Here is a 57,671-nt window from a genome sequence, read left to right as displayed (position 1 = left end):
TCTTGTGGGTCTTTCTTTAAATTATATAATTCTTCTACTGGCTTTTTGTTTTCAAAGAAGAATTTTTGTTCATCGGTTAATTTTCCTTCTTTTTTAAGTTGACGCATAATATGAACGGCCGGTCTATAAAACTCCAGGTATGCTTGGTGGGCGTCAAAAGGTGTTTTTGGCTTATCGTTTCTAATATATTTCCATTCACCAGAGGTGATCGCCCTTGACTTTTCTTCTATTTCATCCCATAGATCACGTGCTCCATAAACATATTCTCTATTGAAATTGGCATCAAATATAGGTCTGCCGGTCATATATGAAGGCACTTCAACTTGGGCAAAATCTAAAATACTAGCGGTAATATCTGTTGCACTCACAACATCTTTTCTTATTTCACCACCTTTAAATTGCTCTGGATAATAAACAATTAAAGGTATTCGTAACCCCGGATCATGTAAATAACCTTTTCCTTTAATATTACATCGCCCATTATCGCCTATGAAAATTACAACAGTGTTATCTGCCATATTTTTATCTTCTAGTTCTTTAAAGATCATACCTACTTCATTATCCATATATTCTATCTGATCAAGGTATTTAGCCCAATCTAAACGAATTGCGGGGTGATCGGCCATATAAGAAGGCATTACAACACTATCTGGATTTACGGGGTGTTCAGATTTTTCACGTACTTCATTCCACCAATCTCCTCTGTGTGTTGCTACTAATTGAATTTGAGCAAAAAAGGGCTCGTCTGCCTTTTCGAAATTATCATACTTATCAAATAAGCCAAAGTTTGTTTCACCGTCCCATTCCCCTAATGGATCATGCTTAAAATTAACATCTATTTTGCGTCCTTTTTTCATAACAGAATGATTGCCTAAGATAGTTGTATAGCCTGCTTCTCTTAATTTTTGAGTCATTGGCGTAAACTGTTTGTCTAATGGAGTATCTCTGTTGCTACGATGGTTGTGCGTATTTGTTTTTATTTGATGGGTGCCGATCATCATTGCAGAACGGCTAGGCGAACAGATAGGGTTGGTCACAAAAGCATTGTCAAAACGAACACCTAGGTTTGCCATCTTATCCAAATAAGGTGTTTTTACATTTGGCATACCATAACAAGCAAGATCTGTGCTTATATCCTCTGCCATAAGCCAAATGATATTGGGCTGTTTTTGTTGAGCCTTGCTATCTTTCTCGATTTTCTTTTCACCACATGATACCATCAATGTAATTAGAAATAATTTTGAATAAATGGTCGGTAATGTAAAGATTGATCGTTTATGAGTTCTCATGTTCAATATTTAGTAAGTTGGTACCGCCTCTTTTTCCCAAGCGGCAATATCTGCAATTAGTTTTTTTTCAATATCCAGCCCTTTACCTATTAAATTGTTTTGCTCGGTTATATCTTCAGATACATTGAAAAGTTGAAATTTTCCGCTATGATATTTAATCAATTTCCAATCTCCAGAAATTACGGCAGCATATTGATCTTCATAACTTCTGAAAAAATATAGATTTCGTTTTTCAATTTTTTTACCTTTTAAAATTGGTAGTAAACTAACACCTTGAATTTGGTTGTCACTATATGTATTTCCTGAAGCAATTTCAATTAAAGTTGGGTATAGGTCAATTGATTGTACAGGGGTGTCATTTTCTGTGTTTGCCGTGGTAACACCTGGGTATTTTATGATAAATGGTACTCTTGCGCCACCTTCACCTAAAGTATTTCCGCCTTTTTTTCCACCACTAAGAGGTGCATTGGTGTAAGCACCGCCTTGATCAGATAGTACTATTATAATTGTATTATCTTCAATGCCTTTTTCTTTTAAAGCATTTTTAACCCTGCCTATAGATTCATCCATAGCTTCGACCATTGCTGCGTGATGCGCGTATTTCCCTTCTAGACCAGACTCTTGATATTTCTTCAATAAGTCTTTTCTACCTACAGATGGTCCATGTACGGAATAGTACCAAAATGAAAGCATAAAAGGATCTGCCTTGTCATAGGTTTTGATGAAATCTACCGCCCCATCGGTTAACACATCGGTTAAATAGTCTCCTTCCTTATAGTTCTCCATAAAACCATTAGGGTCGCCATTATTAAAAAATGGAAAGTAGTAGCTTTTAGGATGTCCATGATCTGTTGTTCCGAATTCTTCATCAAAACCTTGATCAGTTGGGTAACGACCTTTATGGCCCAAATGCCATTTGCCTACAAAATAATTGTAGTATCCTAAATCTTTTAGTCTTTCTGCATAGGTAATTTCTTCAAGTGGTAAATAATTTCTTGATGGCATTTGAACAGGATCGGTTGGCCATAAATTATATTCGGCGTCCGGTTTATTGGGATCTATCGCAATATGCCTTGGCATGCCCAATCTAATGGCTTCTTTACCGGTTAACAAAGAAAGTCTACTAGGGCTACATGTTGGTGTTGGTATGTATGCTCTGTTGAAATTTAAACCTTCTTTTTTTAGTTGATCAATGTTTGGGGTACTAAAAATATTGTTTCTAAATCCAACATCTGACCACCCATAATCGTCTACGAATAATAATACAATGTTGGGTTTCTTATAATCTTTAGCTACTTCTTCCTGCTTTTTTTCTTGCTCTTTACAAGATGAAATCAAAGTGGAAATAAAAACAAAAAGGAGTAAAATATATTTGGTTTTCATAAAGGTGTATGCTTTTTATAAATTATCAATTTTGCTTAAACTGATCATATTCAGGGTTAATCTTTGCATTTTTAAAACGTGGTCTGTCTTTCCATAAATTAAAGGTTGCTTCTAATTGCGCCACATCTTCAGGATACTGCCCTTTATCGTCGGTTTCTTTTATCCAATTTTCTAATACGGTTCTATGGTCAACAAGTATTTTATGAAACTCTGGATCTTTGGCAAGGTTATTAATTTGGTGTGGATCTGCTTTAAGATCGTATAGTTCCTCAACTGGTCGTTCTCCAAACCAATGTTTTTCTTGATATGATGTTAGTTTACCTTCTTTATGAGCTTTCTTTAAATCCAATACAATGGGTTTGTTATCTCTGTAACCAGCTTGCATCATAGGCCTATTTGGGAAAAAGTTTTTGATATAGCGAAAATCTTCGGAAACAACTGTTCTGATTCTATCAATGGTATAATCGCAACGATCTCTTGCTCCTATAACATACTCATTTTTGTTATAAGTTTCTTCAAATAAATTTTTACCATCTAAATATGCAGGCATTTGAGCTTGGCCCATCGCTAATGTAGTTGCAGAGACATCTAATAATGACACCAGATCATTTCTTACAACACCTGGTTGTAAAAGAGGGTGGTTGCCCTTTATGATCAAGGGGACCAACATACCACCTTCATAGCAGAATTGTTTATGGCGAAGGGATGTTGGACTACCGTGATCAGAAAAGAAAAAGATGATAGTATTTTCTAATTCTCCATCTGCCTCAAGTTGTTTTAGTATATTTTCAACAGTAACATCAGAACCTCTATTTGCGTTATAATGTGTGGTCCAAGCTTCTCGTTGAGAAGGTATATCAGGAAAGTATGGAGGTAGTGGTACATCATTAGGTGCTAATTTTTCTCCTTCTCTAACATATTTGAAATCTTTTTTTCCGCCCATGATTTGAACTTGTCCAAACCAAGGTTGGTCTTTGTTTGGTCTAGCATTCCATACATAATTCTTTACCGTCATATAGTCAATAGCATGGTTCCCTTGCCAACCGTTCATTCCCGGCTTATAGTTTTTCTTTGTACCAACATCGTACAAAGCTGTTCTGTCATAGTGGAAATTATAATCATCTTTTCCACTGTTAAAGGTGAAATACCCTGCATTTTTCATTAATTCAGGAATGGTTTTCATGTCTTTGGGTAGTAGAATACGTAAATTTTGAGGCACTATACTATCTTCTGTATATCTACTGGATCTATGATTGTGAGTGCCCGTGGTTGTTTGCATAACACCTGTAATTATAGCAGATCTTGCTGCGGAACAAACTGGTGCGGTGGTATAGGCACGCTTAAAAAGTACCCCATTACTAGCTAATTTATCTATAACAGGGGTATGTCCTTTATTGATAGAGTCTCCATAACAGCCCAAAAATGGGGATAGGTCTTCTGCAACTATCCATAAAATATTCGGCTTTTTAACTGATTCTGTCTTAGCTAATTTTTCATCTTTACATGAAAAAAAAAGTAAAATAATAAATAGCGACAAATAGTATTTCATAGTATTATTTTTTTAACCCTTTGTTCTTTTTAAATATCAATGTCTTTTTAGATTCTTCATCTGTTTGTAATATTCTTTTACTTGTACCTTCATACCTGTTATCAGAAATCTCCACATTCTTACAATTGATTAAATCAAACATAAAAGCATCAGGGTATTGCGGTTTTTCTGTAAACGTTTGTTTAATTGTATTGTTCTTAATTATTAAACCGTCAACTCTATCGGCCCATATAATTCTATTGTCGAATGTTTCAATGGTGTTATTTATAAATTGAATGTTTCTGTCATAGGTAATCGAATCATCAAAATCTTTACGTAATCTAGGCGATACTTTTAAAACTGCATGTTCCGCACCACCATATGCACAGTGTATAAACCTGTTGTTTTGAATTATAACATCTTCAACATTACCAGATTCATACCAGTAGAATGTTTCACCACGCAACATAATGGAAGACATCATTGATGATAGATCGTTATTTTCTATGATAATTTTCTTGGGTGTTTTTATAATTATATTTCTTGCTCTATGATCTCTGATCGTATTGCCGCGCATTGTGAAGGTAGGATTCCAGGTTTTGTTCTCTAAGATATCTCCTGATTTTAGGTCTGATGTTAATTTGTCTTCAAAAGTAATTTCAGAATAAATATCATTTATAACCTTAACAGAGCTCACTGTATTTACTTCAGTTCTATTGGGGTCTGGGCTTTTAATAAACCAAATTTCATCACCATTACCGGCAAATTCAAAACCTAATTGCTGATCATGTCTTAGGGCCACTCTAACGGTTTTATCGTTTATGATTTCATCTATTTCTACATAAGTGCCATGTACATTGGTTCCGTCATCGTACATGCCTTCAAAACGACAATTTTCAATTAAAATATCACCTTTGCAGTTAGCAAAATGTGTTGCATCTGCAATTATCGAAATTACGCGGTCTACACCGTCTTTAATATAAATTCCGCTGTTTTGAATTTGAATGTCTTCTGATCGTTCAAACAAAAATCCCATGCCTAAAGCATGATGTATAATAACTTTATCAAAAGTTACATTTGATGAGTTTCTAACTAAAAATGCAGGAGCATATCGGTTGTTTTTTTTATCACCTTTAGATTGTAGAACGGTCCCTATTCTAGGGAAATGTTTTATGTTTTTATCGTGAAAACGTAAATTTCCATTTGGCAATTTTTCAACAAAGTTTGGGTTCAATGACATGTCAAAAGCGCCGTAATCTACTGCTTTCGTCGTCTTATTGTGAGACAAGGTGCTGCCTAAAGATGTAAAATTAAAATCATTAATACCTGGGAATTGAATTTGTCCTTTCGTTAATTTCCAAGAATATCCGTCTGTATAAGGTTTTAAATCATAATAGTGCTCTTTTTCGTTAACATTTATGACATCGCCTTGAAAAGAAAATGGAACCTTCCAGTCTAAAGTCAGGTTGCTGACTTTGATGTTTTTACAACCTTCAAAAATGAATGGGGCTGCTTGTCCATTAAAGATAAATTCAGAATTATTGCCCTCTACTTCAACAGAATTAAAGGCATCAAAGTTGAAAATTATATTTTTGAAACCATTACCATGATTTGTAATTCTCAAATATTTGCCAATAGCGTAATCGGTTAAAAAAGTATAAACCCCTTTTTCGAAAACTAATTTGATATCCTTTTCTTTAGCTTTTTCAATAGCATTGCGTACGGTTATTGTCATATCATCCTTTGTATGCTTAAAGTGGATGATTTCGGTTGCGTAGCTAGTATTCGAAATTAATAGAACGAATACTGTAAGAAATATTAATTTTTTAATGTCTTTCATATTTAGTTTATAAGTTTACTCCGTTACCTTGCAGAGATGCATCATGGTTCCACATAATCATCCATGGGTCATTGGTTTGTATTTGAAAAGCCTTCATTTTGTCTTTCATATGCTTTAAAATCGTTTTATAGTTTTCATCGTTTGCCAGATTTTTTGATTCTGTAGGGTCTTTTTCTAGATCATAAAGTTCAAACTCTGGTCTAAATAAATATTCGTTCACGGTTTTTGACCCGTAGTATTCAATATCATTTCTATATATAGCTTGCCATGTTGATGAAGCCCATAAATCTGACGCAAAAGGATACTCCAATGGGTATGCAATATTCCAAATAAGTTTATAGTTTTTGTTTCTTACTACACGCATTGGGTAATACATTGTAATTTCATGGAAAGTATGAGAGGCATATATTTCATCCCAGCCCTTAAACTCATCTTTACCAATTATATCATAAAAAGAGCGACCATGAAATTTATCGGGGTCATAAGTTATATGGGCCATTTCAAGAATAGTTGGGGTAAGGTCAACCCAAGAAATCATTGCATCGCTAATTGAACCTTTGTTATTTTTTGTAGGGTCTTTTATTATACATGGTAGATTTATACCTGGTTCGTATACTGTAGTTTTTGCACCTGGGAAAGCCATGCCATTATCAGATATGTAGAACACAATAGTGTTATCAGCTTTTCCTGTTTCTTGAAGCATTTGCATCAGTTTACCAAAACCTTGGTCAATCCGAGAAATACTTTGGTAATACTGGGCTATTTCCTCCCTTGTTTGTTTTGTATCTGGTAAAAAATTAGGTACAACAACATCTTTAGGATCGTACGTTATTGTTTCAACATTATTATAACCTTCTTTTTTGTTGCCAAAACTGTTTGGTGCATCCCATGGGTCGGGTTCAAATGGATCACCTCTGTGAGGGTCATCGGTACAGAAATATAAAAAAAACGGTTTGTCAGATTTTAAAATATTGGCACATTGTTGCGCCATTTCTACTGTGTTCCTTGGATCTGCTTCTAAAACCTGGTTAAAATGATAAACCTTTTCCGGTGCTACATGATATTTGCCAATTCTGGCTGTTTCATATCCGGCCTTACTTAATAGAACAGGAAGTGATTTAATAGAATCATACGAGCTAAAATGATGATAGTCATGTACATGCCCATAAGAACCCGTAGCATGACCAAACAACCCAGTAAGAATTACAGAACGGCTAGCTGCACAGCTGGCACTTGTGCAATAGGCATTTTTAAATACGGTGCCTTCGGTAGCTAATTTATCTAGATTTGGGGTTTTAATCTTTGTGTTACCATATGCACCAATAGCATCTGTACCATGGTCATCTGAAACAAAGAGAATAATATTTGGTCTTTCTTTAACCTGAATAGTAGTCTTAGCAATTTCTTTTTGTTTAGAGTCACAACTGTAAAAACCGACAATGATTACGATAAAAATAATTTTAGCGATGTACGTTTTCATAGTTAATATCTTTTCAAATTAATCAGTATCACTTTCATCTTTTAATTACAAAACATGGCTTTAAAAATCAGCTTATGGCATAAGTTGAAATAGTAAATAATGTATAGATTTCGGAGTATTTCAATTCACCGTAAATTAAAGGGTTTATAAAAAAATAAGTGTATTTGAGAATATATATTATGTAGTCTTACGTAAAGATGTTGGTTTTATATAAGCGCAATCTACGTGTAGCTGTTGATATACTGTTTTTTTAGATATATCAATAGTAAGCTAGAATTAAGGGAATGAAAAAATGTTAGTTATTTATTATAATTTGATTTGTGAAAACTAGTAGAAAGCTAAGAAAAGAAAAAGGTCACCTCTAGTCCTTTTTTTGATTTGGTCCTAAAGATTTTAAAACAATATTCGATAGCTAAAGTCAGATAGTAGCTTTTTGTGATTAATCAATTTTTGGATTACGCGATGCCATAATTATTTTTACTCACTAAATAATACAAAGCCTCTGAATTTACAGAGGCTTTGTATTAGTAGCGGGGACTGTACTCGAACCAACAACATTCTGTTTATAAGCTCCTTATTTTGAAAAATTCGATCGGTTTTTATTAGCTTAATTAAAAGTGCTATTTAAATAGGTCCATGATTTTAGAGCATGTAGTTATTTTATAACTTAAGAACTATGAAAGAAGGTCAAAAAAAATAGGAAAATTGTACTTATATATTAATTAGCGGTAATACCCACTCAGCACATTCCCCTCCATTCCGCGAAAAGCTTCATTTCGAAAAAAGAGCTTCACTACCAAAGGTCTTGAACAAGATGCTAAAATTTTAGATTTCCACTTCACTTCTCCAGCCGAAAATGGCAGGAACGCTACATTCCCAATATAAAATTTTAACATCACGTTCGCTTAAAAGGAAAATTGAATTTCAATTTGTTCCGCATCCAATGATTATATATTTCTTAAGGCATTTAGTACTACTTCCGAACCTCCACTATTATCTTTTTTTGACAGCAAAATAACAACATTCCATCTTGGACAACGGCATAAAGCCGCTACGCTTTTTATACGTCTAACCAAGTTGGAATATTGAAAAGTCTAGGCAACAAAAAAAGGTAACAGTGAAGGCACTATGGGAAGTAAATCTAAAATGAATCTTATGAAATCTTACATAATAATTAAAAAGGACGTGGAACAAAAGTTAAAAAAACAACAAAAGGAAAACGCTCTGGATATAATAAGTAAATCATTTCAAAAAAAATAAAAAATACTTACAGTCTGAATGGTTCAGATAGTTTATTAATTAATCTTTAAATATTTTATTATGAGTATGTTAAAAAACAAAGTACAGTTAATTGGGAATGTAGGAAATGCTCCTGAAATCAAGTCTTTAGAAAGTGGCAAGAAAGTCGCTAATTTTTCAATTGCTACCAATGAGTTTTATAAGAACTCGAATGGTGAGAAAGTACAGAATACGGAATGGCACAACATTGTAGCTTGGGGTAAAATTGCCGAAATAGTTGAAAAATTTGTAGGCAAGGGGAAGGAAGTAGCCATTGAGGGAAAACTGACTTCTAGAAGCTATGAAACTGAAGCAGGGGAAAAACGATATGTTACCGAAGTGGTAGCTAACGAAATCTTATTATTAGGTATCAAAGGCGAGTAAAAATAAAGGGGGCGTTCCCGTCGAAAGATACGCCCTCTTTTTCATTATTAAATTCTTAAAGAAAATTACAATGAATGATAAAGTTAGAGAAATTACAGAAGGATTACAACATTTTAACGGTACTGAAATCTTTTATCAAATACCATTAACACGGACCCGTTTTACGGATGGTTTAAAATACTTGGCTAACGTCGCAGGGTGTTTTTGGCTGATAACGGATGTTTCAGTTATTGCCAAGAGTTTGATGGATAAAAGTTATTTTATAACTATTGATTTTAAACGCTTAGCTGAAAAGGAAAAAACTGAGCTTGAGTGTGAAGCAATAATAACTTATAGTGATGGAAACGACAACATTTTTGAATCACATAGATATAGTTTTACAGATTTTCCTTTGGATAAATTACGATTGTATTTTGTAGATAATACATTAATGCTACCAAGCGAATATTAGCGGTATGGTATATCTAAATTATAACAACTTGGATGGTGAAACTCAAGAGCGATTGTTGAAACGATCTCGAGAAGAAATTGAAAATAAACATGGTAAAGAACTTCGCATGTATGCGGTAAATTATCATAAGGATTATAGTGTTGTCTTGGAAGAAGAAGCAATCCGTAATCTGTATAATTACAAATTCATTTTTACAATTTAAATCAAAACTAATTTGAAATTGAACGGGCAGCTTTAAAAAGTTGCCTTTTTGTTTTAGGAAAAATTCATCGGTTTTCAAATTATACTTCTAAATAAATAATACTGTCTCTAAACCGCTCTTAAATTTTTCAGTTTTAAAGCTAGTGGGTAAAAGAGCCTTTACCTTAAAGGAAAGGTATTCTGAATTTCCCCTGCGGGAAAAAAGGAATAGCAAGAGGGTAACCCGCTGGCGCGAGGTGTCGGTTTTCAGTTTTTTCAAAACATTAGTATTTATGGGGTCTAACAAGGTTTGGTTTTTTTTTTGAATTGAATATTAGAGTTTCTTTTTTACTAAAATCTCACTTCAGCCCCATTAATGAGCGAAATTTTTTACTAAAAAGATGGATAAAGGATATGAAAAAGAAGGCTTTGTAACCTTCAAGATTAAGATTTCGGTAGCGATTAGATTTAGACGGTTTTGCAAGAAAATGTCTGAATCGCAATCGATGGCTTTACTTCTGATGATAGCTTTTTTCGAGGAAAATGGTATTTCTCCACATGAAGCTATCGGACCTAAAATGCAAACTTTGGAATCGCTAATTAAGAAGCGAATCAATGGAGTGATTGCGATTATGAAAGACATCGAAAAGAACCAAACCAAACCAACGGTTGCTATGATGCAATCGCTTTTTGAACAAGCTGAGCCATCGAAGAAGAATTTGATTTTGGAAAAGGAAATTCCAGAAGAAAAACTAAAAGTCAGGTTTGTTGAGCGATTAGAAAATGATGAGGAATAATAAAACACTAGAGGAATGTATATAACTGTAACAGCACAAAAACTAGGGGGTAATTATTCACAAAATTCAGCGGGTTTCGTGGAGTACTTAGAAAAAGAAAACCAAGGATTGGAACAAGTGGATATGGAAGATTTCTTCAATCAATATGGAGATGAAATAAGTGCATCTGCAGTGGTTAAGGAAATTGACGGAAATACATCTAAACTGAAAAAGAAAGAGCCAAAGTTTTATTCCATTACTGTTAGTCCAAGTAAGTATGAGCTTAGAAAATTAGAAAATAGTCGAGAAGATTTGAAGCGATATACGAGAGCGATAATGAAAGATTATGCGAGCTGTTTTAATCGTGAGATTAATGGTAAACAGGTAACTGTTGATGATATTAAATACTATGCTAAAATTGAACATCAACGAACTTTTAAGGGAACGGATAAACAAGTCCGGGAGAATCAACTAATCGCCACCAAAATTTTAAATCTAAAAAATGAAATTAGGCAAATCAAGCAAGGGCAACAGGAGGGAAGCATCAAAAGACTAGAAAGTAAAATCAACCGATTAGAGAAAGAAGCGCCACATCAACAAAACGGAAAACGCATTGTTCAGGGAATGAATAAGGAGGGCAATCAGAGCCATATTCATATTATCGTAAGTAGAAAGGATATGTCTGATTCCGTCAGTCTTTCTCCAGGAAGTAAATACAAAGCTTCTGATGTTTTGATAAATGGAAAATTGGTAAAGCGTGGTTTTGATAGGGATTCGTTTTTTACAAAAGCGGAAAAGACATTTGATGCCACTTTTGACTATAAGCGTAATTATGCGGAATCCTATAAATCAAAGAAGGATTTTATCAAGAACCCTAAAGTCTATTTCACAACTTTATTGGGGTTACCTACAAGTGAGAAAGAAGTTGCTTTTAAAATTTTGGGAAAGGCAGGAGTGCCATTAAATAGTTTTCCATCCAATAAAGTACAACTGGCTTTAAAAACCATCAAGTATCTAAAGCGAGGTGTTGATGTGGCTCTTAAATCAGGTTCAATAGGTATTTAATATGGAAACACACGGTCTATTTTTTACACTTGTTTTAATATCAGGAATGGCTTTGGTTTTTTGGAGTATGTTTAAAATTACTCGATTTGCTTTTCTTATCAATTTGGCAATTACATCAGGATGTTTGGGTATTCTATTTGCTTTAGATTCGAATTTTTTAAGCAGGGCAGAAGCGGGGCTCTACATTAGTTGTCCTTTATTGTTGCTAAATGTGGTGCTATATGTATTTCTTCAGAAAGAAACATTAAACATTCACAACAAATATCAGGTTCATTTTAAAGTAAAACGGGGCAATTTTAAAATTGAGAACATAAAACGAGGAGCGTCTGTAATTGGTTCTGCAGGAAGTGGAAAGACGGAAAGTGTGGTCTATAATTTCTTAACACATTTTAGTAAGCATTCCTTTTGTGGGTTAATACACGATTATAAGAATTTTGAAATAACCGAAATGGCATACCCTTTATTTGAAGGTAATGGAGTTGATTTTAAAATTATTTCTTTTGACGAAATTTACGACAGGGTAAATCCAATTGCACCTCAGTATTTGCAAAATGAAGAGAGCGTAAATGAAGTGGCACGTGTACTGATGGAAAACTTATTGGAACAAAAAGAATCGGGAAGTTTTGGAGCGAGTAAATTCTTTAATGATGCCGCGGAAGGGTTAATAGGCGGTATGATTTGGAAACTACGAACATATTATCCAAAATACTGCACATTACCCCATCTTATAGCTATTTATCAATTCCTTGACACAGACAGCCTTATTGCTTTTTTGAGTTCTAATACTACCTCTAAAGCTATGGCAGATGCTTTTATAAGCGGAAAGGATTCTGATAGACAAACAGCTGGTGTTAAAAGTACATTGGCCAATGCGTTAAAGAAAATAAGTACGCAAAGTATTTTTATGGTGCTCTCAGAAGATGAAGTACCATTGAACATTAGCACTCAAAAAAAACCAACTGTTGTATCTGTTGTAAACAACCCCAAATATGAAACTGCTTATTCACCGATTATTGCAACTATAATCCATACAATTACTAAACAAATGAGTATACGTTCAGGTAAATCGTCATTTTTAATGATGGAGGAAGCACCAACTATCCGACTCTTGAATATGCACCGTATTCCGGCAACGCTGCGCAGTTATGATATTGCTACTGTTTATGTGATGCAGGACAAAATACAGAACGATATGATGTATGGAGACAAAGCCAGTAAAGCTATATTAAGCAACTTATCTTATCAATTCTTCGGAAAAGTAAATGATCCAGACACTGCAAAATACTACGAACGCTTCTTTGAGATAGTTAAGAATGAAACCACAAGTGTAAACAGAGGTTATAATTTAAATTTTGATACACGAATTACTACTGGAGAGCGTGAAGTCGCTAAAATTAGGGCAGATGTTTTCTTTCGTTTAAAACAAGGTGAGTTTGTAACTTTCGCTGATGGCGAGGATAAAAAGGTTCATTTTAAATTGCCTAAAATTGAAAAGCGATTGCCAAATAAAAGGAATTCCTATACTACAGAAGACTTACAGAAAAACTTTGAACGCATATATTTAGATGTAAAAAATTTATTTAAAGTCGATTAGATGTAAACTTCAAAACGGCAATTTCTCCTTAGGTTCCCTAACAGTAACTTTCCAAAACCCATCCACTTTAACAAGCTTAAACACCCCTGGAATTTTATCATAAGAAGTAGAATACTTCACCCAAGCCACATCACCTTCAATACTTTTTTCGATGATTTTAAAATTCATTTCTGAACTCTTGGGCTTGGCAAACATTTTCATAAGGTTTGAGAAATTGGCAAAGCCTTCTGGAGTAGTATACTTTTTTAAGGTTTCTTCGTCACTTTGGTAGAAACTTTCAGCAACGGTTTTGGCAATAGAAGTGGGAGATGAATCCTGAGTTTCCGCGCAACCAATAAATAATAACATCAAGGCAATTAGTACAATATTCTTCATAACAGTTTTAATTTGGGTTATTAATATATTTATGTGAAGCTTTCAGCTCAAAATTACGCTCACCGTTATTTTCTTTAAGTTCAATGACAACTCTACGGTCATTGCTTAATGAAAATTTAGGCAGTACATAAACCATTCGCACAGTTCCGTTTTCTGCTATTTTAGTTGGTCGATTATATACGAACAGCGGTTTTTGGTATATGCGCTGCAGTGATTTCTTTTTTCCTTTTTGTTTTGTTTGAATTGATATCTCCAAAAAATTCAAATCATAATCTAAAGTAGATGTGTTTTTAATTTGGAGAACGAAATACAGTTCTTCCTTATCAAAGACAATATTTTTAATACTTAACTCAATACCCTCATATCGTTTTTGAAGGTTTTTAAAACTCTGTTTTCTCTGAACCAAATAGTTACAGGCGCGTAAATAGTAATCTGATTTACTAACACTGTTAACCTCTTTGCCAACAATAGGCATATTAGAACTTGATTTTTCATTCCCAATACTACTAGCACTTGGAACAAAATAATTGAGCTTTGAAAGCTGTTCTTTATACCTTACAATATACGAAAAAATAGCTCCGTTTCTATTGATTACCAGTAGATTACTTTCTTTTCCAGGAGTAGCTTGTAATAGTCCAAAGCACTGTTCTTTGTCACGATTATAGGTGAATATGAAATTATCGGAGCCAGTAATACCTTGCCGTATAGGTTCCGGGAAAAACAAGGCTACATTCTTCTGATCGTTGGCATAAATGGTGTCTAGTATTATTTTTTCTTGTGCATACGTGAGAACGAAAACACAGCTTATGATTGAGGTAAGAATATATCTTTTCATAACAGTAAGTTTTTAAATGCCCATTATAGGCTCATAATTTTGGTTTTAGAATTAGCTTGTAATTATTGAGCACGGTGACTTTTACGGTGCGATTATTTCTGCGAAACACTTTTGTAATACCATTTACTTGTGGAACACTTGGGATGTTAATATCCTGTATCATATCATCTAGAACCTCATTCGTAGCTTCTTCTCTAAAACTATTTTCGACATAAATTCCCTCGCTACCGTCCGAAAGGTCATATGCTTTTAAGTTTGTTGGATGATGGTTAACATTTTCAATTTTAATCAATGCCCTATTAGGCTGAAAGCTGATGAAACCGAAAAGGAGTGTGTTTTTTGGAATTAACTTATTATTGATGGTGGCGGTTTCCGTTAATCGCATCCGTAGCCGGGTATTGGTTTTTACTATTTGGCTACCATCCACTGTAACCAAGATTTCGGAATCTGTATTTCCTAAATTAGAAGCATCATTGGTTAGAGGCGAAGACGCAAAGAAGAGCTGATGTTCTAAACCCATTTCCTTTGCTTCGATTTTAATTTCTCGTTTAATATCTGATGAATCTATCTCTTTAATAACTTTTGGAATAGGTATTCGCTGCCCAATGTTTTCATAAGTCCTATCGGAATAGTTTATGCGACTTGCATTGTAGATACTATCAATTATACGCTCCTTTTTATTTTCATCTAAATCTGGATTATAAAAGCCTAAGGAGTCAATAAATTTTTCATCATAAATGCTAGGTGCATTTGTTTCACGGACTTTTTTTAAATCATTAATAGCATCTAATTTAGAATCATATTCCTTTTGTACCTCTTCAAGTTCAGGAACTAGTGTTTGTTTTAAATTTCCACTTTCACTTTCATCATCTCCCATAATTAAAATCGAATAGGATATTAGGAATATGAGAATTATGACCAATACAGAACCAAAGACTATTTTATTCTTTTCTATTTGCATAAGAGTTTGTTTTTAAAAGGTTTCCTAGCTACCTCTAGTTGGATTATGAACTTTCATTATTTAATTTTTTCAAACTTTTTTCATAATATTCTGTAATAAGCAAACCATGTGGATTATTTGGAAAGTTTCGGTTTACGGAAATAAGATTTCCTATGGTAATTAGTTCGTAGGTATCTAATACGGACCCACGATTGATTTCGAAAATAGTTACCGTCATAAAACTATATGCGCCTTTCTTTTCTTCGATTTGCGTATCAATACGAACTACTTTCTGGACTAAGGAATATTGCAAAAGGCGATTGTAAACACCATCAGATTTCTTTTGACGGTATAGATTATCTACCGAACTATTCCCAAGCCATAAGGCTTTCTCTAAATTCTTTTCGAAGTTGCTTGCATCAATATTATAGAAGTACCTATGAAATAATTCTATATGTGCCAAGGCTTCCACGTCGAAACTTTCTTTTTGTGCCATTAGCTTCAAGGGAATTATAGTACCGTCTGTATTCACAGCAAAGGCGCTATTCATTGCTTTGGCATTGATATTATAAACCATCCAAATTGAAAATAGGCTTGACGCCGTTGCAAAAAATACCGAAGACAATACAATGAGCCTATTGATTTTTAAAACAGCGTAGATGTCTTTGTATGGTGTTTTCATTCCATATTATTTAGTTTGTGAATAATCTTAAGGTGAAAGATGTAGCTCTTCTGTAGAGCTTGAATTTGAGGAATACGATAAATCCAACAGATCCTAATTGAACAACTGGAGCAAAAAAGCCCTGGCCGAATTCAGTTCCAAATAGGTTGGTCCAAAAGTTGGTATTGATTTCAGTGTAAATAGCATTCACGAATACATTCACCAAAAAGAAGGCTGGTACCAGCATATATACGGCTGCATACAGTTTGAAAAAAGTATATGCTAGAGATCTAAATTTTTCAAAGACCGCTAGACTAATAATCAATGGAAAAAATGCCTGCATTATCCCAAGTAGAAAAAAGCGTTCGGCTAAGAATAGTGGGTAGATAAAAAGGTCTAGAATCCAAAGAAATGTGCTGATAATGAATGCAAATATTTTGAATCCGTATAATGGAGTAATTAAAGCTTCATAAAGTAAAGTCATCGCCATACTAGCAGCATCCAACATACTAACATCTTCTTCCAAGGGTATATCTTGTAATTGCAATGGTAGTAGCGCAGGAGCTGTTCCCCTGTACTGCGACTCAACAGCCACCAAAATGCCATCAAAAAATCCTAATAACTGTGTAGAGAAAATAACCAAAAGCACAACTGCAAAGTTTTTAGCTAGCTCTGCCGGACTCAATCCCCAGGTATAACCATCTTTATCAGCAATACCTTCATTATATTTTTTTAAGATATTGATAAGAAAGAACAATACAGCAAGAGTTTTCATGCCGGCAATCGTGTATTGCGAGAAGTTACTATCCTGTATAGTTTGGAATACAGTATCAATGTATTCCAGCCCAATTCCTAAAAGTATTACGGCAGTCATCTTTAGTAATTTATTTGACGATTATTGACTTTGTCCTGCATTTTTCTAAAGGAGATAATTTCACGGTAGCGCTTTGTTTTTACTGTAATATTTGAGACCATTTTTTTTGACTCTAGTTCTTTTTGTTTCAATATCAGTGCTCTTTCAGAATCGGTCATTTTTAGAAAATCGTTAGATAAAATTTGATCAACAAAATCAAGACTTTCAAGTGCATTTTCTATGACATAATTAAAAGAATCGGAAATGCGTTCCACTTCATTAGGCTCTATGTAAGGTGAGTTGAGAATATTACGTACATCAATTTGTACTACATCAAAAAGTATTTGATTATTTCGTGCTAGTTCTCGTACTGCTTTTAACTGTCTAACTACATTGTTAACCTTCTCTAGGTTTTCTTTTTGTTCTTTTAGAAATTGTACCGTTTTTAATAGCTCTGATGTTTGCTTCGCAGATTCTATAAGTGATTTAGCTAAACCAATGAAGTTGGTATTATCATAAACTGGCATTCCTTGAGATGTTACTCTGGAAGACATTAATAGGGTTAGCATGATGGCAAATACGAGTATTTTAATTTTCTTTATCATTACATTTTTATTTAGAATTAATATTCATTTTGAATGAATTCGGAAATAGCTTTTTCCATACAATTATGTTTTTTATAAAGCGCCATTATGGCATCGTTCTCCTTACCATCTGTTAGGTAAGCTGCGTATACTTCTTTCGGAACTTCTAGCCTAAATATGTTGCTCTCTTTCCCTATTTTGATAAACATTTCGGTGTATTTTCTAGGTCCTGTAAGATTGTTTTTAATAGATTTTAATTGGTTTAAATCATGACTGGAAAGGTTTAATCTTTTCTGAAGCTCATCATACCCTTTTTCATTGTTTAAGCTGTAAATGACTTGGGTGTTTTCAAGAATACTTGCCGATGTAGAATTGTTAGGTAATTGATTGATAGATTGAAGAATGATGCCAATAGCACCATTTTGTTTTCGAATAGCTTGGTAATAAAATTCAACACTCTCCAGAACATTGTCGAACTTTAACTGCTTTGCAAATTCATCAAATAGGATGATACCTTTTTCGGCTCTATTTTTCCAAATGGTTCTTTGAATTGCAGATTTAATGAGCTTAAGCATTACGGAAAGTATTTCCTTATTATCCTTGACTTCATCTAATTCAAAAACAATTAATCTTTTGTCTTCTATTTTATAGGTTTGGTCTTCGCTGGCTTCAAAAAGAAAACTGTATAGACCATCGCCAACATACTCCGACATAACATGTAAAAAACTTATAACATTGAAGTAGTCAGGATGGATTTTAAGTGCTACTAAAAGGGATGTTTGATGATTCTCAATGAACTTATAGAAACCGTCTAGCGAATGATTTATAGAAGTACTATTATAATAATGACGAAGAATCTTTTTTACTGATACCGATTGCGCTTTTGTAACCTTTATGTCTGAAGCGAATAGTTCAAAAAGAAAGACAGATAAATCCTCTAAACGTTCAGGAGTCAAATCATTAATATCACTGATATAAAAAGGATTTATGCCTAAATTCTTTCCACTTTCATATCGTAATACGGTGTATTTCTCTGGATAAAGTTTAGCGAATTTGGTATAGGAACCTCCTAAATCTATGATGACTAGGCGCACACCACTTTCAAAATACTGTCTTAGTATATTATTTGCCAAGAACGATTTGCCTTCACCCGTTGGGGCGAATATGGCAAAGTTTCTCGCCTTAATGCGTTTTTTAGTTTCATCCCAAACATCCTTTAAAATTGGGGTGTTATGAACTCTATCGTTGAAAATAATTCCTGTAGAGTCAGACTTGTAATTACTATTGTTAATGAACAGGCATAAGGCATGTTTTAAATCGGTAACATATAAGTCGTCATCTGAAAAGTTTGAAGAAAAGCAACAGTAACTGTTTAAAATATAATTTTTACGTTCCTCACCTTTTGGGTAATAAGGGTTGATATCTAGTTCTTTAAATTCTGTTTTAATTTTAGAGGCAATTTTTTCTAGCTGTCGAGCTTCCTTATCCCAGTAAATTATATTTAAATGTCCTCTTATAACACGTGTTTGGTCATCAGCATTTATTTGTTCTAGAATGTGTTGAATCTTCGATAGCACAACTTTGTTCTGCGAACCAAAATTGGAGCTTTTGTTAAGTTCTTCTACTTTCTTATCTAGTTGCTTGCGCCATTTATGTTTGTCATCCAAATAAATAATTTGGTTTACGATATGGTTTTCATGGAGCGTTAATCCCAAACCATCTATAAAACCTTGATGGAATACAAAGTCATCGGTAGTAAAGCGTTCATTGGTTTTGCTTGTTTGCACGCTTTCACTAAAACATAATTCACTATTTACAGCAAGTACATCAAAGTTGTTTTCTCCTACAGTAATATTGGACTTATCTAGTATAATATCGGTATCGAAACCTGAATTAAAGCCATTGAAATAGGTATGCGTAAAGTTGTGTATGGCTTTTGCATCAATTGAAGTATAATGTACTTTTCGGCTATTGTTAAGAAAAGAAACAGCATCATTTACAGCGCTAATGAAACTTGCTACGGTTTCATCTGCATCACGAATAACTTGTTTAGAAACATCACGAAACGGATTGACGAATTTGCTGTTGTTTAACGCATTATTTTTAGTCAAAATAAAGAATAGATAGCTGTGATGTTCTATATACTCTCGACCTTTAAAATACTCATGTGTAGCTTTTTCTAGAAAAGTAGAATTGGGCAATACTTGAGAGGTATACTTTTGTTTGAGGTACACATCTTGCTTATGAATAACGCACCCTGTCGGTAATGATTTAATAGCCTGAAACCATGCTCCATGCATATCCTCAAAGTCCTTTTCTGATAAGGAATATATTTCAGGTAGAGTGCCTTTAAAGCATACTACTACATTGCCGTTATTGGCAAACACCACATTCTCATTGATGTTTATAATAGGATAGTAGGATGCCAAGTTTATCTTATTCATAATACAGTGCTGATGTTTTTTTGTTGCTAATACTTTTAGGAAATACTTTGGCGATATGAAGCCATTGTGGATTTTGAGAAAATTTGGTCAAGCCTATATACAGCATTGCATTAAATAGAATTACACAGATGATAATACCTAAACCAAAAGAGAATATGATGATTAATAGGGATGCTATAACAGCTATCATCATAAGGGCGAATAGTGAAATAGGTAAGCCAAAAATCATTGCCCGTTTTCGTATGTTTTTATAGACTTCGAACTTTTTCATAATCTGATTTTTATAAATCGCGCTATGCGGATTAGACTACTATTGAAATTAGATAGGTGAATATGCCCACGACGGCACCGGCAATAAGTACGAAAACCAGAACACGGGTAATCCCTTTTTTAAGGTCTGCATTTTCACCGAAGAAATGCCCTGCATTGAACAGAAATCCAATTAGGAAGATAACCCCGAGAATAATAGGAAAAATAGTTCTAATAGTATCTGAAACATCGTTTACGGATTCTTCAATTCCCCCAATTTGTGCAAGTATTGGTGCTGTAACAAATAGAAATACAATGACTGCAAATTTTGATTTTTTCATGATAATTAGTTTTTAGGTTTTAGCCTGTGAGGTTATATGCTTTTATTGAGCTCTTCTCTAAGACGTACTTGCGAAATCTATCAGTGATAGCTCGTAATGCATGAAATCTTCCAAAATTTAACTGTAGCTGCTGTTAAATTTTGGAAGATTCTTATGGTAAGGAAGTAATCGTTGCATTTTGTGTAACGAACAATACTACTATGGGCTTTTTAAAACTTGTTATTGCTGGGATTATTTATGGGACCTTTTTATCATTTTCTTATGGTCAAAATACTGATAAAATTATTATGGTAATCGATCCTGGACATGGAGGAATAGATACGGGTGCAGTAGGTGTAAATGGAGTTTTTGAAAAGGATATCGTTTTAAGTATTGCTAAAAAGATCGATAGTTTAAATGCCAATCTATTTGACGACCGATTTGAAATCTATTTGACTAGATATCGTGATACATTAATTTCGTTAAGCGATAGAACAAAGCTCGCGAAAAGGCTAAATATAAATGTTTTTATCTCATTGCATTGCAATCAAGCTGTAAATAAGAAAGCCATTGGTATTGAGGTATATGTAGTTGAGAGAAAAAGACATTATTCAAAATCTTCAATTAGATTAGCAAACATTATGCAACGTGAGTTAAATGATAATCTTGGTTTTAAGAGTAGGGGAGTGAAAACAGCAAATTTTCAAGTACTGCGAGAAACTGCCGATAATTGTCCAGCAGTATTATTAGAGTTGGGGTATTTGTCCTCTGTTGATGAAGCCGAGCATTTGATCAATGAAGAAAAACATAATGGTATTGCGCTTGTAATATTGGAATCTATATTCAAAAATATGTAGGTATGGGAGAAGTATACTTGTAGGATTTAATTTGTCTTATAAATAATATTCAAGACGGGGTGAGTTAAATAATTAACTTATCCATTTTTAGCATTAAGTATAAATCACTTTTGTATATTATTACCTTGCATTTTAAAAATTAAATTTAATATATAAAATGATCTAAAGAATACTAATATTATAAAATTAGCACAAACTAAATTTAAATATAACCCAAAATCTGAATAAATGTTTGATGTAAAAATGCTTATTGCTAATGACAAAAATGAAATAAATAAAAGTGAAGCAACGCCGTTTTTTAAAATAGACACTGCTTTAGAGTATAACTTAGAAGCTAAAAAGACTTTAAAACTATTTACCGTATTTGATTCATTCGAAATTATTGAATTTGATTTTAGAGTAAGCAAAATTGTTAATAAAGTCAATATGAATCCAGAAACAGTAATACCTATAGATGGTATTACTTGAGAAGTATTGTCAAAACTTAAATGCAAGCAATTCTTCTTCTCGAGAATAATTACTATTGTTATAGTTATTATATTAATAAATACATCGTAGACTAAAGGTCTCTTGTAATATATATCTAAAACTTTATTAAGCCACATTTGAATTCATTTTTTCGGCTTTGTAATTTACATATTTTTGTTTAATATCATTAAATAGTTGCTTTGTATCTAAAAGACCTTTTTTTCCATCTTTCAATGGGCATTTTGTTTCCAATTGTACTTTTCCACGAATTAGGTTGAAGTCGCTATCAATACCATCGGTATCTTCATATTCTAAATAAAAGTCTTCAATATCCTCCATTACTTTAGTATCCTGTAAAATAGCACTAAGTATTTTTTTAGATGTACTTACCATTTTATGATTTTTTTCAGTGACTAGTTTTTTTCCTCCTGAATCTCTAAAAGACAGGTCTACTTTAATAGATTTAGGATCTACAGTATTTACTAAAGATTGCATGTTTGAAATGAATGCATCATCAATATTTCTATATAATGACGGTAAATTCTCTGGTTTAGCTTTAAATCTAAATTTAAATACCTTTTCAAGAGAATCAATCACTTGTTGAACGGACTTCTCCATATGTATACGCGCAGTACATGCTTTCGAAATATATAAATGTTTTCTAGATGAAATAGTTCTGAAATAAAATTCAATGTCTGAAATTTTAGGGCCTAAGCTATTATATTCACAGATAATTGTAGGGTCATTGAGCTTATTCATATCAACATAAAAATTTGTTGATTCAACGAGCTCTTTGTTTTTAAGATCAATAGTTGAAGATATAGTAAGTTTTTCTTTATCTAAAAAAGAGGGGAATTTGTCTCTAAAAAGATTTATTTTACATTTGAACATTTTGTCAGGATGCGAATATGATGCTGATGAGATAAAAAGTCTCCTAGATTCTGCTTTGTCTCGTGATTCATATCTATCTATGATAATAAAGCGCTGATTTTCTGTACGCTCATCATTTATCTTCTTTATACATGATTTTATTATATTGAAGCTTCCAATTTCAGAACTTCTTTCCTTATATGGTTGAAATATTAAGTCGAAAATATGAAATTTTACATCTAAATGATTTGACATAGCTTGTCCAATTATTATTTTAAAATTTAAAAATACTAATATGTGCTATATAAAGAGAATAAGTAGTAAAATCTTACAATAATAGTTATTCACATTTTTAAAACATTAATGGTTATTTGCTATAATTTTTTTCTCTCAATTTATAATTAATATCTTTTTTTAGTCAAATTTCCCCAAACCAAAGGATGCTCACTTGCAGCATTATATTTACTAGAGACCTCCTTGTAAGTAGACCATTGTGGTTTTTTAGTGGGCCACATCGCTTTGCGATGTAATCCGCTGTCTTGCATTCTTTCAAAGAGCGCTGGAGAGAATAGTAAATAATCTTTTTGCTTAATGTTGACGCCTTTCCTATAAGCACCTAAACGATAGTAGGTTGCATCGTCCCCCTCATCTGTTGTAACTTCAAATGAGAAATGTTTTGTAATGTCTTTTACATCGGTATCTTGAAATAACGGAGTTAAAGAATCGCAATAGGAGGGTGTATTAAAAGTTCCGGCAATAATAACATTGGTCTTCCCTTGAGCGATCAAGTTTTTATAGATTCTCGCAATATTTTCAACCAGGCTCTTTCGAATCTTATGTGCTATTTCTTGGTCATCGGTTTGATTAACTAGGTTGGTTGCTAGAATATGTATTTCCTCTGAATTTAAAGTACTGATTTCATATTCAACAAGTTGTTGAAACAGGTCACTATACCCTCCAATTAAATGAGTTTTTATAGTTTGTAAGATATAGCCTTCGTGAAGTAATATGGCTATTTCTAAACCCTTCATATCATTACTCTGTATTACGAAAGTATGGCTGTATGGTTTGTAATTAAATTTTGGCAAAACTATTTGGTTAAATTCCTCAAGTGATGCTCTGTCTTCTACCTCTTGCAGCAATAGAATATCTGCATTGGTATCGGCAATTACTCGGGCTTTGTTATCAGTGGCAGCTGGTGAAATGGGCTTGGTTTGAAGCTCTATCCATCCATTCCAATTGGTCAAATGACCAGCTCTTGACTCAGTGGAATGATGAATGCCTTTCATATATAATAATCCGGCTTTACGCCTCATTACTGCATAGGGCAGAGGAGTTGTTTTTTCAAACCCCAGTAAAAAAGATAATTCTCTAATCCGTTCTTGTTCAGATAATGAATTGCCCGTCTTTCGCATCAACATATCAAGCTCCTCAATCCAATCTGTCATACATTTTCCAATGGGCTGTTCGATGAGACTTTTGTCCCGATGGAATAAATTCTGAATATTAAATGTTGCTATTTTCATACTAATTTGTTTTATGCCCATTAGGGCTTATTTGCGTTTATCATTTGTGTGTTCATCAAAAGCCACCAGGTTAAATAATTGCCGCATTCGGCTTCGCACTCTATTGCCATACATATCTTCCAATTCTTGTGCGCTTAAGTTTGTGGTGGCATGGGTCTTAAGGTTTGCTTTTAAAAACAAATCATATCGAGATAAAAGAACTTCGCCCATTACATTGCAATTTTTACCATAGTGACGACCAATAGGTTCTACACCTAAATCGTCAAAACAATAAAACTGTCCGTCACCATAATCTTCTATAATTTTATACCCAATATGGTTGAATCCGAAGACAATGTTTCTGGCAGGGATAACTTGGTAAGGTCGTTGTAGCGGTACAATATGCCGTAGTAATCGCATTAAGCTGGTTTTACCACAACCAACCGGACCAGTAAGTAAAATACCTTTGTTGGGGTCTATTCCGTTTTTTGCACACATTTCTTCGTCTTTTATAAAGTAGTTGCAGAGTTTAAAAATTACTCTATGGTCATCCTCAAAAATTTTAAATTCTTTTCCAAAAAGTAGTTTCCCTTTAGCGTCCAAATAGATTATAATCTTATTGAAATCATAGATGACGGTCTTTCCATCAAATTGCCCAATGGAGTATTGAACTCCACCTTCATCTATTTTAGAGGGGTTCACCATAGTTTTTAATTTTGGTCGTCTTAAGGTTGTCCTTAAAAGGGGACTGCTCTTTTAACGATTTTATTTCTTTTGCTTTTAACATCCAATTTCTTGCACTTGCCATCCAATCCACAATTTTTATTTTCCCACCTTGCTTCCAACCAATGGCTTGATAATGATTGTAGAATTTAATTGCTTCTACAGCTTGCCATTTCATGCTTTTAAAAAAATCAATCACTTCAATTTCATTTTTTGGTAGCTTAGGTTTATTATAGTTTTCTTTTTGTTTAGTACTGTTTGTATTAGATACCAGTACATGTCCAGTTGTAGTTTCCTTGTTGTCCAGTACATGTTCAGAGGTTGTCCCGAATTTGGGCATCCTCAATTCGCTGCCTTTATAGATGTTATGGGAAGGAAAATATTCGATGTATTTCCAATTGTCCAAATCTTGTAAACATCGGTGATAGGTAGTGTTTGAACCAATTTTTGAAAGTTGCATTACTTCTTGACGGTTTATAAAGAATTTTTCTGCAAATCGGGTGGTGTTCCAAATTTGAAATAATGCCATGTAAAGACTTACATGCGTAGGATTCAAGCGTGAATCTTTCGCTATAAGTTGATACACTGCGCTCAGTTGCTTTATATAATTCATGCATGTTTAATCGATTTTATGATGAATACGATTTGAAAGCATGACTTCTTGGAGCTCATCAGAATCATAAAAAATGATACCACCGACTTTGGTGTATGGTAGCGTTCCATTAATGCGCAAATTCTGTAAGGTGCCAGGACTAATTTGTAATAGTTTCATGACCTCTGAAGATTTTAGATATTTTTTAAGTTTACCTGAAGCTTGTTTGGTCATAAGCTTTTTAATATCATCGAGCAGTTCAAGTTTAAACTCTCGTAAATCGTCTGTTGTAATAATACTTGTTGGCATAATGGAATGATTTTAAAAGAAAGGGACTATCAAACTCTTATTGTCTTTAATTGATAGCCCCTAACTTGATTTGACTTTCGTTCCGTAAAATTGAATTGTTTTAGTAGGCTTTGTTCACTAGTATCACCGTACTATGGTGAAAATTTAACATCTATAAATTTTCTTAGTTATGGGCAATCCCAGCGTTCTTATCCTATTTATAGTTAAGATTTTAAGTAGTAATTCTAGTAATTATGTAAAAGCAGGAGGTTAACCGTAGTACGGTATTTTTTAATTATTTTTCTGATTCTTCCATGAACGAAGTAAGACCAGTAGATAGGGTGTCAAGAAATTTTGTTCTACTTATTTTGCGTGTTTTAATTTCGGCGTATGTTTTGTAAAAATCACCTAGGTCAAATTGAAAGGTATTTTGTAAGGCAACTGCAATTTCTTTAATATCGGCATCTCCATTATTTATGGAACAAGTAGAATAAAGTGCATATATTAACTCTGTAAGTCCGGCTTTTGAGGAGGTCCAATGCAAATTTGAACTTGTGGTTAAATTATTGGATTGACCTTTAGTTCTATTCAGACTAATTGTTGCAAGTCTATTTTTAAGATAGTCTATAAACTTCTGATATGCTTTTACCTTCCCTAAAAGCATATCACGAGCAGTTGTAAAATCTGGATCTTGAAAATAGAATTTAGAGGAAACAATATGATATGAATCTGAAAATTTTCTAGTAAAATATTGATGGTCGAAGTGTGAATGTCCTTGTTGAATGTATTGCACAAAATCAATATTGTAAATGAAGAATCTATTTAGTTTAGCTATCTTTTTGTTAATATACTTTTTTTGAGTTGTACAATTAGCTACTGGAAACTGAAGTTCAAAGGAGCGTACTTCAGAATAGTAAATTAGAGGTATGATTGAAATTTGTTTCGTATGCTTAAAAAATTTAATCTCATCGTCATGGGAATCGAAATTAAATTCTAGAACTAATTTTTTAAGGGTGTATAATGTATTTCGACAAAGTAGTATTGCATTTTTAGAGCGCACTATAGTTGTAGAACGTGTGGATTCAATTTCTTCAAGAAGTTCTAAAAACTCGGTCGATATTTCCTTTAGGGGCTCGGTCATTTCATCGATTTAGTTATGTAACTATATCTGAAAAATGACCTCCTTAAGAATACGGACTATAATACGGTTCATAATTATCCTATCTCTATGTGTAAATGTAATGTGGGGCTTCTTTCCATTGACATAAGGTATAAATATAATGGGAATGACTAAAAATTAGGAGGGCAAATTGCCGTATTTTTCTACGGAGAAGCCCGTATTTTTATACGTAAATAATTTTATAGATTTGATCTTATCCGTTTAATTAGCGTTTGCTAAACTTTTTCAAGAATTGTAGTCTGTTTTTAACATTGGTTTTCTTGAAAATATTTGAAGCGTGTTTTGATACGGTGTTTTTAGCGATAAAATATTCTTCACCAATTTCCTTATAGGTTTTATTATCAAAGATTGAAAGTGCTATTTCAATCTCTCTAATTGTAAGTCCGTTATTTATTAACGTTGAATGTGATCCTTTCTGACTTGTATTTTTATAATAGTCAAAGACTTCGCTCATTTTAGTTCTATTCTCTAAAAAGTAGATATAACGATCTATCTCTATAGCGGTGATAAGAAAGAATGATAGATTTATAATTGGGAAAGTCAACCATTGATAGTCCCCGATTAAAGTTAGCAATGGAAGTAATGACATACACCCAACACTAATTACAGATAAACGGTTACGCCTTAAAACAAAAGAGTTTGAATTTTTCTGTTTTGAAATTCTGTTATAAAAAGAAAATACAAAATAGAGTGTGACAGCTGAAACTGGAATTGTGAAAAATGCTCTCGAAATATCAATTGAATTTGTTATTAAATAAGGAATTAAGAAAAGACCTAGAAGAAAGAAAACACTACTTATTGCTATGTTTTTAATGGTTAGATATTGACCTAATACCTGTATATCATATTCTTTATAAATATAATAATATAGGTAAACTCCGGTTGTTAAAGCTACACTGTAAGTAATTATATATTGTAAAATGAATGGTCCTGAAAATTCTTTAAACGGTAAAAATCCGCCAGTTAAATTGTATAAAACAAATAACCCGGAGAGTATTAAATAACTGTTGAGATTACTATGCTTAAGTTTAGATGATTTTATAAAAGCAATTATTAATAGAAATATATCTATTAACAACAAAAAAAAGGTAGTCCAATGTATTGAGGTTCCAAACATATGAATTCACTTTAGTTCAGGATTTTCTCAAATCTTTTTTCAGCTGTATTTTTTCTAACATTATCCCAATTAAAAATTTCACCATGCATAGCTATGTAAACTCCTTTTTCTAAAGTCTGAAGTGTTTTTAATGCGAACCCTAGATTAAATGTTGCATCTGACTTAGGATCAGTTCCTAAAATAAATGAACCCACAAGCACTATAGTTTTATCAATATTGTGTTTACCTAAATAAATAGCAGTTTCTATCATGGTTATTGTTCCATGGGTAATTAGTATTAGATTGGAATTTTCATTAACTATTTTCTCCTGTAGAATTTCTCTATCCTCGTTAGTGATAAAGCGGCTATCTTTTGAAAATGCTTTCTCTATTTGATATTCCTGAGAAATATTTACATTTTGAAGTATACGCTGTATCGAGACGAGAGTTCCTTCATTTTCGGACTCACTAGTGTACTCAATACCTTCAATAGTGCCCCCTGTAGTAATTATCAAAATCATTATATATAAGTTTAAGCAGGTAAAGGTTATGTTCTTTACGCTGTTATTTTTAAATAAGGATATTTGGTAATTTGGTTTGTAGTAAATGCTCGGTATCTTATTAATTTACTTATTTAATATTAAAATTCTTACATTATTTATAGATTTTAGACAAAATCCACTACAATTGTTAATTATAGTGGATTAAAGATTTGATCTATTTAAGTTTTTCTTTTAATATCATCATATCATTACTAACCTTTCTTTCTAATACCCTTGCATAAATTTGTGTAGTTGCGATTTTGGTATGGCCTAAAAGTTTTGAAACAGTTTCAATAGGCACACCATTACTTAAGGTTATTGTAGTCGCAAAAGTATGTCTGGCCATATGAAAGGTTAGATTCTTTTTAATACCACATCTATAGGCTACCTCTTTAAGGTATGAATTTAGCTTTTCATTAGTAATTTTAGGGAAGAGAGTACCAGTATTCATTGTCATGGGATGTAGTTTATATTTATCAATAATATTCTGAGCTTTCGGCAAAAGAGGGATTTTCACTTTTGTTTTTGTTTTTTGTCTATGAGTAAAAATCCAGTTACTTCCATCGATTCCTAGAGAAATATTATCTTGTGTTAAATTCATTACATCGATATAGCTGATGCCTGTATAGCAACTAAAGATGAACAAATCTCTTACGCGTTCTAGTCTTTTTAACTCAAACTCTTTAAACTCCATATTTTGTAATTCATATTCTGATAAAAATTCTCTCTCTCTTTTTTCGAAGATAGGTTTCCATCTAACAAATGGGTCTTTATCTATCCATTCCATATGATATGCCAAGGTTACCATTTTTCTCAACCTTTGTATATGCTTCATGATTGTATTTTGGCCCATACCTTTTGGATGACCTTTGGGCCAGTAATTGGCTAAATAACATTCGAAATCGCAAAGGAATTTATAATCTAATTTTTTAAGAAAAATGTTATTTGTATTTTTTTCTTTAGTTATAAACTTGATTATATAGTTTTCAGTAATGCTAAAATTTCGAATCGAACCTACTGCAAGGGTGTTTGAAATTTTATTGTTATGGTATTTTATAAGTTCTAAAAGAGTTTTAGAGTCACCATCAAAACCTAAATATGTTGCTTTGATTAATTGGGCTGTTATCAATTGGTTTTTAAATCTCAATTCTTGATAACATTGTATAAGCTGAGCATAAACCTGATCTAGATAGAGGTTTAGCCTTCTAGATTTCTCTTTATTACCTTTTGCTCGTTGCTTCTCATTATTCCAATAACGAATATCTGCTTTTAATTTAAGACTAATGGTTGCTCTTTTACCATCTACCGTAATCCTGGCTTGAACTGTGGTTAAGTAATTTTTAGCACGTGAAGAATTAATCCAAAATAGGATTGAAAATGTGTTTAAAGATTTCATAGTTGTCGTCTTTTAATTAATTATTAGAGACGAAAGCCAAATCAACTATACTTTTAAAATTACAACGGTTTTGCCAAATCGACAACAATTGTTGTCGATTTAGGTTTTTGTTGTCGATTTGTTGCCAATACATATCAAATCAATTGATTTCATATGATGCCCTTAAAACCAACAAACCCTGCAAATCATAAAATTTGCAGGGTTTTGACTCTTTTAGTGAGTTAACCTTGTGACCTCGACAGGATTCAAACCTGTAACCTTCTGAGCCGTAATCAGATGCGCTATTCAGTTGCGCCACGAGGCCGTTATTTGTTTCCCTTAACGGGGTGCAAATATATTTCTTTTTACATTTACCACAAAATTAAGAAGAGAATATTAAATGGATTTTAAAAGCTTTATAAGAGATGTACCCAATTTTCCAAAAGACGGAATCATTTTTAAGGACATAACTCCGCTGTTACAGAGCCCGGAAATGCTCAATAAAACTACTGAGGCATTGGCACAACTGGTAAACGGCCAAAAGATTGACAAGGTAGTAGGGATGGAGAGTAGAGGATTTATTTTTGGTCCAATGCTAGCAAGCAAATTAAACGCAGGATTTGTACCAATTCGTAAACCAGGGAAATTACCTTCTACAACCTTGAGTGAAACTTATGATTTAGAGTATGGTAAGGATACTTTGGAAATTCATACGGATAGTATACAGAAAGGTGATATGGTATTGATTCATGATGATGTTCTTGCAACAGGTGGTACGGCAAGTGCTGCATGCAAATTAGTAGAAAAACTGGGAGGTACTATTGTACAGTGTAATTTTTTGATAGAGTTAACCTTTCTTGAAGGTATTTCTAAAATAGAGGAATATCAGGCAAAATCTTTACTTAAATATTAATCTAGTGCTTTGGTGGTAATAAAATAGCGCCAACCAATGATTGCCATCTGTAACTTACTGGCCTTAGATAAATCTAGTCGTTGTTTACTATAAGATGGTAGCAGTGCCTTATTCAATTTGGCAATAAATTTATAGAACTTATTCTTCAAGGTTTCTGTTTTATGCTAAAATACATAATTATGCTACAAGGTAGAAAATACACTTATGCTTACATCTTAAACTACAGGTTATAAGAATACCATATTTATAATTAAGCTGAAAATAAAGATGATTATAAGTTTAATTAAGGCTATCATAATTTTGATTTAATAGTTGGTTATTGAATGTTCAACCAAGATATTATAGTCTATTTCCCTAAACAAGAAATTGATCTTATTTTAATACAATTGACTATGTATTTATAAGTTAAATGATGGATGTTGTTTTAAATTTAAATAATATGTCTACATGTTATATTCAAATTGTTAACATATAGTATTATTTGATTTATAATTGTAAGAAATAAAGGGGCGGTTTTAATCGAAAGATTATTTTGTAGACGAAAAAGTAGATGAAAATTCAAATTTTGAATACTTTCATTATGTGTCAAAAAAAAATCCGAAGTAAATAGTTCTTCGGATTTTAGATTTTAATTAGAGACGCATTCTTAGATTTTACTTTTTCAGTGTAATTTCAACAACTCCGTTTTTTCCATCTTCACCATATTGCTCTTGAGCACTTAGCCCTTTTATAACATTCATTGAAGCAATTTTATTCGGGTCTAAATTTGATACCTCTTTCGACTCCCATTTTTTTCCGTCAACAAAAAATAGAGGTTCTTTGTTATCATTACCAGATATGAACTTGAAGCCATTATCGGTTTCTTCAGAAACTTTTAAATCATACTCGCCAGATGAAGATGTGGAAATTGAAATTTGCTGATTATTATTATTATTATTACTGTTACTAGTTTTCTTAGCTGAAGTAACATTATGGGCTACATCTACATGACTAATAAATATGCTGTTTTTATCGGTGTCTATAATGATATGAATTTTATCAATAGTGTCGTTATCAGATGCTGAATTAAATCGGCTACTGACTTCACCTTTGTTTTTGTTTCCACCATTTATCTCTATAGATATATTTTGAATCTCTGAATTTTTATTTCTTACCGTAGTATAAGAAAAATCAAAGCTTTCTTTGATCAAGTCGTTTTTGATTTTTACCAGCTGATCATCCGTAGTATTCTTGTCTATAAGTATTTCTATTGTATTGTCAGAAATATTTTTTTCATTGGTGGTATACACCTCTTTGGTATTAAAACTGATGAGAAATAACGCAAGCATAGGTAGAATGAATAAACTTTTGATTGCATTTACTTTTTTTGATTTTTGTTGATTGATCATGACTATTCGCTTTTTGATTAATGAATTAAAAAATGGATTTATGATTGATAAATTTTGCTGACCAACAGCCTGTTTCAACAGTATGTATTGGTAATCTTTTTTATTGAGCTTTATTTCTGTGTTGTCTGTGTCGGCTAGAAATTCTAAGTTTTGTTTTATTGCAATTCTATAATACCATGCAAAAGGATTAAACCATTGCAGTGCTAAAAAAATCTCCATGAAGACTACATCATATGAATGTTTTTGTTGAGCATGGACCTCTTCATGCGAAATAATGCTTTTAAGTTCCTTTTGATCGTGTAAACTAGGATTGTAAACAATAGCTTTAAAGAAGGAAAAAGGGGTTACATTATCTGTTGTGACAATATGGCTAATGCTATCAATATGCTTCTTATTTCCGTTTTGTATTAACTTTCTAAGCTTATAAATTTGAAGTAGGAATTTCGTTAAAAATAAGCTGGCTCCTATACCATAAATTGCTAGGGCAGTATTAAATGGGTAGTTGCCAATAAAATTGTTTTGTTCATTTGGCAAGATGATGTTGTTTGTGGCCTCACTTATGTGTTGTACGGGTAGGGTAATGGTATTTGTAATATAGATTAATGGAAAGAGTACAGAAGTAAACAAACCTAACAGCAGAAAAAATCTATTGAATGTATAAAAGGTTTCCCTGCTCAACAAAAATTGATAGCAAAGAAAAAAGAGACCAAGTACTAATCCGGACTTTAGCAAATAGTAACAAAAAGCTTCCATCTATTTTCCATTTTCAATAAGGTTGATAATTTCTTTTAATTCGTCTACCGATATTTTTTCTTCTTTGGCAAAGAAAGAAACAATGTTTTTGTAAGAATTGTCAAAATATGAAACCATGTCTTCATTTACATATGTCTTGTAGTAGGCTTCTTTGGCTATAATAGGATGATATTGATGTGTTTTGCCATAGGCAGTAAATCCTACGAATTTCTTTTCTTCCAGGTTTCTTACAATAGTAGAGAGGGTATTGTAATGTGGCTTATTTTCCGTTATTTCTTGCATAATTTCCTTGACAAACGCTTTTTTTAAGCGCCAAAGAATTTTCATGATCTCTTCTTCCTTATTTGTAAGTTTTTCCATTGCCTGTCTTTTGATAGATCCAAATTAAACTATTTTTTTAGTTATACAACTATAAAAATAGTTATTTAACGAAATTTTTAGTTTTCAATTGATGTCAATTATCATATGTCCAAAAAAATGTTCTATCTATATTTGTTAAAATTCTTTACATGCAAGATTTCTTATTTATTGTTGCCGGACTAGTTTTGTTGATAGCTGGGGGTAATTGGTTGCTAAAGGCGGCGGTAGATCTATCGTTAAAATTAAAAATTCCGAAAATAGTAATAGGTATGACGGTTGTGTCTTTCGCAACTTCTGCACCTGAGCTAATTGTAAGTATTAATGCAGCTTTAGATGGTTTTCCTGATTTGGCCTTAGGTAATGTTGTGGGATCTAATATTGCAAATTTAGGTTTGGTACTTGCAATTACTATTTTATTAGGACCTATAGATGTTAACAAAAGCTTTTATACTACAGATTGGCCGGTAATGATGTTGGCTTCCTTACTATTCTTTTTCTTTATCTATTTTGATGGAGTTCTTCAGCAATATGAAGGGGTGGTCATGGTAATTTTCCTATTTGTATTCTTGGTGTATTTATTACGATTTCAAAAACCTGCTGTTATCGATGCGGAAGATGAGCCAGATGTAATGTTACCAACCTATAAGACAGCCTTGTTCTTAGGATTAGGTGGTGGGGCACTTTGGGGCGGTTCTGAGCTGCTAATCAGTGGAGCAGTAGGTATGGCTACAGCATTCGGAGTTAGTGAACGTGTAATAGCAATTACGATAGTTTCTGTGGGTACAAGTATACCTGAGTTAGCGGCATCGATCATAGCTATTATCAAAAAAGAAAAAGCAATTTCCTTAGGGAATTTAATAGGTTCTAATATTTTTAACCTCTTGGCCGTGTTAGGTATTACTTCTATAATTACGCCTATTTCCGTTATGGATCAAGGATTGTTGACCAATGACATTTTTTGGTTGTTGGGTATTTCCTTTCTTGTCCTTCCTTTGGTTTTTATTCCTAAAGGATTGAGATTGGGTTGGCGAGATGGAGTGGTACTGTTAGGCGTATATCTTGCTTTTGTCTATTTTACCATAGGATAGTTTCTTACTCGGAGAATGCAAAAAAAACGCCCTGAACATGTTCAGGGCATTTTTAATATATAATCTACAATTAATTTGGTATTAAACCTTAGCTGATTTTACAGTTTTAACGATAACACCTGCAATTTTATATGGATCACCGTTAGATGCCGGTCTTCTATCTTCTAACCATCCTTTCCATCCGCTTTCTACCGTTGCGATAGGAATACGTATAGAAGCTCCTCTATCAGAAATACCGAAGCTGAAATCTGTAATAGCAGCAGTTTCGTGTAAACCTGTTAGACGTTGATCGTTAAACTCACCGTATACAGAGATATGTTCTTTAACTACTGGTCTAAATGCCTCACATATTTTTTCGTAAGTTGCTTGGTCTCCACAAGTTCTTAACGTAGTGTTAGAGAAGTTTGCGTGCATACCAGAACCGTTCCAGTCCATATCTTTACCTAATGGTTTTGGGTGGTACTCAATATAGTATCCGTAAGACTCTGTAAGTCTGTCCAATAAGTAACGTGCTACCCATAATTCGTCACCGGCTAATTTTGCACCTTTAGCGAACAATTGAAACTCCCATTGACCACAAGCAACTTCTTGGTTGATACCTTCAAAGTTAAGACCAGCAGCAATACAAAGATCTGCGTGCTCTTCTACAATATGTCTACCGTGTGTGTTTTTACCACCAACTGAACAGTAGTACATTCCCTGTGGAGCTGGGTAACCACCTCTTGGGAAACCTAAAGGTAATTCAGTAGCAGTATCCATGATGAAATATTCTTGCTCAAAACCAAACCAGAAATCATTATCGTCATCATCAATAGTAGCTCTACCATTAGAAACGTGAGGCGTACCATCTGCATTAAGTACTTCTGTCATTACCAAGTATCCGTCCTTTCTTGCTGGATCAGGGTAGATTGCAACTGGTTTAAGCAAACAGTCAGAAGAACCACCTTCGGCCTGGCGCGTTGAACTTCCATCAAAAGACCACATTGGGCAATCTTCTAATTTACCACCAAAGTCATTAACCACTTTGGTCTTACTTCTCATGTTTTGGGTTGGAAAATATCCATCTAACCAGATGTATTCTAATTTTGTTTTGCTCATAATGTGCTCGTTATAATTTAAAATAAGTTACAAACAAAAATATGTTTTTTATCAATCTGTATGAATTTTTAAGGGGGTAAATCTGTAAAAATTAAATTTATTTCTATCCACCCCTAATTTTTGTCGGGTATTTTATCATATTTATATTTATAGAACGTAATTTTGTGAAATTAATAATGAATTTAGGTATGATGTCCTCAAGATTTACAGCAATAAAAGAAAGTCAAAATAGAAATGCCATCGCTATTCAGGAAAATGGAAGAAGGTCTGACTTGTTCGGTGTCAATGTGTTCAATGAAAAAAAGATGTTGCAATACCTAACCAAAGATGCTTTTGAAGGATTGAAAGGTGCTATGGATTCTGGTTCTAAGATCGACAGAAAAATTGCAGATCAAGTCGCAGAGGCCATAAAGGGTTGGGCAATTTCAATGGGAGCTACTCATTATACCCACTGGTTTCAGCCTTTAACCGGTTCAACTGCTGAGAAACATGATGCCTTCTTTGATCTTATGCCAGATGGTACGGCTTTAGAGAAGTTTGGTGGTGGTCAATTGGTGCAGCAAGAACCAGATGCATCTAGTTTTCCAAGTGGGGGCATTAGAAATACATTTGAGGCTAGGGGCTACACGGCTTGGGACCCATCTTCACCCGCATTCATATATGGTACTACTTTATGTATACCTACAATATTTGTTTCTTATACGGGTGAAGCTTTAGATAATAAAGCTCCATTGTTAAGAGCATTGGGTGCAGTGGATGAAGCGGCAACCGCAGTGGCTAAATATTTTGATAAAACCGTTACCAAGGTCAACGCAACTTTAGGTTGGGAGCAAGAATATTTTTTGATCGATAAAGCTCTTGCCCATTCTAGACCGGATATTATGATGACCGGTCGTACTTTGGTGGGCGAAACTCCTGCAAAAGGACAACAATTAGATGATCATTATTTTGGGGTTATACCTAGTCGTGTGCTGAGTTTTATGAGCGATTTGGAAAAAGAATGCACAAAATTGGGTATACCTGTAAAGACCAGGCACAATGAAGTTGCCCCAAATCAGTTTGAACTGGCTCCTGTTTTTGAAGAAGCAAATTTGGCAATTGACCATAATCTTCTACTGATGGATGTGATGGATAAGATTGCGGATAAACATCATTTTAAAGTGCTGTTCCATGAAAAGCCATTTGCTGGGATCAATGGGTCGGGTAAGCACAACAATTGGTCTCTACAGACCAATACAGGGGTAAATCTTCTTAGTCCCGGTTCTACACCAATGAAGAATTTACAGTTTTTGACCTTTTTTATTAACACCATTAAAGCGGTAGATACTTATGAAGAACTTTTGCGTTCTTCAATAGCTTCGGCAAGTAATGATCATAGGCTGGGGGCAAACGAAGCTCCACCAGCAATATTTTCAATTTTTGTAGGTACTCAATTAAGTAATGTTTTAGATGAGCTTGAAGGGGTGTCCAAAGGAAAATTGTCTCCAGAGGAAAAAACAGAACTTAAGCTGAACGTAGTAGGTAAAATTCCAGAAATATTGATGGATAATACCGATCGAAACAGAACTTCACCTTTTGCATTTACAGGTAATAAATTTGAAATGCGTGGCGTTGGTTCCAAGACCAATTGTGCCAAGCCAATGACCATTTTAAATACCATTGTTGCAAAGCAATTAAAAGATTTTAAGAAAGAGGTAGATGCACTGGTAGACAAGAAGAACCTTAAAAAAGACGAAGCTGTTTTTAATGTACTTCGTGAATATATAAAAACATCCAAACGAATTCGTTTTGACGGTGATGGCTATAGTGTTGAATGGGAAAACGAAGCTAAACGAAGAAAATTAAGTAACAATAAAAATACTCCCGAAGCTCTAGAGGTCTTGACATCAAAAGACAGTATTGCACTTTTTGAATCTATGGATGTAATGAGTGAGGTTGAAGTGGGCGCCCGCCAAGAAGTGGATCTGGAGAATTATATTATGCACCTACAGATAGAGGGTAGGGTGTATAATGAATTGGTTTACGGGTATATTTTGCCGTCAGCATTGGAATATCAAAATAAGCTGATTAAAAATGTGTCTGGACTTAAGGAAATTTATGGAGCGGCACATAAAAAATTCACTGAAGGGCAATTGACCATGATAGAAGAAATTGCAGAGCATGTAGTAAGCATTAAAAAAATGGTTGATGCCATGGCAGATGCAAGAAAGAAGGCAAATGCTCTAAAAGACACAAAAAAGAAGGCAAAGTCATATTGCTTTGATGTAAAACCATATTTTTCTGAAATTAGATCACATAGTGATAAGTTGGAAAAATTAATGGACAATACCTTATGGACATTGACCAAGTATAGGGAATTGTTGTTCATTGAATAAGCCTAGTCTTTAATTATTAAAAAAAATGGGGAATTATTAAGCTGAACTAAGGTTACAGTTTTAATGATTCCCTTATTTTTGTTTCAAATTTTAGTTATGTCAACACCTAGCAATGAAAGATATCAGCAACGGGGCGTGTCAGCTTCTAAAGAAGACGTGCACAATGCTATAAAGAATATTGATAAAGGTCTTTTTCCTAAGGCTTTCTGTAAAATAGTTCCTGATTATTTGACAGGAGACAAAGAGTATTGCTTGATCATGCACGCAGATGGGGCGGGTACAAAGTCGTCGTTGGCATATATGTACTGGAAAGAAACGGGAGATATTTCCGTTTGGAAAGGTATTGCGCAAGATGCCTTGATCATGAACATAGATGATTTAATCTGTGTTGGGGCTACTGACAATATTATGCTTTCATCTACTATTGGCAGAAATAAAAATAAGATTCCGGGTGAGGTGCTTTCAGCTATAATCAATGGAACGGAAGAGTTGATAAACGACTTGGGTGAGTTTGGTATCACTATTCATTCTACCGGTGGTGAAACTGCCGATGTTGGGGATTTGGTAAGAACAATTATTGTAGATTCTACGGTTACTGCTAGATTGAAAAGAAGTGAGGTGATCGATAATGCCAATATTAAGGCAGGCGATGTTATTGTAGGTCTAGAATCTTTTGGTCAAGCAACATACGAGAAAGAGTATAATGGCGGTATGGGAAGTAACGGACTCACCTCTGCACGGCATGATGTGTTCTCTAATTATTTGGCAGAAAAATTCCCTGAGAGCTTTGACGCTGAGGTGCCAGAAGATTTGGTGTATTCAGGAAAGGTGAAATTAACGGATGACGTTGAGAATTCTCCAATTAATGCCGGTAAATTAGTGTTGTCGCCAACAAGGACATATGCACCGATCGTAAAAAAAATACTTTCTACATATAGCCCTGATCAAATTCATGGTATGATCCATTGTAGTGGAGGGGCACAGACCAAAATTCTTCATTTTGTAGATGACCTTCATATTATCAAGGATAACTTATTTGATGTGCCACCTCTTTTTCAATTAATTCAAGAACAGTCTGGTACAGATTGGAAAGAGATGTATAAGGTTTTCAATTGTGGTCATAGACTAGAGATTTATCTTCCTGAAGATATCGCAGGTGATATTATTGAAATATCAAAGAGTTTTGGCGTAAATGCTAAAATTATAGGTAAGGTAGAGGCATCGGATTCTAAAAAATTAACAATTTCCAGTAAGTACGGCACCTTTGTGTATTAGAACATACGATTAATGTAAATAAATCGTTCTTTTTGTATAAACTTATCTTGCTATGGAAAGAAAAGAATTTTTACGAACTCTGGGTGCGGGTGCTGCATTTGCAATAACGTTTCCTTGCTTGGGCAGTTGTTCCAAGGACAATGAAGTTGAAGGGGATATTGTTACGCCACCAACCAATGTAGATTTCACTATTGATCTTACTTCTTCCGAGGCTGCTAAATTGGCAAATAATGGCGGATTTATTTTAAAAAATCTTGTTGTCGTAGTTAGAAATCTTGAAGGTGAATTTGTTGCCGCTACGCAAATCTGCAGTCATGAGCAATATGATCAGGTAAGATTTGTAAATCAAGAAGGTGGTATTTTTTACTGTGATGTGCATGGATCAAAGTTTTCTCAGACCGGTACTCCTTTAAATGAAATTCCTAACAGTACTTCAAGAGCGTTGAAAATATACAATACTTCACTTGAAGGTGATATTTTACGAGTTTTTGAGTAATGACCAAACAACAATTCTAAAACCAACAACACCAACCTAACTTATTATTCTTTGATGATAAAATTGACCCCCAACTAGAGAAAGTAAGTGAAGTATATCAGTGCCTTATTAATAGTTATGTTGACCTACATTTCGTATGGTCAAGATAAAAAGTACGTTACCGTAAAGAAGTCTTACGAGGTAATGGGCGGTGATTTTGACATCACCGTAGTTTCTGTAGATGAGGAGTTGGGTTACATTTATATACAGGAAGCTTTGGCCGAAGTTCAAAGAATTGAGAAGTTGATCTCTTCCTGGGACCAGGACTCTGAAACAAGTTTGATTAATAGAAATGCCGGTATTAAGCCAGTTCACGTAAGTTGGGAACTATACAAGCTCATAGAGCGGTCTATTCAAATTTCTGAAATTACCAACGGTGCATTTGATATAACATTCACTGCACTTAAAGATGTATGGAAATTAGATGGTTCAATGCAGTCTTTACCTTCTAAGGCAAACGTAGAGGCGGTGCAATCTAGAATAGGGTATAAGAATATTGTTTTGAACAATAAGGATCAAACTGTTTTTTTAAAGAAAAAAGGAATGAAAATTTCTTTTGGTGGTATTGGAAAGGGGTTTGCTGCAGACAAGGCAAAGGCGTTATTGGTGTCAAAGGATGTTAAGGCCGGTATTATAAATTTAAATGGTGATATTACCACTTGGGGAACCAAAGTTACAGGTGATAAATGGTTGATCGGGGTTATGAATCCAGATTTAAAAGGTGGTATTGCATCATGGATTCCAATTCTTGAGTCGTCTGTGGCAACAACGGCCAGTGACGGCAATTTTATCATGTCGGGCAATAAAAAATACACCCATATTTTAGATCCTAAAACAGGTTTTCCCGCTACGGGTATCAACAGTGTATCGGTATTTGCAAAAAGTGCGGAGTTATCAGATGCCTTGGCAACATCCATCTTTGTAATGGGACTAGATGCAGGTTTGGCTCTCATAAATCAACTTGGAGATACAGAGGTTATTATTGTGGATAGTGCCAATAAAATGCACAAGAGTAATGGCATTCTGCTAAACTAAGTTTTTCATAAAACCAAGGTGCTCGTTTTTTAATTATTTCTTCCCACGATAATCACCTTAAAGTGTCTGTAATTTTATTGTAAATTTGCCATACAAGTGAAGTAAGCATATGATAGAAAAATTAAACATAGTAAAACAACGTTTTGATGAGGTTTCCGACCTTATAATTCAACCGAATATTATATCTGATCAAGATAAATATGTAAAGCTTACTAAAGAATATAAAGATCTTAAAGACTTAATGGATAAGCGAGAAGAATATCTTGAGCTTACCAATAATATTGCCGAAGCTGAGGAAATCATTGCCGATGGTAGTGATGAAGAAATGCTTGAAATGGCCAAGATGCAAATGGAAGAGGCCAAAGGGGCTCTGCCAAAGCTGGAAGAGGATATTAAACTGATGTTGATACCAAAAGATCCTGAAGATGCTAAGGATGTCGTAGTAGAAATCAGGGCAGGAACGGGTGGAGATGAGGCTAGTATCTTTGCCGGTGACCTTTTTAGAATGTATACTAAATACTGTGAGGGTAGAGGTTGGAAAACAAATGTAATTGACCTTAGTGAAGGTACTAGTGGTGGATATAAGGAAATTCAGTTTGAAGTATCTGGTACAGATGTATACGGAACTTTAAAGTTTGAAGCCGGTGTTCACCGTGTACAGAGGGTTCCGCAGACCGAAACCCAGGGTAGGGTACATACCAGCGCCGCTACGGTTATGGTTTTGCCCGAAGCTGAAGATTTTGACGTACAAATAGATCCTAAAGATGTACGTATAGATTTTTTCTGCTCGTCAGGTCCTGGTGGTCAATCTGTAAACACTACATACTCTGCGGTGCGTTTAACGCATATACCAACGGGTTTAGTGGCTCAATGTCAGGATCAAAAATCGCAGCACAAGAATAAGGACAAAGCTTTTAGGGTTTTGCGTTCTAGGTTATACGATTTAGAATTGGCAAAAAAACAAGAAGAAGATGCTGCAAAGCGAAATTCTCAAGTAAGTAGTGGTGACCGTTCTGCAAAAATTAGAACTTACAATTACCCGCAAGGTAGGGTTACCGATCATCGTATTGGTCTAACCTTGTATGATTTGTCTAATATTATAGATGGAGATATCCAAAAAATAATAGATGAATTGAGTTTTGTAGAAAATACCGAAAAATTGAGGGAAGCCTCTGAGATATTTTAAAATATGACTACCCAGGAATTGGTTGCCCAAATTCATAAAAAACAATCCTTTTTGTGTATAGGTTTAGATACCGACTTAGAGAAAATTCCACCTTTTTTGTTGGAGGAAGAAGATTCTATTTTTGAGTTTAACAAAGCAATAATTGATGCCACACATGATTTATGTGTGGCTTATAAACCTAACATAGCATTTTATGAAGCGTATGGCGTACAGGGGTGGTCTGCATTGCGAAAAACGATTAAGTATTTAAATAAGAATTATCCTGAAATTTTCACCATTGCAGATGCTAAACGTGGTGATATAGGTAATACGTCTACAAGATATGCGAAGGCATTTTTTGAAGATTTAAATTTTGATTCCATCACAATTGCTCCTTATATGGGCAAAGATTCGGTTGAACCTTTTTTGGAGTTCAAGGATAAACATACCATCTTACTTGCCTTAACGTCAAATGGTGGTGCTTTTGATTTTCAAACTAAAAAGATTGGAGATAGAGAGCTATATAAAGAGGTATTATCGGTTTCTACTACCTACAAAGGGGCAGAGAATTTAATGTACGTTGTGGGTGCCACAAAGGCTGAATATCTGAAGGAAATTCGTCAAATAATACCTAATAGCTTCTTATTGGTGCCTGGTGTTGGTGCCCAAGGCGGTAGTTTAGTAGATGTTTGTGAATATGGTATGACAAAAGATGTTGGACTACTTATTAATTCTTCACGCGGAATTATCTATGCATCTGACCAGGAGGATTTTGCAGATGCTGCTAGAAAAAAAGTTAAAGAGTTACAAGAAGCTATGAAAATAGAGCTCCAAAGACTAAACTAGGTCTTCTAAAGTTTTTTTGATTTTCTGGGCTTTAGATTCAAAAAATTCTCCCAACTGGGTATTGGTTTGCATGTTAGAAGCTTTGTCTAAAAACATTTGATATTGATACTCCAATAAGCTTATTATGTCTGTATTAGCTTCCATTGGTGTTACTGTCCCTACCTTGCAATATTGCTTTTCCATAATCCTGGTTTTAGTTTCTTACAAATATACGTTCAGATTCAGGTTTTGGATGTGTGTATGTGTAGCTGTACATCTAATTTATAGGTAATATGTCTTTTTTTTAACAAATACACCTGTGATAATTTAAAAGATAGCGCTTTACAAGTGATTTTTTAAAATCTTAAACAGATTGTGAAAAACTATATTTACATTGTACATTACAATTTTTTTTAAATACAAACCTGTGCTTCATTATATTACGTATCATCATAAAACAGCTACTGAATGGGTGACATTTGTACATGGCGCAGGAGGTAGTTCTTCAATATGGTTCAAACAAATACGAGAATTTAAGAAACACTTTAACGTATTGCTATTAGATTTAAGAGGTCATGGGAATTCTAAGTCTAGTTTAAAAAATGTTTTTAATGAAAAGTACACCTTTGATGTTATTACTAACGATATTGTTGAGGTTATTGATCAAGAAGGTATAGAAAAATCTCATTTTGTAGGGATATCATTAGGTACTATTTTAATACGGAATTTAGCGGAGAACCATCCTTATCGGGTTGAAAGTATGGTTATGGGCGGTGCTATAATGAAATTGAACCTTAGATCTCAAATATTGATAAAACTTGGTATCATATTTAAATCGATCGTGCCTTATCTATGGTTATACAAGTTCTTTGCTTTTATTATAATGCCAAATAAAAATCATAAGGAGTCTAGGTCGCTTTTTGTTCGTGAGGCAAAAAAGCTATATCAAAAAGAGTTTATAAGATGGTTTAAGCTAACCTCGGAAATTAATCCATTATTACGCTTTTTTAGGTCTGCAGATATCAACATACCTACATTATATGTCATGGGAGAAGAAGATTATTTATTTCTTCCCAGCATTCGCAAAATTGTTTCTTTGCATAAAAGTTCGCAATTAGTGGTGGTTGAAGACTGTGGTCATGTTGTAAATGTGGAACGACCTGTATTTTTTAATGAGAAGGTAATTGCATATTTGGGAGGTCAAAAAACAATCTAAAGTGCTTTAACATTGATTTACAAAGATGTCGTCTTCAAGTGTTAAAATAAAAAAAACCGATGCTCCCACCGGTTTTTGCTAACTAACTAACTCAAAAAATAACTAACTCAAAAAATTGAAAATGAATGCTTTAATATTCTTTTGTTTAATTTTAACGCATATATTTTTGAGTTATTGTTTAAGTTGTTGAAAATCTATTTTTTATCTTGAAGTGCAAATACTTTTTTAAGGATATCTGTAGTTCTTGAAGAGAACTTTGTTCTAATTTCTTCTTCCTCTACAGCAATCATTTTATAAACTCCTGATAAAGCCTCCTGTGTTACATAATCTGTTAAATCTGGGTTTACATTGTTGGTCAATGGGATTGAATTGTATTTGGTGATTATAGAACTCCAAATTTTATCTGCACCTACTTTTTGAAAAGATTCGTTGATTACAGGATTGAATTTAGCATATAGCTCTGTATTCGTTTTTGTTTCCAAATATGTAGTAGCAGCATTGTTTTCACCAAGAAGAATATTTTTTGCGTCTGCGAACGACATGTCTTTTACAGCATTTACGAAAATAGGTGTAGCTTCTGCAACAGCATCTTCGGCAGCACGGTTCAAAACCTTTAAGCCTTCGTCTGCCAAATTGCCTAAACCTATATCGCGTAAAGTTTTATCTACCTTTTGTAGGTCTTCTGGTAATAGAATTTTGACCAATTCATTTTTATAAAACCCGTCAGTAGCGGTTAACTTGCTTACCTGTTTTTCTATACCTTGATCTAAAGCTTCTTTTAGACCATTTGCTATGGTTTCATTGCTCAAAGCAGTGTCTGTAGATGTAGGTAATTGATTTACTACTTGCTGTAATTCATTGCATGAAATTGCGAGCATCATGCAGAAGGCCAAACTAATTTTTTTAATCATTATTGTATTATTTGTATAGGTTTTACTTTAGTACTTACGAGAATATGACCGTTTTATTGTTGTAGACCATTGTTTTGCGTGCAATATGCAATTTTACTCCTCTAGAAAGTACAATCTTCTCAAGGTCTCTACCTTTTGTGATAAAGTCTTCTATTGTGTGAGAATGGGTTACCGTAGTAACATCTTGCTCAATAATTGGTCCGGCATCCAATTCTTCAGTTACGTAGTGACTGGTGGCACCGATAATTTTCACACCTCTTTTAAATGCTGCATGATAGGGTTTAGCACCGGCAAAGGCAGGTAAGAAAGAATGGTGTATATTAATTATTTTGTTAGGGTATTTGTCTATTAAGTTGCCACTGACTATTTGCATGTATCTAGCTAAAACGATAAAATCTACATCGTGTTTTTCAAGTATTGCAATTTGCTCCTGCTCTGCCGTAACTCTATTGGCTTTAGTAAAGGGTACGTGATAGAACGGTATGTTAAACTGTTCTGCAATATACCTTAAATCGTTATGGTTACTGAGTATAAAGGGAATCTCAACGGCTAGCTCACCAGATTGGTATCTACTTAATAGGTCATAAAGACAATGGTTGTATTTAGATACGAAAATGGCCATCCTGGGTAATTTGTCATCGGTATGTAGACTCCATTCCATGTTGTAACTAGTAGCTAACTCATTTTGGAATAACGTTTTAAAATGTTCCAAATCTGAAAAGTCATTTTGGAATTCAACAACCGTTCGCATAAAAAATACGTTGGCAGGCTTATCAACATGCTGATCAAGGTATACGATGTTGCCTTTATTGCTATGGATAAAACCAGTTACGGTACTTATGATACCTGCTTGATCAGGACAATGGACTAATATAGTTGCTTTCAATTGTATGGTATTTTTTATGTCAAAAATAGACCATAATCCTTAATATGATAACTATATTACGTTGTTGTGTAAGATTTTTAGGATAATTATAGGTGGTCAGCTTTCCAAGCCTTGTACGATTTTCTAAAACTTTTGATCTCTTTTCTTAAAAGATTAATGTACTCAGTCTCCTTTACTCCATGTTTTTCCAATCCCATACAGTAAGAGTTGATGTTTCTTATAATGATATTTATGTAAGAAATGGTTTCTTTGCGTTCATTATTACAATTAGAATATTCAACTTGTGCAATTTTTTGAGGTATGAGAATGGCATCTGTCAAAATAGAATTAGCCATAATGTCTCTTAAGCTCTTTGATTCATAAAGGCGCACCAAATCTTTGTTGAAAGATACATATGACGCAATCTCTCTACTCATGGTGCAGAGTTCCAGTGCTTTTCTATAAATAGGCAAATGTTTTAAACTTCTATATGCCATTGTGTGGGGTATTGTTAGTGTTATATAAAATTACGTTAGTTATTTGATTATTTTCTATCGATTTTAAATGTAATTTGTAAATTTACCTTTGATAATAAATAATTAAAACTATATTCTTTTGAATCCAAAGATAGACGAGCTTAATTGGAAAATACTAAAACAATTGCAGGATAATGCAAGGGAATCATTTGCAAATATTGGTCGTACGGTTGGGCTCACGGCACCGGCAGTGGCGGAGCGCGTAAAGAAGATGGAGGATCTTGGTATCATACATGGATATAAGGCTACAGTATCTCACGCGTTAACCGGACATCAATTAAAGGCGATTATAACCTTAAGGGCATTTATGGGGAAATTGAAGCCTTTTTTAGCTGTTGTACCTACTTTGCAAGAGGTTATTAATTGCTACAGAATTACTGGAAACGAAAATATTGTTATGGAAGTTGTTTTAAAAGATCAGTTTCACCTAGAAAAGTTTATCGACCAATTAATACAGTATGGTGAAACAAGGACTCATATTGTTCTTTCTCAAGTAATTTCTAATGCCCCAATGCATAAAGTTAAATGATGTATTTCTTAATCTCTTTTATTAATTTATTAATGGATATTTAATTTTGGAATTGGTGATCATTGTTAAATTGGTTGGTGATTAATGGTTCTAAGATATTTTGGCTAGATTTTTGATAGAAATTAAATAATGAAAAAATTACTACTTCTTACGTTCGTTTTAACCTCTACGGCAATATTTTCTCAAGAATTAAGGCTTTTAAGAGGTGCTATTTCAGAAAATTTAGTTGTTAATGATTCGGTCAATGAAACCTTCTCTCTCTATTTGCCTTCAAATTTTGAGGTAAATAAAGCCTGGCCAGTTGCCTTTGTAATGGATTTAAAGGGTAAGGGTAAGGCTGCCGTTTCAATGTTGCTGGGTGCAGCTGAGCAAGAAGGCTATGTTTTGGCTAGTTCAGATAATATAAGTGATTCGCTTTCCATTTCTGAAAATGTTTTAATTGCGAATAGAATGTTCAATTCAGTGATCAGTACCATCCCTTTAGCTAAAAATCGTATGTATACTGCAGGTTTTGGTAGTAGTGCAATGTTCGCTTCAATTTTGCCAACATTTGTACGTAATATCAATGGAGTAATTTCTATAGGTGCGTCGGTTGGTAATGTTGAGATTTTAAATCCAAAGCAACCTTTTCAGTTCGTAGGGCTTGTGAATAGGGAGGATTATAATTTTACCGAGATGTTGAATAGCAGGGAATTGCTCAATAAATTAAAGTTTCCTAATGAATTAATAGTCTTTGATGGAGATCGTATGCTGCCAGAAGGTGACTTAATTGCTAATGCATTTAGAATGTTGACGCTTACTAGTATGGCAAAAGGTCATTTGGAAAAGGATAGCAGTTTGGTGGCTTCTTCGTATGATCGATTCTTGACTTTGGCAAATTCCAACATTTCCAAACAAAAACCTCTTTTAGCTACATATCAATTGTTAGATATGGAAAAGATTTTCAATCCATTGGTAGATTTAGATACGCTAAAAGCTACGCAGAAAACTTTAAGAAGAAGTTCTAATTATAGACAGGCGAATAGAAGTCAAAACAGTTATTTTTTGAAAGAATCTTTTACCAAAGAAGATTATAACTACTATTTGGAAGAAGATATTATCACCTATAATTATGCAAATCTTGGGTGGTGGAATTATCAAATGCAAGAATTAAATAAATTGGATAGAAGTTCTAATTTATATGAGCGGCAAATGTCAAGTAGGTTAAGAGGGTATATTAATGCTCTGGTGTCAGATAATATTGATTTTATTGAAGCTGAAGATGTGGTAGATTATGAAGCACTAAATTTATTACACATGTTAAAGACCATTACTTCGCCAAAAGATTATAATGCTTACTTAGAGGTAATCTCAATTAGTTCAAAAATGGAAGATTACGGTACAGCCTTATTTTACTTAGAAGAGTTGCTTAAAAATGGTTATACGGATAAAAGCGGGTTATATTCTTTGGAACACACTGCATTGTTCAGGATTATGCCGGAATTCAATGAAATGGTTGAAAAATATTTAAAAGGTGCCAGATATGATGTTATTGAACGGTAATGTGAGGTACATCTTTCAATTTCCAATCTATGACCAGACCTTTTGCCAATGATTTGGCAATATCTTTTCCGTACAGTATTTCACATAAATATAAAGCGGCTTCAAAACTTTTTGCGCCTCCTGCAGAAGTAATGTATTTTCCGTCATGAACAAATAATACATTGTCCTTTATGTCTAAATTAGGAAACATGGCTTTGTAATTTTCAATATCACTGGGAAAAGTTGTTGAAGCTACCGAATCTAAAATACCAGCTTTTGCCAAGGGAAAGGCGCCGTCACAATGACTGGTCATATATAGTGCGCTCTTGTCTATTTGTTTGATAAAGTTGATCATGACTTCATCTTTTAAGTCTCTATCCATAGAATGTTCCGCACTAGGTACTACCAATATATCTATTTTAGGTAAATCATCTTTAGTGTAGTCAAAATCGGGTAAAATGCGAACACCTTCAAAAGTGGTTATGGGTTCTAAAGTATTTGCTACGGTAAATGTGTTCATGGCCTTTATGCCTTCTCTAAATTTTGTATGTTGAAATATATCGAATGGGGCTGTAAATTCAGTATTGAACGTTCCGTTCATTATTAGAAAAGCAACATTATAATTACTGGGTTCTAGCTTTGGTAATTGTCTTGTTTCTTTAACCACTGCGGTTTCTTTTTTAGCTTTCTTTTGATTGCAGCTAACTAGTATAAATGGTAAAAGAATAAGAAGGTATTTAAGTTTCATATGAATTGTTTTCGATTTCTAAAGTACGATTATATGTGAAAAACTTACAATGAATATATTGTATTTTTGAAATGTAAATGAATGGATATGAGAATAAGTATTGCAGTATTGATTTTGTGTGTAATGGTTTCTTGCGGACAAGAAAAAAAGTATCATGATGCCAAACCTAACATTGAATCAATAACAAAGTCAGATAAGCTAGCTGATATTTTGCTGTTTCAAGAAGAGCTGAACGCTGAGTTTAAAAATCCTGAATCTTCACCTTTGCCCGATAGATTTAGAATTGATTTTGAGTCTTTAGAATTTTTTGAGCCAGATACCAACTACATAGTAGAAGCGGAGCTTGTAAGAACGCCAGAAGCTTTACCATTTTCAATGCCAACAACAACAGGTAGAGAATCAACGGAGGTGGTTTACGGTATTGCTAAATTTACCTTGAATGGAAAAGATCATAAATTGGAAATTTATCAATCGCCGGAGCTAATAACGCAAGCCGAATATGAAGATTATTTGTTTTTGCCTTTTACAGATAATACAAACGGAGAAGAAACGTATGGCGGTGGTAGGTATTTAGATTTAAGAATACCAAAGGGCAATAAGATAATTTTGAACTTCAATAAAGCCTATAATCCTTATTGCGCTTATAATAAAAAATTTAGTTGTCCAATTGTGCCTAAGGTCAATAATTTGGATACAGAAATTAAAGTAGGGGTGAAAGCCTTTGAGCATTAATGGGAAAATAAAAAACCTCGGCAGGTATTGCCGAGGTTTTAAAACTTAAACTATAAAATCAACCATTAATTATATCAACAACTTAGAAAGAGTATACGGCTGCTACTAAGAAAGAAGATAAGCTTTTAGAAGCTGCGCCGTCTGCATCAAAGTAAGGCTCAACATCACTACCCCAAGAATCTAATCTGATTTCTGGTTTAATGGTTAAGTTCTCTACTGTATAGCTCCCTGTTAAAGTTAATCCTAATACGTTAGGGTTATCTATAGCTGGGTCATCTAAATCAATTGCGAAATATTCACCTCTTAAACCTATAGAGAAGTCGTCTGATGTAGCGTATTGTGGGTATAGTGCTACACCTGAGAATCCTGCACCATCGTTATCAGCATATGCTGCATTTATCCCTAAGAAGAAATCTTCTGAAAGATCAAAACCACCTGTATAATCAATTTCAAAACCTAAAGCCTCACCACCATCGTAGTAGAAGTTAAGGTACTGACCTGAATAACCCAATTGAGCTCCAGCAGAATATGCGCCAGTTAAGTTATTGTTGGTATCGGTTACGTTCATAATAGCTAACATTAAACTGAAATCATCAGATAAAGCAAAATCAGCCTTTAAACCTACATGAGAAAAAGGTCCGCTAGAGAACAAGTAAGATGTGCTGTAGTTAAAGTTACCTACCGGAGAAATTACTTCGTATCCTAAGTATGTATTAAATCTACCCATTGTTAATGTAGTAGCATCAGATACATTCCAGTAAGCATATAATTGATTTAGGTTATAACCACCCACAGCATCTTCACCTCTAGGGCCAAATACAACATCTGCAACTACACCGGTTTTTTCGCCTTCGTAAGCGGCAACTATATTGGCCATACCCAATGCAAACCCTAATTCGTTGGCAAATGAGCTACCGAATGATTGAGGGGTAGCATCAGAAGCACTTAAATTTGTTTGGTAATAAGCATCTACAGAACCGCTAATGCTAATTTTTTTCTCTTCCTCTTCTTGAGCTACTACACCTGCAGCTGCAAAAAGCATAAGACCTGATGCGAAAATATTTTTTACGTACTTTGTATTTATAATCGTTTTCATAAGTTTTGATTTAATCCCTAATGGGATGAATTAATTTTGAGAAATTTATTTATTGAAAAGGTTATGTAACGGAGCGTTCTGCAAAACGCTCCGTATTTTTTTAGTGTTGGTTCATTCTGAAATCAGCATAAGCATCCATTCCGTGCTCATGAAGATCTAAACCTTCAACTTCTTCTTCTTTAGAAACTCTAAGTCCAATAGTTGCTTTAAGTACTCCTAAAATAATACCAGAGGTTACTATACAGAACCCACCTACGATCAATACACCGTATAGTTGTGTCATGAACTGAGCTCCACTAGCCATGCTACCGAAGATACCTACAACCAATGTTCCCCAGATACCACAGATCAAGTGAACTGCTACAGCACCTACAGGGTCATCTAATTTTAATTTGTCTACCAAGGCAACACCACCTACAATGATAATACCGGCAATGAATCCAATGATTACAGCTTCATTTGGTGACATTAAATCCGCTCCTGCGGTAATACCTACCAATCCACCAAGAATACCGTTTAAGAACATAGTTAAATCCAAGTTCTTATAAAGAATAGTAGAGGTGATCATAGCTCCAAATCCACCAGCGGCTGCAGCCAAACTTGTAGTAACCAATACTAAAGATGTCAATTCTGGATCTGCGGATAATACTGAACCGCCGTTAAACCCAAACCATCCTAACCATAATATCAATACACCTGCGGTAGCCATTGGTATGCTGTGACCCGGTATAGCGTTTGGCTTACCATCTTTACCGAATTTTCCAATTCTAGAACCTAAAAGGTATATTGCAACTAAAGCTGCCCATCCACCTACTGAGTGTACTAAAGTAGAACCTGCAAAATCATAGAATCCCCATGAATCCAGGAATCCGCCTCCCCATTTCCAAGCACCTACTATAGGGTATACCAAACCAACGTAGATTACTGTAAATATCATGAAAGCTCCAATTTTCATACGTTCTGCTACTGCACCAGATACAATAGTAGCCGCTGTTGCTGCGAACATTCCTTGGAAAAGAAAATCTGTCCACCACGTGTAGCCGCCATCTGCATAGTCAGGTGTCATACCGCCTTCAGGGGCACCAATACCGAAACCTGCAAATTTTAATAAGCCCATATCTCCGTCTTCAAAACCTGGGTACATTAAATTGAAACCCCATGCATAATAAAGAAGTAAACCACCTGTAATAATGAATATATTCTTAAATAATATGTTGATTGTGTTCTTTTGTCTTGTTAAGCCAATTTCTAAAAAGGCAAAACCTGTATGCATGAAGAATACCAATGCGGTAGCCAACATCATCCATACGTTATTTGCTGTAAATAATCCTGCGTCCATTTCGTTTAGTTTTTTAGTTAGTTATTTTATTTAGTTAATACCGGCTAAACCGTCTTCTTTAGTTCTTATTCTATATGCTTGAAGGACTTCAGATACAAATATTTTACCGTCACCTACATTACCGGAGTAAGCTGCCTCTAGTATTTTATTAACTGTTTTTTCTAGAAAGTCATCTGATACTACAATGGTTAGGTACCTGCGTTGTATATCAGTAGTACTGTAAGAGATACCACGGTAAACGTGACCTTCTTTTTCATTACCTACACCTGTTACATCCCAGTAACTGAAGAAATTTACTTCAATACTGTGCAACGCTTCTTTGACATCGTCAAACTTTGATTTTCTAATAATTGCCTCGATTTTTTTCATTTGAATAAGTTTTTGATATTGCCAAATATATGTTAAAAACATTGTCACCCTAAAAATATTAGGGGTTCATGCGTAATTTTTACGAGTATCTTAATATATACCCCATAAATTTTAGGGTAATGTTATTTATGGTTAAATATTTTGACAATATCTATAAATGGAATTGATGAAATTAACCTGTGTGTAGAATAATCGTCAGAAAAACGAGAGATTATCTAACGATTGTTTAAAAAATGAGCAAATACCTAAAAAAATGAACAAAAATAAAATAGTGCTTAGTGAATGTTAATTCTATAACATTTTGCAAATCCAAAGACCTAATGAGATGGCTAAGACACCAATAACGACACTTAACCCCATATATAATGAAGTTTGAAGTAGAGAAGATTCTTTTAAAAGGATATTGCTTTCTAAAGCAAATGTAGAGAAAGTGGTAAAGCCTCCGCAAAATCCGGTGGCTAATAATAAAGTCTGATTTTCAGAAATGTAATTGTTCTTTAAGGAGAGTCCTATTAGTATACCTATTATTAGACAACCAATTACGTTGACAAGAAAAGTACCTAAATAGAAATTTGAATAGTAGGCGTTAAGGTTTTTAGATATAATATATCTTAATATACTACCGAACCCCCCACCTAAAAAAACCAGTATAAATTGTTTCATACCTTATAAAGGTAAAAACTAAACGGCTTTCTTGTAGCTGGTTGTAAGTAAATCTAATGGGTAAATAACAGAAATTGGTTGTTTGGATAGCTTTTGAGAAGAAGTTTTCGTTTTTTGAGAAACACTTATTAAGCTAACTACAACTAAGGCAACGTTAATACCTACTAATACTAAAAAAATTGTAAGAAATGTCATCATAATTTATTACACCTTTATAGATGAATAACGCAAAATTACGGTATTTGGTATATTAAACGAGGATATTGACCGTTTTGTTGTGAAAACGTTAATTTTTGTGGTGTAGGAAAAAAATTAACTATTCCTTTAGGAAAAACTTTATAAATAGTAGTAAAATCAAGAAAAGTGCAAAGGATATGCCAATCCATTTAACACCTTTAAAATTTTTACGATGAAAATCAAGGTCTTTTTTGTAAGAAATAATGATTATGATCGTAAAAACCACGGCAAAAGCGATTGCAAAAATGATTTGTCCGGTGCTAAACATATTTTATATTTTTACGCAAAGCTAACCTAAAACGGTAAAATAAAAATGAAAAACAAAATCAATGCAGTAAAGGAATTTCATAATTCTTTTGGTCTAGGTGTTTCTGAGGAAATGATTGCTGATTTAGGACCAGCCAAGAATATGTTGCGCTTTAATTTAATGGATGAAGAGAATAAGGAGTATTTAGAGGCTGCCCAAAATAATGATTTGGTAGAAGTTGCCGACGCCCTTGGAGATATGTTGTACATATTGTGTGGTACAATTCTAGAACATGGCATGCAATACAAAATTGAAGAGGTGTTCAATGAAATACAACGTAGTAATATGAGTAAGTTGGGTGAAGATGGTAAGCCAATTTACCGGGAAGATGGTAAGGTTTTAAAAGGCCCTAACTATTTTAAACCTAATATTAATGAAATATTGAGTAAATAAAAAAGGGGGCAATTTGCCCCCTTTTTATTATGAATTAATTTTTTAAGCTTTCAGTTTAAAGCGCCATCCAAACTCGTCCTCAGACTTGTTGTATTGAATATCCGTAATGATTTTCTTTAATTGTTGACCATAACTATTATCTAATTCTGGTAGATCATAATCTGTATCTCTAAAACCAAATCCAGCGATTGGTGATATTACTGCAGCAGTACCTGCACCGAACATTTCTTTTAATGAACCGTCTTTAGCTGCTTCAACTACTTCTTTTACTGTAATTTTTCTTACCTCGGTCTTTATACCTTGGTCTTTGGCAATTTCTAAAATACTCTTTCTTGTTATACCATCTAAAATACGATCACTTGTAGGTGCGGTCAATAAAGTGTCGTTTATTCTAATGAAAATATTCATTGCACCAGCCTCTTCTATATATTCGTGAGTGGTGTCATCTGTCCAGATTACCTGATTGTATCCTTTTTCAATGGCCAATTGGGTTGGGTAAAATTGCCCTGCATAGTTTCCACCTGCTTTTGCGAAACCAACACCTCCATTAGCTGATCTTGAATATTTTTCTTCGATAAGAACTTTTACTTTACCTGAAAAATATGCCCCAGAAGGAGCACAGGCAATAATAAACTTATATTCATTTGCAGGTGAAGCATGAAATCCGTTGCCAGAAGCGAACATAAAAGGTCTAATGTATAAAGAACCTCCTTCTTTTGTTGGTATAAATTCTTTATCCAAGTTTAACAGTGTAGTTAAACCTTCCATGAAATAGTCTTCGGGAATCTGCGGTATGCACATTCTCTCTGCAGAAATATTTAAGCGTTTAAAGTTGTCTAACGGTCTAAATAAAAAGACATCGTCATTTTTGTCCTTATATGCTTTCATACCTTCGAATATAGATTGTCCGTAATGGAAAATTTTAGAAGAAGGGTCAAGTGTTATAGGTTGGTATGGAGTTATTGTAGGTGTTTCCCATGCTCCGTTCTTATATGTGCAGACCAACATATGGTCAGTAAATACAGAACCAAAGGTTAAATTGTCAAAATCAACTTGGTCAATTTTTGAAGTTTTAACTTTTTCTACTATGATATCTTTCGTTGCAATACTCATGAAATACGTAACTTTAGTTGATTAAAATTAAACAAATATCCATAGTAGCACTTCTTTTTTTCTTTAAAATTGATCAGTTTTGCAGGGATATCAACATTTTTGAGATTTATGAAAGGATTTAACATATTACTTGTCTTTTTATTTGGCATTTTTTCATGTTTTGGACAACAAAATGATGCAAATACTTCTTCAAAGTTTTACGGTGAAGAGTTTACTGTCACTACATTGAGTGAAAAAGATGAAGTTATGAGGCAATTTGCCACCATGCCTGTTTCTGATTCTTTACAGCTACAATTTAAAACCAAGGTAAAAGAAGTGTGCAAAGTTAAAGGGTGTTGGATGACCGTTGAGCTAGCTGATGGAAACCAAGCTATGGTACGTTTTAAAGATTACGGTTTTTTTATGCCAGCTGATATTTTAGAAAAGGAAGTGGTTTTGAATGGTAAGGCATTTGTTGAAGAAATGAGTGTTGATGATCAAAGACATTATGCTAAAGATGGCGGTAAAACAGCTCAAGAGATAGCACAAATAACATCTCCAAAAAGAACTTACAGTTTTGAGGCTTCTGGAGTATTAGTTCCAAATTAATTGAAAAGGGAAATTATTACAACGGCTGATGGTTCTACGACCATTCAAATAAAAGATTGGCAAGAACAGTATCATTCAAAACACGGTGCTATTCAAGAGGCTTATCATGTATTTATACACTCTGGCTTAGACTTATTTGAAAATACAACGGTAGATATTTTGGAAATTGGATTTGGTACCGGTTTAAATGCACTGATTACTTTAATTGAATTCAAAAAAAGAAACCTAAAGATTAATTATACTGGTGTAGAGGCGTATCCCGTTTCTAAAGATGAACTTGGCCAGCTAAACTATTTAGAGCAGTTGAAAGCAAATTCCTTGAAAGATGAATTTGCTACAATGCACACATCTCCATGGGAAAAGTTGGTTGAGGTAACCGGAGACTTCAGCCTAATAAAGGAACAAAAATTCTTCAAGGATATTAGTAAAAGCAATGCTTTTGATTTGGTTTATTTTGATGCATTTGGAGCTAGGGTACAACCGGAACTGTGGACGGTTGAAATCTTTGAAACTATGTTCAAAGCAATGAAAAGTGGTGGTTATTTGGTTACATATGCAGCAAAAGGCAGTGTAAGAAGAGCCATGCTTGAAGTTGGTTTTTTGGTAGAAAGGTTACCTGGACCTCCTGGCAAAAGAGAAATGTTAAGGGCAAAAAAACAATAATTAATATGGTGTTAGTAAAACTTTAACGCCTTTAAATTCAATAGGTTCTGCATTTATGTTAAATCGAAATTAAATTGCATATCAGCGAGCATCAAAAGCAATATCTTTATTCCATGAAAGTATTGATTACAGGTGCAACGGGTTTAGTAGGTAGCGAGTTGGTATCTCAATGCCATGAAAAAGGTTATGCCGTTAATTACCTAACTACTCGAAAAAATAAAATTGTTTCAAAACAAAACTATCAAGGTTATTTCTGGGATCCTACTACAGGTGAAATAGATGCCAACTGCTTAGATGGTGTTTCTACCATTATCAATTTAGCAGGGTCAAGTATCTCTAAAAGGTGGACAAATAGTTATAAGAAAGAAATTATTGACAGTAGGGTCAATACCTTAGAACTTCTTAGGAAAACATTATTGGAGCGTGAAGGCCATACGGTAAAATATTTGGTGTCCGCATCCGCTATAGGTATTTATCAAGATTCTTTAAGTCATTATTATACAGAAGATAATACTAATGTTGATGATAGTTTTTTAGGAGAAGTGGTTAGCCTTTGGGAGAAAAAGGCAAACGAATTTAAATCTCTTGGACTAACGGTTGCTAAAGTTAGAATTGGTTTGGTGTTGTCTAAAGATGGTGGTGCATTGCCAGAAATGGCAAAACCGGTTAAATATTATGTAGGTTCCGCATTTGGAACAGGAGAGCAGTGGCAGTCTTGGATTCATGTTGCAGATTTGGCAGGTATTTTTATACATATTATAAAGTATAAGTTAAAGGGTGTATATAACGGAGTGGCACCCAACCCGGTGACTAATGCCAAGATGATCAAGGAAATAGCAAAGGCTTTGGATCAACCTTTGTTTATGCCAAATGTGCCCAAGTTAGTAATGTACACCGTGTTAGGTAAAATGGCGTATATATTATTCGCTAGTCAGCGGGTTAGTAGTAAAAAAATTGAAGAAGAAGGTTTTGTGTTTAATTATGTGAATATATGTCAAGCACTAGGTGCAATATATGATAGTGGTACTAA

At 33.8% G+C, this 57,671-nt stretch carries 61 protein-coding genes and 1 tRNA gene (2 of these 62 cut by a window edge); 24 read left to right on the top strand and 38 right to left on the bottom strand.

Annotated elements, in window-relative coordinates; all coding sequences use genetic code 11:
- The 5 genes in view from CSC80_RS01395 to CSC80_RS01375 are tightly spaced (at most 25 nt apart) and all read right to left on the bottom strand, a layout consistent with a single transcriptional unit that may run on beyond the window.
- On the bottom strand, positions 1 to 1,289 hold the 5' portion of the coding sequence (locus CSC80_RS01395; RefSeq protein ID WP_236973299.1) for a sulfatase. The gene continues 253 nt to the left of window position 1, outside the view; only the first 1,289 of its 1,542 coding nucleotides appear in the window; the start codon lies at positions 1,287 to 1,289; the stop codon falls past the left edge of the window.
- 9 nt (positions 1,290 to 1,298) lie between these two features.
- Positions 1,299 to 2,672, bottom strand: coding sequence for a sulfatase (locus CSC80_RS01390; RefSeq protein WP_099189247.1), 1,374 nt, complete (start codon positions 2,670 to 2,672; stop codon positions 1,299 to 1,301).
- 25 nt (positions 2,673 to 2,697) lie between these two features.
- Entirely contained in the window at positions 2,698 to 4,221 is a 1,524-nt protein-coding gene (locus tag CSC80_RS01385) for a sulfatase (RefSeq protein ID WP_099189245.1), read from the bottom strand.
- 4 nt (positions 4,222 to 4,225) lie between these two features.
- Positions 4,226 to 6,040 carry an alpha-galactosidase gene (locus CSC80_RS01380; protein WP_099189243.1) on the bottom strand — a complete coding sequence of 605 codons (1,815 nt, stop codon included), beginning with the start codon at positions 6,038 to 6,040 and terminating at the stop codon, positions 4,226 to 4,228.
- Between the two features lie 7 nt (positions 6,041 to 6,047).
- A complete protein-coding gene (locus CSC80_RS01375) occupies positions 6,048 to 7,520 on the bottom strand; it encodes a sulfatase (protein WP_099189241.1) in 1,473 nt (490 codons plus the stop codon).
- A gap of 1,320 nt (positions 7,521 to 8,840) precedes the next feature.
- On the opposite strand from CSC80_RS01375, the gene ssb reads away from it, so the two are divergent.
- From ssb to CSC80_RS01345, 6 genes are all read left to right on the top strand, one after another.
- Complete coding sequence (gene ssb / locus CSC80_RS01370; RefSeq protein ID WP_099189239.1) at positions 8,841 to 9,182, top strand: single-stranded DNA-binding protein; 342 nt, start codon at positions 8,841 to 8,843, stop codon at positions 9,180 to 9,182.
- 70 nt (positions 9,183 to 9,252) lie between these two features.
- Positions 9,253 to 9,633 carry a DUF6876 family protein gene (locus CSC80_RS01365; RefSeq protein ID WP_099189237.1) on the top strand — a complete coding sequence of 127 codons (381 nt, stop codon included), beginning with the start codon at positions 9,253 to 9,255 and terminating at the stop codon, positions 9,631 to 9,633.
- Between the two features lie 4 nt (positions 9,634 to 9,637).
- Positions 9,638 to 9,835 (top strand): hypothetical protein, encoded by a 198-nt coding sequence (locus CSC80_RS01360; RefSeq protein ID WP_099189235.1) that lies wholly within the window; start codon positions 9,638 to 9,640, stop codon positions 9,833 to 9,835.
- A 379-nt stretch (positions 9,836 to 10,214) separates the two neighbouring features.
- Positions 10,215 to 10,610, top strand: coding sequence for a BfmA/BtgA family mobilization protein (locus tag CSC80_RS01355; RefSeq protein WP_180268567.1), 396 nt, complete (start codon positions 10,215 to 10,217; stop codon positions 10,608 to 10,610).
- A gap of 15 nt (positions 10,611 to 10,625) precedes the next feature.
- Positions 10,626 to 11,654, top strand: coding sequence for a MobB family relaxase (gene mobB, locus CSC80_RS01350; protein ID WP_099189233.1), 1,029 nt, complete (start codon positions 10,626 to 10,628; stop codon positions 11,652 to 11,654).
- Position 11,655: 1 nt separating this feature from the next.
- Positions 11,656 to 13,248, top strand: a complete 1,593-nt coding sequence (locus CSC80_RS01345) for a type IV secretory system conjugative DNA transfer family protein (RefSeq protein ID WP_099189231.1) — start codon at positions 11,656 to 11,658, stop codon at positions 13,246 to 13,248.
- A gap of 9 nt (positions 13,249 to 13,257) precedes the next feature.
- Here CSC80_RS01345 and CSC80_RS01340 read toward each other — a convergent pair whose 3' ends face one another.
- The 9 genes from CSC80_RS01340 to CSC80_RS01300 all read right to left on the bottom strand — a co-directional run bounded on the left by CSC80_RS01340 (position 13,258) and on the right by CSC80_RS01300 (position 20,530).
- Positions 13,258 to 13,623, bottom strand: a complete 366-nt coding sequence (locus CSC80_RS01340) for a DUF4878 domain-containing protein (protein WP_099189229.1) — start codon at positions 13,621 to 13,623, stop codon at positions 13,258 to 13,260.
- Positions 13,624 to 13,630: 7 nt separating this feature from the next.
- On the bottom strand, positions 13,631 to 14,458 hold the full coding sequence (locus CSC80_RS01335; RefSeq protein WP_099189227.1) for a DUF4138 domain-containing protein: 828 nt from the start codon (positions 14,456 to 14,458) through the stop codon (positions 13,631 to 13,633).
- A gap of 31 nt (positions 14,459 to 14,489) precedes the next feature.
- On the bottom strand, positions 14,490 to 15,419 hold the full coding sequence (gene traM / locus CSC80_RS01330) for a conjugative transposon protein TraM (RefSeq protein ID WP_099189225.1): 930 nt from the start codon (positions 15,417 to 15,419) through the stop codon (positions 14,490 to 14,492).
- 43 nt (positions 15,420 to 15,462) lie between these two features.
- Complete coding sequence (locus CSC80_RS01325; protein ID WP_099189223.1) at positions 15,463 to 16,080, bottom strand: conjugal transfer protein TraK; 618 nt, start codon at positions 16,078 to 16,080, stop codon at positions 15,463 to 15,465.
- A gap of 10 nt (positions 16,081 to 16,090) precedes the next feature.
- A complete protein-coding gene (locus tag CSC80_RS01320; protein ID WP_099189221.1) occupies positions 16,091 to 16,933 on the bottom strand; it encodes a hypothetical protein in 843 nt (280 codons plus the stop codon).
- 2 nt (positions 16,934 to 16,935) lie between these two features.
- Positions 16,936 to 17,466, bottom strand: a complete 531-nt coding sequence (locus CSC80_RS01315; protein ID WP_236973298.1) for a conjugal transfer protein — start codon at positions 17,464 to 17,466, stop codon at positions 16,936 to 16,938.
- A gap of 68 nt (positions 17,467 to 17,534) precedes the next feature.
- Complete coding sequence (locus CSC80_RS01310; protein WP_099189218.1) at positions 17,535 to 19,940, bottom strand: TraG family conjugative transposon ATPase; 2,406 nt, start codon at positions 19,938 to 19,940, stop codon at positions 17,535 to 17,537.
- On the bottom strand, positions 19,933 to 20,211 hold the full coding sequence (locus CSC80_RS01305) for a hypothetical protein (RefSeq protein ID WP_099189216.1): 279 nt from the start codon (positions 20,209 to 20,211) through the stop codon (positions 19,933 to 19,935). The genes CSC80_RS01310 and CSC80_RS01305 overlap by 8 nt, the downstream gene beginning before the upstream one ends.
- A gap of 31 nt (positions 20,212 to 20,242) precedes the next feature.
- A complete protein-coding gene (locus tag CSC80_RS01300; RefSeq protein ID WP_099189214.1) occupies positions 20,243 to 20,530 on the bottom strand; it encodes a hypothetical protein in 288 nt (95 codons plus the stop codon).
- A 140-nt stretch (positions 20,531 to 20,670) separates the two neighbouring features.
- Here CSC80_RS01300 and CSC80_RS01295 point away from each other — a divergent pair, with 140 nt between their 5' ends.
- Positions 20,671 to 21,366: an N-acetylmuramoyl-L-alanine amidase gene (locus CSC80_RS01295; RefSeq protein WP_236973297.1), complete on the top strand. Its 696-nt coding sequence runs from the start codon at positions 20,671 to 20,673 to the stop codon at positions 21,364 to 21,366.
- A 228-nt stretch (positions 21,367 to 21,594) separates the two neighbouring features.
- Positions 21,595 to 21,834 (top strand): hypothetical protein, encoded by a 240-nt coding sequence (locus CSC80_RS01290; protein ID WP_099189210.1) that lies wholly within the window; start codon positions 21,595 to 21,597, stop codon positions 21,832 to 21,834.
- A 126-nt stretch (positions 21,835 to 21,960) separates the two neighbouring features.
- Here the strand turns inward: CSC80_RS01290 and CSC80_RS01285 are convergent, their stop codons facing one another.
- The 10 genes from CSC80_RS01285 to CSC80_RS01240 all read right to left on the bottom strand — a co-directional run bounded on the left by CSC80_RS01285 (position 21,961) and on the right by CSC80_RS01240 (position 30,330).
- Positions 21,961 to 22,959, bottom strand: coding sequence for a hypothetical protein (locus tag CSC80_RS01285; protein WP_099189208.1), 999 nt, complete (start codon positions 22,957 to 22,959; stop codon positions 21,961 to 21,963).
- A 146-nt stretch (positions 22,960 to 23,105) separates the two neighbouring features.
- Positions 23,106 to 24,152, bottom strand: coding sequence for an endonuclease/exonuclease/phosphatase family protein (locus CSC80_RS01280; protein WP_143751710.1), 1,047 nt, complete (start codon positions 24,150 to 24,152; stop codon positions 23,106 to 23,108).
- A 105-nt stretch (positions 24,153 to 24,257) separates the two neighbouring features.
- Complete coding sequence (locus tag CSC80_RS01275) at positions 24,258 to 24,914, bottom strand: ATPase (protein WP_099189204.1); 657 nt, start codon at positions 24,912 to 24,914, stop codon at positions 24,258 to 24,260.
- A complete protein-coding gene (locus tag CSC80_RS01270) occupies positions 24,898 to 25,545 on the bottom strand; it encodes a hypothetical protein (RefSeq protein ID WP_099189202.1) in 648 nt (215 codons plus the stop codon). The genes CSC80_RS01275 and CSC80_RS01270 overlap by 17 nt, the downstream gene beginning before the upstream one ends.
- Before the next feature lie 6 nt (positions 25,546 to 25,551).
- Positions 25,552 to 25,833: a helix-turn-helix domain-containing protein gene (locus tag CSC80_RS01265; RefSeq protein WP_099189199.1), complete on the bottom strand. Its 282-nt coding sequence runs from the start codon at positions 25,831 to 25,833 to the stop codon at positions 25,552 to 25,554.
- Positions 25,834 to 26,107: 274 nt separating this feature from the next.
- The gene (locus CSC80_RS01260; RefSeq protein ID WP_099189197.1) at positions 26,108 to 26,953 is read right to left on the bottom strand and encodes an RteC domain-containing protein; all 846 of its coding nucleotides are present in this window, start codon (positions 26,951 to 26,953) and stop codon (positions 26,108 to 26,110) included.
- A gap of 244 nt (positions 26,954 to 27,197) precedes the next feature.
- Positions 27,198 to 28,109 carry a helix-turn-helix transcriptional regulator gene (locus tag CSC80_RS01255; protein ID WP_099189195.1) on the bottom strand — a complete coding sequence of 304 codons (912 nt, stop codon included), beginning with the start codon at positions 28,107 to 28,109 and terminating at the stop codon, positions 27,198 to 27,200.
- Between the two features lie 11 nt (positions 28,110 to 28,120).
- On the bottom strand, positions 28,121 to 28,609 hold the full coding sequence (locus CSC80_RS01250) for an asparaginase domain-containing protein (RefSeq protein WP_099189192.1): 489 nt from the start codon (positions 28,607 to 28,609) through the stop codon (positions 28,121 to 28,123).
- Between the two features lie 196 nt (positions 28,610 to 28,805).
- Positions 28,806 to 30,026, bottom strand: a complete 1,221-nt coding sequence (locus CSC80_RS01245; protein ID WP_099189190.1) for a site-specific integrase — start codon at positions 30,024 to 30,026, stop codon at positions 28,806 to 28,808.
- Positions 30,027 to 30,256: 230 nt separating this feature from the next.
- Positions 30,257 to 30,330, bottom strand: a tRNA-Arg gene (locus tag CSC80_RS01240).
- A 75-nt stretch (positions 30,331 to 30,405) separates the two neighbouring features.
- Here CSC80_RS01240 and CSC80_RS01235 point away from each other — a divergent pair.
- Entirely contained in the window at positions 30,406 to 30,918 is a 513-nt protein-coding gene (locus CSC80_RS01235) for an adenine phosphoribosyltransferase (RefSeq protein WP_099189188.1), read from the top strand.
- On the opposite strand, the gene CSC80_RS01230 is transcribed toward CSC80_RS01235, so the two are convergent.
- The 3 genes from CSC80_RS01230 to CSC80_RS01220 form a co-directional block, all read right to left on the bottom strand.
- The gene (locus CSC80_RS01230) at positions 30,915 to 31,067 is read right to left on the bottom strand and encodes a hypothetical protein (protein ID WP_058103604.1); all 153 of its coding nucleotides are present in this window, start codon (positions 31,065 to 31,067) and stop codon (positions 30,915 to 30,917) included. The two genes, CSC80_RS01235 and CSC80_RS01230, sit on opposite strands and share 4 nt — an antisense overlap.
- Positions 31,068 to 31,571: 504 nt before the next feature.
- Entirely contained in the window at positions 31,572 to 33,059 is a 1,488-nt protein-coding gene (locus CSC80_RS01225) for a M56 family metallopeptidase (protein WP_099189186.1), read from the bottom strand.
- Positions 33,060 to 33,419, bottom strand: a complete 360-nt coding sequence (locus CSC80_RS01220; RefSeq protein ID WP_099189184.1) for a BlaI/MecI/CopY family transcriptional regulator — start codon at positions 33,417 to 33,419, stop codon at positions 33,060 to 33,062. It lies immediately after the preceding gene.
- A 149-nt stretch (positions 33,420 to 33,568) separates the two neighbouring features.
- Between CSC80_RS01220 and CSC80_RS01215 the strand changes: the two genes are divergently transcribed.
- Positions 33,569 to 34,507: a calcium/sodium antiporter gene (locus CSC80_RS01215; protein WP_099189181.1), complete on the top strand. Its 939-nt coding sequence runs from the start codon at positions 33,569 to 33,571 to the stop codon at positions 34,505 to 34,507.
- A gap of 81 nt (positions 34,508 to 34,588) precedes the next feature.
- Here the strand turns inward: CSC80_RS01215 and CSC80_RS01210 are convergent, their stop codons facing one another.
- Entirely contained in the window at positions 34,589 to 35,605 is a 1,017-nt protein-coding gene (locus CSC80_RS01210) for a glutamine synthetase beta-grasp domain-containing protein (protein ID WP_058103600.1), read from the bottom strand.
- A 188-nt stretch (positions 35,606 to 35,793) separates the two neighbouring features.
- On the opposite strand from CSC80_RS01210, the gene CSC80_RS01205 reads away from it, so the two are divergent.
- The 6 genes from CSC80_RS01205 (at position 35,794) to pyrF (ending at position 42,836) form a co-directional block, all read left to right on the top strand.
- Complete coding sequence (locus tag CSC80_RS01205; RefSeq protein ID WP_099191356.1) at positions 35,794 to 37,980, top strand: glutamine synthetase III; 2,187 nt, start codon at positions 35,794 to 35,796, stop codon at positions 37,978 to 37,980.
- Positions 37,981 to 38,076: 96 nt separating this feature from the next.
- Positions 38,077 to 39,255, top strand: a complete 1,179-nt coding sequence (locus CSC80_RS01200; protein WP_058103599.1) for an AIR synthase related protein — start codon at positions 38,077 to 38,079, stop codon at positions 39,253 to 39,255.
- Positions 39,256 to 39,307: 52 nt separating this feature from the next.
- The gene (locus CSC80_RS01195) at positions 39,308 to 39,751 is read left to right on the top strand and encodes a Rieske 2Fe-2S domain-containing protein (RefSeq protein WP_058103598.1); all 444 of its coding nucleotides are present in this window, start codon (positions 39,308 to 39,310) and stop codon (positions 39,749 to 39,751) included.
- An 87-nt stretch (positions 39,752 to 39,838) separates the two neighbouring features.
- Positions 39,839 to 40,825: an FAD:protein FMN transferase gene (locus CSC80_RS01190; RefSeq protein ID WP_236973296.1), complete on the top strand. Its 987-nt coding sequence runs from the start codon at positions 39,839 to 39,841 to the stop codon at positions 40,823 to 40,825.
- A gap of 109 nt (positions 40,826 to 40,934) precedes the next feature.
- A complete protein-coding gene (prfA, locus tag CSC80_RS01185) occupies positions 40,935 to 42,011 on the top strand; it encodes a peptide chain release factor 1 (protein WP_058103596.1) in 1,077 nt (358 codons plus the stop codon).
- A 3-nt stretch (positions 42,012 to 42,014) separates the two neighbouring features.
- Complete coding sequence (gene pyrF, locus CSC80_RS01180) at positions 42,015 to 42,836, top strand: orotidine-5'-phosphate decarboxylase (RefSeq protein ID WP_099189179.1); 822 nt, start codon at positions 42,015 to 42,017, stop codon at positions 42,834 to 42,836.
- On the opposite strand, the gene CSC80_RS01175 is transcribed toward pyrF, so the two are convergent.
- The gene (locus CSC80_RS01175) at positions 42,828 to 43,019 is read right to left on the bottom strand and encodes a hypothetical protein (protein WP_058103594.1); all 192 of its coding nucleotides are present in this window, start codon (positions 43,017 to 43,019) and stop codon (positions 42,828 to 42,830) included. The genes pyrF and CSC80_RS01175 overlap by 9 nt on opposite strands.
- Before the next feature lie 223 nt (positions 43,020 to 43,242).
- On the opposite strand from CSC80_RS01175, the gene CSC80_RS01170 reads away from it, so the two are divergent.
- Positions 43,243 to 44,031: an alpha/beta hydrolase gene (locus CSC80_RS01170; protein WP_099191354.1), complete on the top strand. Its 789-nt coding sequence runs from the start codon at positions 43,243 to 43,245 to the stop codon at positions 44,029 to 44,031.
- Between the two features lie 194 nt (positions 44,032 to 44,225).
- Here CSC80_RS01170 and CSC80_RS01165 read toward each other — a convergent pair whose 3' ends face one another.
- The 3 genes from CSC80_RS01165 to CSC80_RS01155 form a co-directional block, all read right to left on the bottom strand.
- Positions 44,226 to 44,942 (bottom strand): DUF4197 domain-containing protein, encoded by a 717-nt coding sequence (locus CSC80_RS01165; RefSeq protein WP_099189176.1) that lies wholly within the window; start codon positions 44,940 to 44,942, stop codon positions 44,226 to 44,228.
- Between the two features lie 34 nt (positions 44,943 to 44,976).
- Positions 44,977 to 45,828: a formyltetrahydrofolate deformylase gene (gene purU, locus CSC80_RS01160; RefSeq protein ID WP_071341548.1), complete on the bottom strand. Its 852-nt coding sequence runs from the start codon at positions 45,826 to 45,828 to the stop codon at positions 44,977 to 44,979.
- Positions 45,829 to 45,914: 86 nt separating this feature from the next.
- Positions 45,915 to 46,304 (bottom strand): hypothetical protein, encoded by a 390-nt coding sequence (locus CSC80_RS01155; protein WP_058103591.1) that lies wholly within the window; start codon positions 46,302 to 46,304, stop codon positions 45,915 to 45,917.
- 118 nt (positions 46,305 to 46,422) lie between these two features.
- On the opposite strand from CSC80_RS01155, the gene CSC80_RS01150 reads away from it, so the two are divergent.
- Both CSC80_RS01150 and CSC80_RS01145 read left to right on the top strand, forming a co-directional pair.
- Positions 46,423 to 46,872 carry an Lrp/AsnC family transcriptional regulator gene (locus CSC80_RS01150; protein ID WP_058103590.1) on the top strand — a complete coding sequence of 150 codons (450 nt, stop codon included), beginning with the start codon at positions 46,423 to 46,425 and terminating at the stop codon, positions 46,870 to 46,872.
- A 129-nt stretch (positions 46,873 to 47,001) separates the two neighbouring features.
- Positions 47,002 to 48,414, top strand: a complete 1,413-nt coding sequence (locus tag CSC80_RS01145; RefSeq protein ID WP_099189174.1) for an alpha/beta hydrolase — start codon at positions 47,002 to 47,004, stop codon at positions 48,412 to 48,414.
- Here the strand turns inward: CSC80_RS01145 and CSC80_RS01140 are convergent.
- Entirely contained in the window at positions 48,401 to 49,141 is a 741-nt protein-coding gene (locus CSC80_RS01140; protein WP_099189172.1) for a DJ-1/PfpI family protein, read from the bottom strand. The genes CSC80_RS01145 and CSC80_RS01140 overlap by 14 nt on opposite strands.
- An 81-nt stretch (positions 49,142 to 49,222) precedes the next feature.
- Here CSC80_RS01140 and CSC80_RS01135 point away from each other — a divergent pair, with 81 nt between their 5' ends.
- Positions 49,223 to 49,873, top strand: a complete 651-nt coding sequence (locus CSC80_RS01135) for a DUF1684 domain-containing protein (protein ID WP_317197077.1) — start codon at positions 49,223 to 49,225, stop codon at positions 49,871 to 49,873.
- Between the two features lie 82 nt (positions 49,874 to 49,955).
- Here CSC80_RS01135 and CSC80_RS01130 read toward each other — a convergent pair whose 3' ends face one another.
- From CSC80_RS01130 to crcB, 4 genes are all read right to left on the bottom strand, one after another.
- Positions 49,956 to 50,969, bottom strand: coding sequence for an outer membrane beta-barrel protein (locus CSC80_RS01130; protein ID WP_071341551.1), 1,014 nt, complete (start codon positions 50,967 to 50,969; stop codon positions 49,956 to 49,958).
- A gap of 100 nt (positions 50,970 to 51,069) precedes the next feature.
- Positions 51,070 to 52,308 (bottom strand): ammonium transporter, encoded by a 1,239-nt coding sequence (amt, locus tag CSC80_RS01125; RefSeq protein ID WP_074672620.1) that lies wholly within the window; start codon positions 52,306 to 52,308, stop codon positions 51,070 to 51,072.
- 30 nt (positions 52,309 to 52,338) lie between these two features.
- Positions 52,339 to 52,677 carry a P-II family nitrogen regulator gene (locus CSC80_RS01120; protein WP_058104293.1) on the bottom strand — a complete coding sequence of 113 codons (339 nt, stop codon included), beginning with the start codon at positions 52,675 to 52,677 and terminating at the stop codon, positions 52,339 to 52,341.
- A gap of 291 nt (positions 52,678 to 52,968) precedes the next feature.
- The gene (crcB, locus tag CSC80_RS01115; protein WP_091605978.1) at positions 52,969 to 53,340 is read right to left on the bottom strand and encodes a fluoride efflux transporter CrcB; all 372 of its coding nucleotides are present in this window, start codon (positions 53,338 to 53,340) and stop codon (positions 52,969 to 52,971) included.
- 550 nt (positions 53,341 to 53,890) lie between these two features.
- Here crcB and CSC80_RS01105 point away from each other — a divergent pair.
- On the top strand, positions 53,891 to 54,277 hold the full coding sequence (locus CSC80_RS01105; protein ID WP_058103583.1) for a nucleoside triphosphate pyrophosphohydrolase family protein: 387 nt from the start codon (positions 53,891 to 53,893) through the stop codon (positions 54,275 to 54,277).
- 42 nt (positions 54,278 to 54,319) lie between these two features.
- Here CSC80_RS01105 and CSC80_RS01100 read toward each other — a convergent pair whose 3' ends face one another.
- Positions 54,320 to 55,390, bottom strand: a complete 1,071-nt coding sequence (locus CSC80_RS01100; protein ID WP_099189170.1) for a branched-chain amino acid aminotransferase — start codon at positions 55,388 to 55,390, stop codon at positions 54,320 to 54,322.
- Positions 55,391 to 55,498: 108 nt separating this feature from the next.
- Here CSC80_RS01100 and CSC80_RS01095 point away from each other — a divergent pair, with 108 nt between their 5' ends.
- From CSC80_RS01095 to CSC80_RS01085, 3 genes are all read left to right on the top strand, one after another.
- Entirely contained in the window at positions 55,499 to 55,978 is a 480-nt protein-coding gene (locus tag CSC80_RS01095) for a DUF4920 domain-containing protein (RefSeq protein ID WP_099189168.1), read from the top strand.
- On the top strand, positions 55,979 to 56,641 hold the full coding sequence (mnmD, locus tag CSC80_RS01090) for a tRNA (5-methylaminomethyl-2-thiouridine)(34)-methyltransferase MnmD (protein WP_099189165.1): 663 nt from the start codon (positions 55,979 to 55,981) through the stop codon (positions 56,639 to 56,641).
- Positions 56,642 to 56,754: 113 nt separating this feature from the next.
- Positions 56,755 to 57,671 carry the 5' portion of a TIGR01777 family oxidoreductase gene (locus tag CSC80_RS01085; protein ID WP_099189163.1) on the top strand. It continues 46 nt past the right edge of the window, so the window shows 917 of its 963 coding nt (coding positions 1–917); it begins with the start codon at positions 56,755 to 56,757; the stop codon falls past the right edge of the window.

The sequence above is a fragment of the Maribacter sp. 6B07 genome, from assembly GCF_002700155.1.
Lineage (GTDB): Bacteria > Bacteroidota > Bacteroidia > Flavobacteriales > Flavobacteriaceae > Maribacter > Maribacter dokdonensis.
This window is presented reverse-complemented; position numbering and strand designations above follow the sequence as displayed.

Bases quoted from the DNA above. Each gene is read 5' to 3' on its own strand.
- CSC80_RS01280 (WP_143751710.1), bottom strand. From the start codon at position 24,152: ATGACAGATTGGATTGAGGAGCTTGATATGTTGATGCGAAAGACGGGC.
- CSC80_RS01210 (WP_058103600.1), bottom strand. From the start codon at position 35,605: ATGAGCAAAACAAAATTAGAATACATCTGGTTAGATGGATATTTTCCA.
- CSC80_RS01390 (WP_099189247.1), bottom strand. From the start codon at position 2,672: ATGAAAACCAAATATATTTTACTCCTTTTTGTTTTTATTTCCACTTTG.
- CSC80_RS01300 (WP_099189214.1), bottom strand. From the start codon at position 20,530: ATGAAAAAATCAAAATTTGCAGTCATTGTATTTCTATTTGTTACAGCA.
- CSC80_RS01100 (WP_099189170.1), bottom strand. From the start codon at position 55,390: ATGAGTATTGCAACGAAAGATATCATAGTAGAAAAAGTTAAAACTTCA.
- CSC80_RS01385 (WP_099189245.1), bottom strand. From the start codon at position 4,221: ATGAAATACTATTTGTCGCTATTTATTATTTTACTTTTTTTTTCATGT.
- CSC80_RS01335 (WP_099189227.1), bottom strand. From the start codon at position 14,458: ATGAAAAGATATATTCTTACCTCAATCATAAGCTGTGTTTTCGTTCTC.
- CSC80_RS01305 (WP_099189216.1), bottom strand. From the start codon at position 20,211: ATGAAAAAGTTCGAAGTCTATAAAAACATACGAAAACGGGCAATGATT.
- CSC80_RS01120 (WP_058104293.1), bottom strand. From the start codon at position 52,677: ATGAAAAAAATCGAGGCAATTATTAGAAAATCAAAGTTTGACGATGTC.
- crcB (WP_091605978.1), bottom strand. From the start codon at position 53,340: ATGAAACAATTTATACTGGTTTTTTTAGGTGGGGGGTTCGGTAGTATA.
- CSC80_RS01380 (WP_099189243.1), bottom strand. From the start codon at position 6,040: ATGAAAGACATTAAAAAATTAATATTTCTTACAGTATTCGTTCTATTA.
- CSC80_RS01315 (WP_236973298.1), bottom strand. From the start codon at position 17,466: ATGTCTTCCAGAGTAACATCTCAAGGAATGCCAGTTTATGATAATACC.
- CSC80_RS01165 (WP_099189176.1), bottom strand. From the start codon at position 44,942: ATGATTAAAAAAATTAGTTTGGCCTTCTGCATGATGCTCGCAATTTCA.
- CSC80_RS01270 (WP_099189202.1), bottom strand. From the start codon at position 25,545: ATGAATTATATAAAGCAACTGAGCGCAGTGTATCAACTTATAGCGAAA.
- pyrF (WP_099189179.1), top strand. From the start codon at position 42,015: ATGACTACCCAGGAATTGGTTGCCCAAATTCATAAAAAACAATCCTTT.
- traM (WP_099189225.1), bottom strand. From the start codon at position 15,419: ATGCAAATAGAAAAGAATAAAATAGTCTTTGGTTCTGTATTGGTCATA.
- CSC80_RS01275 (WP_099189204.1), bottom strand. From the start codon at position 24,914: ATGGTGAACCCCTCTAAAATAGATGAAGGTGGAGTTCAATACTCCATT.
- ssb (WP_099189239.1), top strand. From the start codon at position 8,841: ATGAGTATGTTAAAAAACAAAGTACAGTTAATTGGGAATGTAGGAAAT.
- CSC80_RS01095 (WP_099189168.1), top strand. From the start codon at position 55,499: ATGAAAGGATTTAACATATTACTTGTCTTTTTATTTGGCATTTTTTCA.
- CSC80_RS01130 (WP_071341551.1), bottom strand. From the start codon at position 50,969: ATGAAAACGATTATAAATACAAAGTACGTAAAAAATATTTTCGCATCA.
- CSC80_RS01245 (WP_099189190.1), bottom strand. From the start codon at position 30,026: ATGAAATCTTTAAACACATTTTCAATCCTATTTTGGATTAATTCTTCA.
- amt (WP_074672620.1), bottom strand. From the start codon at position 52,308: ATGGACGCAGGATTATTTACAGCAAATAACGTATGGATGATGTTGGCT.
- CSC80_RS01105 (WP_058103583.1), top strand. From the start codon at position 53,891: ATGAAAAACAAAATCAATGCAGTAAAGGAATTTCATAATTCTTTTGGT.
- CSC80_RS01200 (WP_058103599.1), top strand. From the start codon at position 38,077: ATGTCAACACCTAGCAATGAAAGATATCAGCAACGGGGCGTGTCAGCT.
- CSC80_RS01175 (WP_058103594.1), bottom strand. From the start codon at position 43,019: ATGGAAAAGCAATATTGCAAGGTAGGGACAGTAACACCAATGGAAGCT.
- CSC80_RS01355 (WP_180268567.1), top strand. From the start codon at position 10,215: ATGGATAAAGGATATGAAAAAGAAGGCTTTGTAACCTTCAAGATTAAG.
- CSC80_RS01265 (WP_099189199.1), bottom strand. From the start codon at position 25,833: ATGCCAACAAGTATTATTACAACAGACGATTTACGAGAGTTTAAACTT.
- CSC80_RS01220 (WP_099189184.1), bottom strand. From the start codon at position 33,419: ATGGAAAAACTTACAAATAAGGAAGAAGAGATCATGAAAATTCTTTGG.
- CSC80_RS01345 (WP_099189231.1), top strand. From the start codon at position 11,656: ATGGAAACACACGGTCTATTTTTTACACTTGTTTTAATATCAGGAATG.
- CSC80_RS01215 (WP_099189181.1), top strand. From the start codon at position 33,569: ATGCAAGATTTCTTATTTATTGTTGCCGGACTAGTTTTGTTGATAGCT.
- CSC80_RS01195 (WP_058103598.1), top strand. From the start codon at position 39,308: ATGGAAAGAAAAGAATTTTTACGAACTCTGGGTGCGGGTGCTGCATTT.
- CSC80_RS01140 (WP_099189172.1), bottom strand. From the start codon at position 49,141: ATGAAACTTAAATACCTTCTTATTCTTTTACCATTTATACTAGTTAGC.
- CSC80_RS01260 (WP_099189197.1), bottom strand. From the start codon at position 26,953: ATGACCGAGCCCCTAAAGGAAATATCGACCGAGTTTTTAGAACTTCTT.
- CSC80_RS01250 (WP_099189192.1), bottom strand. From the start codon at position 28,609: ATGATTTTGATAATTACTACAGGGGGCACTATTGAAGGTATTGAGTAC.
- CSC80_RS01290 (WP_099189210.1), top strand. From the start codon at position 21,595: ATGTTTGATGTAAAAATGCTTATTGCTAATGACAAAAATGAAATAAAT.
- CSC80_RS01325 (WP_099189223.1), bottom strand. From the start codon at position 16,080: ATGAAAACACCATACAAAGACATCTACGCTGTTTTAAAAATCAATAGG.
- prfA (WP_058103596.1), top strand. From the start codon at position 40,935: ATGATAGAAAAATTAAACATAGTAAAACAACGTTTTGATGAGGTTTCC.
- CSC80_RS01255 (WP_099189195.1), bottom strand. From the start codon at position 28,109: ATGTTTGGAACCTCAATACATTGGACTACCTTTTTTTTGTTGTTAATA.
- CSC80_RS01205 (WP_099191356.1), top strand. From the start codon at position 35,794: ATGATGTCCTCAAGATTTACAGCAATAAAAGAAAGTCAAAATAGAAAT.
- CSC80_RS01375 (WP_099189241.1), bottom strand. From the start codon at position 7,520: ATGAAAACGTACATCGCTAAAATTATTTTTATCGTAATCATTGTCGGT.
- CSC80_RS01135 (WP_317197077.1), top strand. From the start codon at position 49,223: ATGGATATGAGAATAAGTATTGCAGTATTGATTTTGTGTGTAATGGTT.
- CSC80_RS01310 (WP_099189218.1), bottom strand. From the start codon at position 19,940: ATGAATAAGATAAACTTGGCATCCTACTATCCTATTATAAACATCAAT.
- CSC80_RS01235 (WP_099189188.1), top strand. From the start codon at position 30,406: ATGGATTTTAAAAGCTTTATAAGAGATGTACCCAATTTTCCAAAAGAC.
- CSC80_RS01145 (WP_099189174.1), top strand. From the start codon at position 47,002: ATGAAAAAATTACTACTTCTTACGTTCGTTTTAACCTCTACGGCAATA.
- CSC80_RS01285 (WP_099189208.1), bottom strand. From the start codon at position 22,959: ATGTCAAATCATTTAGATGTAAAATTTCATATTTTCGACTTAATATTT.
- CSC80_RS01320 (WP_099189221.1), bottom strand. From the start codon at position 16,933: ATGACTGCCGTAATACTTTTAGGAATTGGGCTGGAATACATTGATACT.
- CSC80_RS01155 (WP_058103591.1), bottom strand. From the start codon at position 46,304: ATGGCATATAGAAGTTTAAAACATTTGCCTATTTATAGAAAAGCACTG.
- CSC80_RS01225 (WP_099189186.1), bottom strand. From the start codon at position 33,059: ATGGAAGCTTTTTGTTACTATTTGCTAAAGTCCGGATTAGTACTTGGT.
- CSC80_RS01360 (WP_099189235.1), top strand. From the start codon at position 9,638: ATGGTATATCTAAATTATAACAACTTGGATGGTGAAACTCAAGAGCGA.
- mobB (WP_099189233.1), top strand. From the start codon at position 10,626: ATGTATATAACTGTAACAGCACAAAAACTAGGGGGTAATTATTCACAA.
- CSC80_RS01365 (WP_099189237.1), top strand. From the start codon at position 9,253: ATGAATGATAAAGTTAGAGAAATTACAGAAGGATTACAACATTTTAAC.
- CSC80_RS01340 (WP_099189229.1), bottom strand. From the start codon at position 13,623: ATGAAGAATATTGTACTAATTGCCTTGATGTTATTATTTATTGGTTGC.